The organism is Acinetobacter sp. TY1, assembly GCF_048551395.1.
Classification (GTDB): Bacteria; Pseudomonadota; Gammaproteobacteria; order Pseudomonadales; family Moraxellaceae; genus Acinetobacter.
Map to the genome: position 1 here is coordinate 1 of NZ_JBLYZK010000005.1, position 57671 is coordinate 57671.

The window sequence follows — 57671 nt, forward strand, 5'->3', positions numbered from 1 at the left end:
CGCTCATAGCTCAGCTGGATAGAGCACTTGGCTACGAACTAAGGGGTCGGGAGTTCGAATCTCTCTGAGCGCACCAATTTAAGTATTCTAAAAGTAACGATGTCGTTTACGACACATAAGTATTGCGCTCATAGCTCAGCTGGATAGAGCACTTGGCTACGAACTAAGGGGTCGGGAGTTCGAATCTCTCTGAGCGCACCAACTTAAACATCTTCGGATGGTAATTAAACCACACTTGTTGTGGTTTTTTTGTGTTTGTAGCTTTGTTAAAGATAAGAAAATAGAGCTAAAAATAATGAAGCAACAACTCTATCAATCAAGCTTTATTGGAATGGATCATTTTTTATATCGGTATTTTTTGTGAGAAGCTTAAAAAGTGAAGAAAAGGGTAGTGATTATATTTTCATATAAATTAAGTAGTCATTTTTAGATTTTTAAGGGTCATACTTTTATAACGATGATTTTAATTGTTCGATTTAGAAAATTAATTTTTGGTTCATTCTTTGTGCGTCAGTTATTGTCGTAAAGCCTGAAATCTACTAATTATTTATAAGTTAAAACTATTAAAATAAATACAATAACAGACGTATTGAAAAGAATATGAAAATCTATACAGACGGTTACTATACCTATTTCCATGCAAATTTTGTTTATCATTTTAATTTGCAACATTGCGATGGCTGTAACCGTACAATGACGGGTTTTGTTTATGAATTAAAAATTCAAAGTTTAGAAAATGAAATCGTAATTTTTTGTGCAAACTGTATGGAACAATTAGAGATTTTGTTGATTGATGAGTTGTAACTTAAATTATTATGATTTGAAAATAAGGTGATAAAAATAATAGGAGTATATTTTTTAGCATGGTACTACGTGAATTGTCCAATAACTATGCAGTTGAACTTTGATAAATACAAAAAGGCTTTTCAAGAAAATTAAAAGGCGTATAATGCACCCTATCAAGACGTCGCGCTCATAGCTCAGCTGGATAGAGCACTTGGCTACGAACTAAGGGGTCGGGAGTTCGAATCTCTCTGAGCGCACCAACTTGATGATGTAATGAAAAAAACCGCTTAGTTGCGGTTTTTTTGTGCCTAAAATTTGATGAAAAATAAACATAATGTTTTTAGTTGCTTTAAAGATAAAAAATGAAAATATTCAATTAAAAAATCAGTTGTCATGTCTACAGTATTAAGATTCTGAATTTCTAATTTTTTGTACAAACACCGCATTTCCGCCAATAGCAGGAAGCATTTCATGGTAGGGCAGACTACGTGTGGCTCGAAGTAAAAAAGGCGCTTTTTCATCAACTTTCATCGCTGTGGTCATTTTTAGTAAAGTACCATTTCCATTGGGATTAAATTGCGTCATGCCTTTTAAATAGCGTAAATCTCCACCATTGGCTGAGAAATTGTTTTCAGTGGATTTGGGATACGTGAAGTGCATTTTGAAATTAAAAGGAATACTGATTACACCCAAACCCACACTGACTTTAAATTCCGCATCTTGTCCTTGAGGGCTTACAGTACTTGCTTTGATGTCTTTAATTTGTCGAGGAAATAAAGCTTTATAAGCACTCGGCTCAGTCCATTTTTGTAGTTGCTGAGGTATTTGGTTGTAATACTGATAGGTTGTAGTAAATCGCATATCTTCACGGCCATGTTGATAGGGCACAGTCGTTTGTGAATGAACAATACTCACAGGCTGTCTAGATACTTGACTGAGTTGGCTAATTTTTTGCAGTTGTGCTGCTGAAAAAGGTAGAGTGGGAAATTGACCAGAATTTAATGCGGTAACTTTTTTCGCATTAAAACGATTTTTTAGTGACTCCATAATAAAGGCATTGGTTCCACTTGGAATGCCAAGTTTAGCTTCAGGTAAAGCATTTAAAATGCTTTTAAATAGAAAACCTTGAGGTTGATTCAGGTCACCCCATTGTGTCAGGGTAATTAAGGTTTTGTTATTGCCCAAATTAAACCATTCAAATTTGCCGACCGCATAGGGAATAGGAGCATCAATCACAAGGGTAGAAATACTGTTTTGTCCAATTTGGTGTTGCATGGTGACATCTTCATTGAAATTCAGTACAGGAATAGGCGTGGGAATAGAAACCTTATATTTAACCTGCTGAATTGTTCCCGAACTCTCAATGATTTTGGCAGATTTGAGCGTAGGAAATAATCCAACATATTGATTAAAATTGGATAATGTTTTCGCCACATCTTGTGGATTGGCAGAAACGATAATCGCTGAAGTCGTGAAGTTTGCATTCGGTTGAGGGTTATTTTTAAGTGTTGGAACAGTCGTTTTTGTTGTTGGGTGAGCAAATATGAAAATATTGTCTTGAGTATAGGCTGCAAGGTTCTGCGGATTATTTTGAAACGGCTGAACCGCACTTGGAATCTGATCATTCCATTTAACGAGCTGAGCAAAACAATTCGTATTGATCAGTATTAAGCTTAATGTGGTAAAAATGGGTATACGCATTGTGGTGTCATCCGTGTCATTATCTTTGTGTCTGTATTTTTGATCGTTATGTGCGCCTTAATTGTGTGCTGATTTTTTAATTTTTCAAATTAAAAATCTATAATGAATATGTAAAGTACGATTAAATACAGCCATGTGATTGATTCGTGCCTGTATGACTGAAAGTGAAGCGAAAAGACACAAATGTGGTGTACTATTCGGACATTCAAAATATTTATTGTGTTGAAAAAAGCTATGTCAGACGTTCAGCCGACAATCTCTCTACGTTATTACTTGAATCTCGAAGAATCTCAGGATGGTTTTAAACTTGCGACTTTTGGGAAAAAACAACTCAGTCGTTTTTTGACACCCTTGGTGAGTGTAGGAATTATCGCTTGGGGGCTTTATCTTGGTTTTTCAGGGATTGGTAAATACTATGTGATGCTCGGCGGGTTTTTCCTATTGTTACAAGTTTTTATGCGTTATTGGTTTTTACCAATGATGTTTAAGCGTCAATTTATTAAGTACCAATTTGGAAAGAGTGAACAGGGTATTGAATTATTTCAAGATTACTTTGAATTGTTTACGAGTGGTCGTCCGAAGCAAAAGTTTAATTATGCCGAAGTTCAGTCTTTCTTAGTGGGTAAAATGACCTATATGATTGAGCTAAAAAATCGTACTGTGGTGATTGTACCGAAACGAGCATTTGCACAAGCGGCAGATCAAACTGCTTTTGAAAATACCTTTAAAAAATAGATTTATATCATCGCTTTGTTTGAATTATCGCAGTCTATAGAAGGGAATAAGATGAATACACGTCCATCAAAAATTGTCTGTGTTGGTCGAAGTTACGCCGAGCATGCTCAGGAATTAGGCAATGCGATTCCAGACAGCCCTGTGTTATTTATTAAACCACCAAGTAGCCTCATTTCACTTGAAGACGGGATTACTTGGAATAAAAACTTAGGTAATTTACATCATGAATGTGAATTGACTCTACGCCTTGATCAGCCTTTAAAAAATGAAACGGATCCACAAAAAGCTTTAGAAGCGATTGGTGCTGTGACACTTGGACTAGACCTTACTTTACGAGATTTACAAGATAGCTTGAAGAAAAAAGGTCATCCATGGGAACGTTCCAAAGCATTTGATGGTGCGTGTGTATTGGCAGATTGGGTCGATATCAGTGAAGTCAAGGCGTGGAATGCAGTGACATTTGATTTTCAGGTCAATGATCAGGTGCGTCAAAAGGGCGATACGGCATTGCTCCTTTTTAGTATTGCATATTTGCTCTGTGACATTAGCCAAGCGTTCAGCCTTGAAGAGGGTGATGTGGTGATGACGGGTACGCCTGCGGGTGTTGCAGCACTTGCATCAGGTGATCAATTGACCATGACTTTACATGGTCAAACACAAGATTTTGTATGGAAAACCTTTGTAAAATAAAGGCTTTAAATTTTTTAAATAAATGGTAAGTTATTAGAATTAATGGATTGGAATGTAAATTTCAATCCATTTTTTATAAGTGTTTTCTTGAACTTATATGTGAATCATCATCAGCTTTGACACTGTTTACGAAACTGATCAGGCGTGATATTCATCCAACGCTTAAACATATTAATGAATGCAGAAGCATTGGCATAACCCAAATCATAGGCAATATGCTCGACACTTTGCCCTCGATTGAGCATTGACATAGCTTGAGTCACTTTTAAATGCTGTCGCCATTCATGTAAAGACATGTTTAATTCTTTTTGGCACAAGCGTGCCAACGTGCGTTCAGTCATATTCATTTTCTGAGATAAGACAGCCAAATTACTTTGATCGGCAGGATGCTGATGCAAATAATCTAAAATTTTTTTAAGCCCCACATGTTCTGTATGCGGTAAATAATTTCCAATCAGTTCCGCATGTTGAAGTTGATCATGTAGAACGTGTAAAAGTCGGATGTGTTCAGGATGAGTATCGGGCAGGCGATGTTGCTTTAAATGCAGAAAAATCGCTGACACTAATGCTGAGGACAACATAATACCGGCTTGGCTTGGAAGTGCATGACACAGGCTTTCATGGATATATAACGTTCCATGTGACACAGAAGTCCGATTGAGCCCGCTATGTTGTATGTGTGGCGGTAACCATAGTCCATGAGGTGGTGGAGTAATATAGTTAATTTGATCAATAGTGACCTGCATAACACCATTAAATGCATAGATAAATTCCCCCCAAGCATGACCATGAACTGGGTAAACAGACTGTGCAGGATCATCCCTAAAATCAATCCATAAGGGTGCAACTATTTCATCATTGGTTTCGAGTTTTAACAGTTGCTCAGTCGAATGTTTTGAAAATGACTTTTTGACCATAAGTGTGAAATTGCCTGAAAGAGATGATCTTTTGTCTGAAATAAAATATATATTTTAAAATTGACAGTTTTATAGTAGTGCATTGTTTATCTTTTGAGAATGCCTTGTGGATCAACGTCAGGATCTCGATTCGAAAGCCTCTATACTCATGCTCATACTGTGTATTATTTTGGGTTTACAGCAAGTGGTCTTAAAATTGGCTGCGACAGATATTTCACCGATGATGCAATTGGCATTACGTTCGGGTTTGGCAGCAATTTTGGTCTTTCCATTGATTCGTTTACCCGAAGGGGCTCGTTTATTATCAAAAGAATATTTACGTCCTGGAATTTTGGTTGCACTTTTATTTACGGCTGAGTTTGTTTTAGTAGCTGAAGCGCTACGTTATACCTCTGCTTCACATACGGTTATGTTCTTGTATACCTCACCAATTTTTACTGCATTAGGACTACATTTTAAATTTCCATCTGAACGATTATCCAAATTTCAGTGGGGCGGAATTTTACTTGCTTTTATCGGCATCATTGTGACTTTTGTGGGGAGAGATGCGACACAGTCGCAAAACTTGATGCAAGTGCTTTATGGTGATTTTTTAGCATTGATGGCAGGGCTATTTTGGGCATTGACGACCATTTCACTGCGTATGAGTAAATTGGGCGAAGTACATCCGACTCATACTATGTTCTATCAATTGATTGGGGCATTTGTGGTCATGTTTCCATTGGCATATTTTACAGGGCAATCGGAGATCCATTGGACATGGCTCACATTGTCGACTTTGGCTTTCCAAACTTTGGTTGTATCGTTTTTCTGTTTATTACTTTGGTTTTGGTTACTTAGACATTATCTTGCTTCAAGAATCGGTGTATTTTCATTTTTAACTCCAATTTTTGGCATGTTATTTGGAGTATGGTTCTTGGATGAAAAAATTGAATTGAATTTTATTGTCGGAACAATATTGGTGATGTGTGGAATTATGGTCGTTAGTATTCGAGGTTGGTTCAGTAATTCAAGAGCAATAAGTTAATCAAATCATTCGGCAGATTTTATGTATAAAAGCAAAAGACCTCATTTGAGGTCTTTTTGTTTAATATTTTTGATCATTATTTTTCATCTAAAATGGTCGAAAGCGGAATAGAAAGTTTAGCCGCTAGATATTCATCAGATTCGATGAGTGCAGGGGCAATACGTTGCATCCAATGATGATCTGCTGGAATGCCACCAATTTCACTACGCCGTGGTAATGGGTAGGGTAATGCTTTATAAAATGTCCAAAAATCAATCGTATCTAAATTGCGTGCCAAGACATATTCATTATTATCTGTACGTCTAATTAAGTTTTGCTTTTCAAGCATGGATACATAACTAGGCCAATGCCCAATCTCGCTACGTCCAATAATGTCTAAGGCTTCGGCATCTGTAACCACTTGACCATGCTTCTGTTTGTTATAAAAAAGTTGTAATAAATCGAGTAGCATGAGAATAGGATGGCGATTTTGAGTTTGATGGGCGTGAAATGCGGTCAGAGCATAACTGATTTCTACACCAAGCAGTACGATATTCCATGATAAAAAAATCCATAATAAGAAAATAGGAATAGCCGCAAATGCGCCATACACAATGGTATAGCTTGTAAAATTGGTCATGACGAAACCAAATAGGTGTTTCAGTAACTCAAAGACAACAGCACCAAATAATCCCGCAATCATCGCTGCCCGAATGGGTACAGTACGATTGGGAATAGTCCAATACAGAATGAAAAAGCCAAGAATGGTCAGACCAAAAGACAGCATTTTCAATAAAAATGCGCCATCGAGTTGATAACCGCCAAAGCTGTTGCTTAAAATGCTCATAGAGGCAAGCGTTGATGAAATTGCAAAAGCACTACCGAGTAGAATTGGACCGAGAGAAATAATCGTCCAATAACGCATGAAACCTACTATTCCACTACGGGTATCAGTGACGCGCCAAATACGATTAAACACGGTTTCAATACTTGTGAGCATCATCACTGTGGTAATAAATAAAAATAGCACACCAATTACAGTCAAATTGCTCGAATTTTCTGTGAAGACATTAAATGCCTTATCGAATGCAATACTCGTTTTAGGTAGAAAGTTGCTATAAATCATTTGTTGTAATTGTTGACGTGCGGGTTCAAGTGCTTTAATGGATGAAATAATCACTAAAAAAACCGTCAACATCGGTACAACGGCAAATAGGGTTGTATAGGTAAGTGAGCCTGCTTGCTCTCGGCAACGGTCAGCTTCAAAACGTTTTAAAACAAAAAAAATAAATTGAAACCAAGTCTTGTCGTAAAAGGGTAGTTTCTTTAACAAATTCATCATAAAGCTTGGGTCTCTGTTTTTATTCATCATTCTTACAATTTACATTACTAGCTTAACCAAAAAATGGTGAAAATATCGTATAGTTTTCTTTTTCTATAAATTTGAGTCAAAGATGCAAGCGTACGTATTGGTTTTATATTACAGCAAATATGGCTCAACCAGAGAAATGGCACACCTGATTGCCAATGGTATTGAGTCTGCAGGCGTGGCAGTAAAAATACGTACAGTACCCAATTTATCGACTGTGGTTCAGCAAGCTGAAGCAAGTATTCCTGAAGAAGGTGATATTTATTGTTCTTTAGATGATTTACAAAACTGTTCGGGCTTGGCACTTGGTTCGCCAACACGCTTTGGTAATATGGCATCGGAAATGAAATATTTTTGGGATCAAACAACGAGCCTATGGCTGAATGGTGCATTGCACAATAAACCTGCTTGCGTATTTACATCATCGGGTTCAATGCATGGTGGGCAGGAAAGTACATTACTCACCATGCTTCCGCCCTTGTTTCATCATGGCATGATGATTATGGGGTTAAGCAATGCAACCCCTGCACTATCTAATACCAAAACGGGTGGAACACCTTATGGTGCAACGCATGTCAGTGGTCCACGCCATGATCAAAGCCTCAGCCAAGATGAGAAAATTTTGTGTGAAGTACAGGGTAAACGCTTAGGTGAAGTGGTTAAAAAATTACAATCATCTTGATTGATTCATTTTTGAATAAAAAGTCAGCTTAAATATGCTGACTTTTTAATGCTCACAATAAAACTTTACAACAAAGCAAAATTATTGATCTTTGTGATTGATTTGAGTTATTTGTTCAGAATCGGGCGCTTTAAAACGATGCTTGCATGTTAAACATTGATAATCAAGGTAAATATTTTGATCAACAATTTCACCTGCTTTTTTACCAAAACGATGTCCTAAAAAACCACCTGTAATGCCAATGCCGACTGCGCCAACAAGTGTACCAATGGTTCCACCCATGATGACACCGAGTGGTCCTGCAGCAACAGCACCAATAGCAGCACCTATGGTTGCGCCAGATGCTGCACCACCGACTGTTCCTGCGGTTGTGCCTGCAGCAGATAATAAAACACCGCCAGTTTTTTGCAGTAATTGTTCATGATTACGTTTGGCAATTTCAGTTGAGCCACATTTTGGGCAACTTAAAGCTTGTACATCAGTCATTGATTTTTACTCGCTCGGCAAAGTCCATTTGTCTTTATCGAGTTATGGTGAATCGATACGTTTCTGTCTGTTACGAATATCTATTTTACATGTATTGTCGGTAAGCGATGTAAAGCAGATATACCTGTTTAGTATAGCTTTGAATTGTAAATCAACAATGACTGAAATTTTGATATTTTATGTCAATAGATTGGTGTGATAAGTATCCATTATTGTGGTACTCGCATGAGGCTTTCTTGCGTGACGCTACAGACAAGTTGCCCATTTTGCCATAGACGTCCGAAATTAATTCCACGTGATTGACTCGTGCGTGTAGCGTCCATGTCATAAAGTGACCATTCATCGGCTTTGAATGTGTGATGAAAATGCAGACTATGATCAAGACTTGCGCTGCGGACACTGCCATTGGCATAGCTTACGCTATGTGGTCGTAACGATGTCGTCAGTAAGTTGTAATCTGAATAATACGCAATAATCGCTTGATGGATCATGGCTTGATCATGTTCGGGTGGAATAGGATCAAAGGTTTGCATATATTCGGCATACTTTGCTTCGGCTTTTTTTGGGCGAAATGGATTGAGCGGATTGATTGGATGCATGCGTAGGTTAAACTGTCGCATAATTGTTTTACGCATATATTCAGGAATATCATCAAAAATCATTTGTTTATATTCTTGCTCTGACATGAGTGTTTCTGGTGCAGGGTACTCAGGCTCAGGTAGTTGATAATTCAAACCTTCTTCAGGTTTAGCAAATGAAATCATTGCAGAAAAAATAACTTCACCATCTTGTATCGCATGTACTTGTCGTGTGGCAAGGCTTCGTCCATCTCTGAGATTTTTAACTTTAAATAAAATTGGCGCATCAGTTCGACCACTACGAATAAAATAAGCATGTAGTGAATGTGCAGGGCGATCTGTGGTTTTAGAGGCTGCAATCAGCGATTGCCCGAGAATTTGTCCACCAAATAAATGCGAGCCAAACAGTTGAGTACATTGTCCTTGAAAGAGATATTGATCGATTTGTTTTACATTGAGTAGATCAATTAAATTTTGCGTCAGTGATTGCATTGTACATCCGTATCTAATTTTTATATGTAAACCAATATAGTAGAACAATGCACTGAAATGAATGATGAAAATGATCTTTTTATTTGAGATAAAGGTCAGGCATAAAAAAGCGCCACGAGTGATTTATCGTAGCGCTTTTCGACAATAATTTGTTTAGCTTTTATTCTTGAACAAAAGTTACTGTACCATTTGCCAAAGACTCTACACGAGCCAAAGACTCTACACGGTAACCTTTATCGAGTAGAAGTTCACGACCTGGTTGGAATGATTTTTCAATCACGATACCAATACCTACGACTTCAGCATTGGCTTGATGAATAAGATCAGCAAGACCTAATGCAGCTTGACCATTGGCAAGAAAGTCATCAATTACAAGAGCTTTGTCATTTTCATTTATGTGTTTCTTTGAAATCGCAATGGTGCTTTCAATTTGTTTGGTAAAAGAAAATACTTTTGAACGATACAAATCATCTTTAAGGGTTAAAGATTGATATTTACGTGCAAAAATAACAGGAACACCAAGTTCAAGACCTGCCATGACTGCAGGAGCAATACCTGAAGCCTCAATGGTAATAATTTTAGTAATACCTGAATCTTTAAATAGACGAGCAAATTCCTGTCCAATTTGCTGCATCATCACAGGATCAATTTGGTGATTTAAGAATGAGTCGACTTTTAGTACTTCGTCAGATAAGACAATACCTTCAGCCAGGATTTTCTGTTCCAGAGCGTGCACGGGAGATTCCTCTAAGAGCAAGGTGCTATTTATAGCAAACGCATATTTTAGAAAGCACTAAAAAAAAAGCAAGCTGAAAATGATTAAATATTGAAAAGTTACTTATTTTTTGTAACCAGTCAACAGCAAGCTAAATGATGTTTTCTCATCTTGATGCGCCATTTTAACGGGTAAATAGTCCAAATTGGGTGCAAGCCAGAAGGTTGAACTTTTTGAGCCATTATCATGTGTTAAGACAACTTTAAGAGTGTTATATGTCCCATAAGGCGTTTTAACTGTTTCATTGCCTTGTTTCACAAAGCGACGTGCTTCAAGACTTTTTGCACCTGCAATCAGATAAGTTGCTTTTAATCCATTGTTTTTTAAATCTTCACGTAATTGGAGTTCAGCATTTAGTTCATCCAATGAACCTACTTTCCAAGCAAATGAGCGTGCTTTATTGCTTTTATTGGTGTTAATGACTTTAGCAGCAGGGTTAAATTTGATGCTCATCGTATCATTGTGGACTAAAACTTTACTTGTTCGAGTGAAGTTATTTGAAATGATTTGACCATTGTTGAACGTAAAATTACTCGTTTCTGTTGCTGATGCAAGTCCTGCTGCTTTGGCTGCAAAGACATAATTCCAGTTGTTACCACTTTGGCTTAATGTACGGGTTGCTGTTCCGACATTTTTACCGTTGTAGGCAAATTGATAAGTTGCCTGAAATGGACTCATTGCATAGGCTTGTCCTGAAAAAGCTGACAGTAGCAGGACAGCAGTTGTTCCTATAGCAAGACCTAATTTTTTAAAGACGGGTGTTTTAAATAGATATTGTGTCATTTGAAATAATCCTGTGCAAATTCAATTGCGATGGTTCATTCTCGCTATTATGCGACTCAATTAAGGAGAAGAAATCAGTTTTTAGCGCAAAAATGTAGAGTTGTGTATCTTTTGAATTTAACTTGTGTTCCGTATGCATAGGTTAAGTATTTTCTTTCTGTCGGATCGGAGTGACTGTTTCTTCAGGTAGATCCTCATCATCTTCAAAAGTAGAAGACATACGACTGACCGCAAGTTTGCTAAAGACCGCAGCTAAATTGACATTGCCTACAACAACAAGTTCGGTTTCTCTAAGTTCAGCATGGTTCACATGAACCTTGTTTAGTGTTTGCATGATTGAACGATTTTTTCCGAGCCAACGATTTAAGTCCAAATGCAGTAAATCATCTTTGACTTCAATGACATTAAATTTTTGTAAAATTGGACCTAAAGGGTCGCTATGTAAAAAATTATGATAGAAAAATACTGCGCATTTTACCGCCATTTTCATCCAAATACTTGGATAGCGTGCTTCAATAATTTCAGTATTGCTGATTTGTTCAAAGACGATTAGCTGCATATCTTTGTTAAATTCCATCTGAACCAATTTGAGGTTTACACCTAAAACCAAATGCATACCTTTGACGTTGATTGTCGCATATAGGCGTAACCAATCATCATGTAAATCGGCGTGTAAATCTTCAAGAATTTTGACATTATCGGTGACAAAACGCTTAAATGTCGCGTTCAGAAAAACTTGAGAAACAGGAAACTCTCGTTCTTCTTCTATGAATCCTTCCGCCTTTTGATATACTTGACGAATGCGATTCGCAATGTTGGTAAGCAACGTCGGCATAGATGTTTTCCTAAGTGAACGACATTTTATAGGGCTGTTATCTTGTCGATTTTTTAAAAATTTTCAAGTCTAGTGATTGCAGTTTAGCAAAATTCCATGCACCATTTTTCTTGATTTAAAATAACAGGTCGGAAATTTTTATCATCATCACGCTTTAGCATAATTGTGATAACTGTTTAAAACCACTGTAGGTTCGTACTGTTTTATACTCTTTTTGTTTTCAAGATCAGGTGTTTGATCGGTTTAAAATCATGATAAAAACGATAGTTCATTTCCCAAAGCCTGTTTCAACGTGGTGGCACGATCGCTTATTTTTAGGCGCTGTTTTAATAGCTATTCTTGTGCACGGTGGAGTTTTAGCAATACAGTTTGGTATGCCTACAGAATCAGACACACAGAGTAAAGATATTGCTGTGACATTGCGACCAAGTAGTGAAAAAATAAAAAATGCAGATTTTTTGGCACAAGAAGATCAGCAAGGTTCAGGAACATTTCGCGAAGCGCATAGAATGACCAGCGAAATGCCAGCACAGTCTGAAGATATCAGTGCAGGCGATCAGCAATTACAAGCGCTTGAACAAATTCAACAAAAACGTGAACTCAAATTTGAAGAAAAAGTGCTGATGACAGTGTTGAGTTGGCAGAAGCAAACCGAAGAGAGTGAACGTAAAAAAGCCTTAGATGAAATGCAAAGTCAGTTTCAGGCAAAAGCTGCTATGGTGGCGAGTCTAGAAGCCCAATATATGCAGAAACAGCAAAATTTTAGTCGCTTGCAACAAATTAAAACGCTTGATGGTATTCAAGCAAAACAGGATGCTTCGGCAGGCTATCTCGATAAATTTCGTGAAAAAGTAGAAGCGTACGGCAATCAATATTATCCTGATTTGGCTAAACAACAACGCTTATCGGGCGAAGTGCGTTTAATGGTAATTTTGAATCGGGAAGGTGGGATTCGTGCCATCCGTTTGATTGATAGTTCAGGATATAGTGTTTTGGATGAAGCTGCAAAAAACTCTGTTCGAAAGGGTGCGCCTTTTGGTCGTTTTGATGCCAAAATGAAAGATATTTCAGAACTACGTATTGTTCGAACTTGGCGATTTGACCCTGCAGATGCAGAATTTGAAGTCCATTAATTATTATTTTTAGATTAAAAAAACAACATTAACTCCATAATTTTACTTATAATTTATGGAGTTTTTTGATGTTTTTATTGAGTGATTTTTACCATAAAATCTATTTATTTATCTATTTTATTTGACCTTTTTCATAAAGGTTTGTGTAATATCTCTTTTCTGTTCTACACAATTATACTCTCCCATGTTAAAAAAAGTTGTTTTGCTTGACCTTGAAAATAATATGCCGACAGCAAAAATGTTAAGCGATATTGTTGAGCACTATCCTGTCATTTACTTTTTTAATTGTACAGGTCAGTTTGAGTTTGCACTTGAAGATATGACTGAGCTTTCAACATGGATCAGCAGTGGGCAGATTGTCATTTTAGAGACACCACCTGCACGTGAAAAAGAATTTGAATATGCCATGATTGTTGGACAGTTAATGGCGTTGCTTGAGCCTGAAACCCATACAGAAGTTATATCAGCCATGCCTGAAAGCACTTTGTTGGTCAAGATGATGGCTTCTTCCAATTTAGATTGTAGTTTGATTCAAATTGAACGTGAACCAGTCAAATTATCTAGTAAGAAAAAAGTATCTTTACCCGATATTGAAACGATTAGACAAAAGCCACAATTGAGCTTGGTTAAAAAATATTGTGATGCTTTGGGGCAAATGACAGGTCAGCCTAATACAGTAGAAAGTTTACGTAATTCAGTGAGTAATATTTTAAAAATCGTCCCAGAAAAAGCCCAAAATTTAGTGGGAATACTTATTAACCTAAATATTATTCGCCGTGAAGAACAGAAAGTATCTGTGCGGAAAAAGGTTTTGAAACAATGGGTCGATCTTGATCTCAATAAAGAAATTGAGCAGGCAAAATTGGAAAAAATTGATACGATTCTGGAAAATTTACAATCTGATACGCATCAATTGGTTCGCATGGATGATGCTTTAAGTGAAGATGTTCATGGTGTGCAGCGCCCTTTATTTAAAAATTTTACACAAATTGATCCCATGCAAATGGAAGTGATTCGTAAGTTGCATGATCTAAAAACAGATAAACCTAAAGATATTTATGCTTTACGTGACATGCTTGAAGAGATGTTCCCACAATCTGACATTCGACTTTTACTGAAAGAGCTGATTGAAAAAGGGTATATTTATTGGAATGGTTATGAGGTGGTTTATAGCCATGAGATGTACTTGAATTAAGACCATGACTTAGTGTTTAAAGTCATTATTTTTTGATGAATATGGGTAATCCTTTTTATTGACCGAAAGTAACGGGTAATATTCAGAATTTATTACCTAATTTCAAAAATCATAATTATATGAATGTCCTATAAATAATTATTGTTGTATTTTTATCTACCAATGAGATTGTGAAACATTTAAAACTTGCCTTTGACCTATTGCTTATGCAAATCTAATAGGAGAATGAAAAGGTGAGTTATGGAACACACAGGTCTTTGGGTTGCGATTTTTATTGGTGTTTTTTTATTGGGATCAATTTTTGGACTACGTGTCAGCCCAAGAGAAAAAGCATTGGGAATGATGCGGGAAAAAGCCCGTAAAATGGGTTTAAATCCTCGGTTAATTGTTGCACCTGATTGGACGGGTGTACCAATGGCAACAGAAAACCGTGCGAGCATGGTCGCATATTATAGTGTAATAATGCCTGATACTCGCTTACCTTTAATGCGTGCCAAAGTCGAAGATCAAAAACTGAAACTGATTCAGGGTGATGAGAAATTTAATGATTTTCCCATTGCATTAAAAGGGATTTATGCTATTGATATGCAGGCTAACTATGTGGGCATTTATTGGGATGAAGAATCAGACCTAAAAGCATCCCAGCTAGAAGATATGAAAGCATATCTACTGCATTTGGCTGAAATTTAACTTTAAAAATAGGATTAACAGTTCACATGGCGAAAGCTCCTCGCTCTACAACAAGCAAAAGCACTACAGCAGACTCTCCTGATGCTGGAAAAAAACGTGCCCTAGTGATTGTGGAGTCGCCTGCAAAAGCGAAAACCATTAATAAATATCTTGGCTCAAATTACATTGTGAAATCATCGGTTGGTCATGTTCGTGATTTACCTACTGGTGGTTCAAGTAAGTCGACTGAAAAAAAACCAGTAACACGCACCAAATTGACGGATGAACAGAAAGCTGAAAAAGCTCAAAATGCCCTCGTTAATCGTATGGGCGTTGATCCAGAACATGATTGGAAAGCCAAATACGAAGTATTGCCAGGTAAAGAACATGTCGTTGCGGAACTGAAAAAGCTTGCTTCACAAGTTGACGAAGTTTATCTCGCAACGGATATGGATAGGGAAGGGGAAGCGATTGCTTGGCATTTAAAAGAAGTGATTGGTGGTGATGAGTCACGTTATCAACGTGTGGTCTTCAACGAAATCACTAAAAATGCGATTCAAGAAGCCTTCAAACAACCTTCTCGCCTTGATATTGATAAAGTTAATGCACAACAAGCACGTCGTTTCTTAGACCGTGTTGTAGGCTTTATGATTTCACCATTACTTTGGGAAAAAATTGCCCGTGGTTTATCGGCAGGTCGTGTTCAATCTGTTGCCACTAAACTTGTTGTTGAGCGTGAACGTGAGATTCGTGCTTTTATTCCTGAAGAATATTGGCAAGTTTTTGCTGATACGAAATCTAAAAAAGATCACATTCGTTTAGAAGCCGTCAAACAAGGTGGTAAAACTTTAAAATTGCAAAATAAAGCGCAAACAGATGCTTTATTAAAAATTTTAAATGATGCGGAATATAAAGTCGCTGTACGTGAAGATAAACCAACCAAGGTTAATCCAAGTTCGCCGTATATCACATCGACTTTGCAACAGGCAGCCAGTACCCGTCTGGGCTTCTCAGTGAAGAAAACTATGATGTTGGCACAGCGCTTGTACGAAGCTGGTTTTATTACCTATATGCGTACTGACTCAACGTTCTTAAGTGATGATGCAGTCAATATGGTACGTACACATATTGAAACTGAATTTGGTCAAAAGTATGTTCCTGTAAAGCCAAATCGTTATGGTAACAAAGCAGGTGCGCAAGAAGCCCATGAAGCGATTCGTCCATCTGATGTGACTTTAAAAGGTGACAGCTTAGTAGGTGTGGAACGTGATGCACAGCGTTTATATGATCTGATTTGGCGTCAGTTTGTGGCATGTCAGATGACACCTGCTGAGTATTTGTCATCGACTATTCTGGTAGATGCTAATGGCATTGAACTCAAAGCCAAAGGTCGTACTTTAGTTTTTGATGGTTTTACCCGTGTTCGTGGTCAAAACAAATCTGATGATGATGTATTATTGCCTGCTGTAAAAGTTGGTGAAGTTTTAAGTCTTGAAAAACTTGACCCTTCACAGCACTTTACTAAACCGCCTGCACGTTTTACTGAAGCATCGTTGGTCAAAGAGTTAGAGAAAAAAGGCATTGGTCGTCCATCGACTTATGCTGCGATTATTTCGACTATTCAAGACCGTGGTTATGTGAAGCTTGATAACCGTCGCCTTTATGCAGAGAAGATGGGCGAGATTGTTACAGATCGTCTAGATGAAAACTTTAATAATCTGATGAATTATGCATTTACCGCAGATTTGGAAGCTCAACTCGATAAAGTTGCCGATGGTGAACGTAATTGGAAAGAACTACTCAATAGCTTCTATGGCGACTTTAAACAGCGTTTAACCAAAGCTCAGGGTGAAAATGGCATGCGCCGTAATTTACCTGTCGAAGTTGAAGCTGTGCATTGTAAAGAATGCGAACGGCCAATGCAGATTCGTACAGGTACAACAGGCGTATTCTTAGGATGTTCAGGTTATAACTTACCACCGAAAGAGCGTTGTAAAGGAACGTTGAACCTGACACCTGTAGAGTCACTTGCAATTTTATCTGATGATGACTCTGCTGAAACTGCAGATTTGATGTCGAAAAAACGTTGTCCAATCTGTGAAACAGCAATGGACAGTTATGTGATTGATGGTGGACGTAAATTACATATTTGTGGGAATAATCCAGATTGTGATGGTTATGAGCTTGAAGAAGGTGAGTTCAAGATCAAAGGCTATGATGGTCCAACTATTCCATGTGATAAGTGTGATGGCGAAATGCAGTTGAAAACGGGGCGTTTCGGTCCTTATTTTGCCTGTATGAGTTGTGATAATACGCGTAAAGTTTTAAAAAGCGGTCAGCCTGCACCACCTCGTGTAGATCCGATCAAAATGGAACATTTACGTTCAACTAAGCACGATGACTTCTTTGTTTTACGTGATGGTGCAGCAGGTTTATTCTTAGCTGCAAGTAAGTTCCCGAAAGTTCGTGAAACTCGTGCACCGAAGGTTGCAGAGTTACGTACCGTTGCTGATCAGCTTGATCCAAAATACCAATTTATTTTGCAAGCACCCGATCAAGATCCTGAAGGAAACCCAACTTTGGTAAAATTCAGTCGTAAAAATCAAGTGCAATATATTGGTTCTGAAACGCCTGAAGGAAAACAAACAAAATGGTCTTTGGTTTACCAAGATGGAAAATGGGTTGAAGCTTAAGTTTTAGCGCGCTTAAAAATACAAATAAAATGCTCACTTTAGTGGGCATTTTTTATATGATGTGAAATATATAATTGAATAAAGTGAAGTCACTTACTTATGATTCCAATTCGTTCAGTCGTCGTTTCAGCCGTTCTATTATCAGAAATAGAAGGTGAACTCAAAATTTTGCTAATGAACCGTGTTAAGGGTAATTTTTGGTGTCATGTTGCAGGTAAAGTTGAGCCTAACGAAACTGCGAGTCAAGCTATATTACGTGAAATTCTAGAGGAAACGGGTACTCATGTTCAGCAATTATTTAGTGCAGATTTTATTGAACAGTTTTATGAACCGAGCTTAAATGTGATTGAAATGATTCCTGTCTTTGTTGGCTATTGTGAGCCGAATCAGAGCATTGAATTGAATCATGAACATACAGAATATCAGTGGTGTAGTATACAAAAAGCAAAAAAATTAGCAGTATTTTCAAATCAGAGAAAGTTGTATGATTTTATTTGGGAAAATTTCGTACTACAAAAGCCATCATTACTCCTAAAAATTAAGTAAAACTGAAAGATTATTCAGCATAATGAAAAGATAGAATCAAGGAGTATATTGAAGTGTGGAAAAAAATTCGAGTTTCGATATTACTGCTGATTTTAGCATGGGTAGCATTTAGTACTTGGCAAGATATGAATCAAGATTGGAACAAATCAGTGATTGTATTGCTACATCCTATCAATGCTGATGGGGATCCAGTAACGGCAAAATATATTGAGCAAATTTCCATTGAAAACCTAGATCAAACACAGCATTTTCTAGCTGAAAATTCTAGACAGTTCCGTGGGCAAGCTATCTTTTTTGACTTTCAATTGGGGCGAACATTGACGGAACTTCCTTCGAAAGTACCAGTATCGAACAGTATGTTGGATAATATTTTATGGAGTTTAAAATTCCGTTATTATGCTTGGAAACAGCATCAAAGTGCAGATGGTTCTCCCGATGTAACACTTTATTTAAATTTTTATAATCCGCAAAAAATCAATGTACTTAAGCATTCTGTGGCATTACAACGTGGTCGCATTGGTACAGTCAATTTATTTGCATCCGAAAAATATCGTGGCTCGAATCAAGTGGTTGCGACACATGAGTTATTGCATGCCTTTGGTGCAACAGATAAATATGACATGCTAAGTGGACAGCCAATTTATCCTTTGGGATATGCAGAGCCTGATCGTAAACCTTTGTATCCACAAAGTATGGCGGAAATCATGGGCGGTTATATTCCGTTATCTGAAAATAAAAGTGTGACGCCTAAAAGCTTGCAAGCTACGATGATGAGTCCAACAACGGCACAGGAAATAGGTTGGATGAAATAGTGATAAGTATTTGTAGCAAACTTAAGAAGTTATAATGTGGATAAATATTGTTTTATTCACAATGATCATAAATCATAGAAAATATTTCAGCTCAATAGTTAAAAGTAATCGACAAAATGAAACAGACAGTTGGAAATATTTGAGCTAACAATAAAACTTCAATTAAAAAATGAATATAGAACAGAGGAGTACGTCAGATGAAAACTGTGGGAAATGATCTTGTTCGTCATCAATTACATGAAAATCGTAAATGGTATTTGTTATTGGGGGCATTGCTCGTCATCTTTGGTTTAGTTTTATTGGCATCTTTAGGTATGGCAACACTCACAGTTGTTACACTATTTGGTGTATTGATGATGATCGGCGGTGTACTTCATCTTATTGCTGCATTTAAAATCTTTGATGGCGGTTTTCGATGGTTATGGGCGCTATTTGGTATTTTGTATCTTGTGGCTGGATATTACGCATTTAAATCACCAATCACTACAGCCATAGTACTCACAAATTTATTGGCGGTTGCATTGTTAATTGCTGGTTTTATTCGAATATTTAATGCATTTATACTTAAACCAATGTCAGGTTGGGGGTGGACATTATTTTCGGGCTTACTCACACTCATTACAGGTATTATGATTTTAGCTTCACCAGATGCGCCATTTTGGGTGCTAGGTTTATTTTTAGCTGTTGATATCTTATTTCAAGGCGTGAATTATCTCACTTTTGCTGCAGCAATTAAACGGATTCCTCCCGCAAGTTATTAAATGTTAAATATTATTGATTTAAAGAAATGCCTGATGATTTAATCAGGCATTTTTATTTTGTAGTTATCGTTTATGAATGAAAATTTATCTAAGCTTAGATTTGTGTTAATAATATTTGAAACATCAAATATTCACAAATTATGAAAACTTTTCTCCTAGCACCTGATTCATTTAAAGAAAGTATGACGGCTGAGCAAGCTTGTGCTGCTATGCAACGAGGCATTGTAAAAGCTCTACCCGATGCACAATTTATTTATGTACCTATGGCAGACGGTGGTGAGGGAACGGTAGATGCCTTAGTTGCTGCCAGAAATGGTCGAAAAGTTGAGCTAGATGTTTCAGGTCCATTTATACAGCAAAAAGTGCAAAGTTATTTTGGCTTAATTGAAAATGATCAAACCGCTGTGATTGAAATGGCGTTAGCAAATGGTATTCACCTGATTGAATCATCACAGCGAAATCCGTTACTGACATCGACTTTAGGTACAGGGGAAATAATTAAAGCGGCTTTAGAATTAGGTGTATCTAAAATCATTATTGGTTTAGGTGGCAGTGTGACTAATGATGCAGGTGCAGGCATGGCACAGGCATTAGGTGCAAAATTTTTGGATGAAAATGGTCAGGCTGTTCAAGTGGGTGGTGGTCAACTGGATCAAATTCAAAGCATTGATCTTTCACAACTTGATCCACGTTTGAAATCGACTGAAATTGTTATTGCCAGTGATGTAAATAATCCTTTATGTGGTGAAAATGGCGCATCTCATGTATTTGCTCCACAAAAAGGTGCAACATCTGAAATGGTAGATGTTTTAGATCAAAATCTCAGCCATTTTGCTAACTTGGTTAAACAGCAATTAAATCTTGATATTGCCCATGTTCAAGGTACGGGCGCAGCAGGTGGGTTGGGTTTTGGTTTAATGGCTTTTGCAGGGGCAAAGATTCGCTCAGGTGTGGAAATTGTGATTGAAGAAACAGGGTTAAGTGAAAAAATTGCCCAGGCAGATTATGTATTTACAGGTGAGGGGGGAATTGACTTTCAAACGAAGTTTGGTAAAACACCATTTGGTGTGGCACAAGTAGCGAAGCGATTCAATAAACCTGTGATTGCCTTTGCAGGATATGTGGGGAAAGGTATTGAGGAATTATATGATGAGGGATTTACTGCAATTTTCGGCATAGTAGATGGTGCATGTGATTTGCAAACGGCATTAAAAAATGGTGAAAAAAATTTGGAACGCTGTTGTGTTAATGTGGTTAAGGTATTGAAATAATATAGAGATCAAAAATGAAAAAAATAATGGTTGGTATTTTAATGTTGAGTATTCAAAATTTTGGTTTTGCTCAATCTGATATGACAAATGAAGTCAAAAATTATTTACAACAAGGGAAGAAAACCTCTTTCCGATTCGAAGATAATTCAATCGGTACTGTGGCATATCTCATCCAACATGAAAAAGGGATAAAAGTCATTTTTGATAAAAATATAGATACGAAAAAAAGCTTTCCTATTAATTTACGAGACCAAAATTTTCTCGTATATCTTGATGTAACAACGAAGAAATTGGGCTTGAATTATCAAGTAATTGATCGCCATACAATTCGAGTTTATAAGTGAAATTATAGCTTATGTTAAGATGACATCATCTTAAAGTAGAAACCGCCTCATTTACCTATAGCTCTGTTAAACTAGCATCATCCACAATGTGATGAGTACCCATGAGTTTAGCCAACCTGATTAACGAATTAAACCCTCAACAAAAACAAGCTGCTATGACTGAAACTAAGCACAGTCTAGTCCTTGCAGGGGCAGGTTGTGGTAAAACCAAAACCATCGTGGCACGAGCAGCCTATCTGATTGATCAAGGCGTGCCTGCCAATCAAATCCAAATTCTCACTTTTACTCGTCGTTCAGCAAGTGAAATAGTCGCTCGTGTTGAACTTGCTTTGGGTGATGATGCTAAAGGCTTACGTGCATCAACATTCCATACATTCTGCATGTATTTGTTGCGCCGTGTACCAAAAGCATTTGGCTTAGATCAATTTTCAATTATTGATCGTGATGATCAGCTCATGTTGTTTCGCCTGATTCGTGGCAAAGACGATAAAAAGAATCCAAATGCCTTACCAAAGCCGAAAGAACTCTGTGATCTGTATTCATTTGCACGAAATACTCGTCAAAAACTCAGCCTTGCTTTAGAAAAGCAGATGCCTGAATTTTTAGAATATAAAGATCAAATTGCCGAAGTAATGAAAGAGTACGAAGCTCGGAAACAGGCACGTTATTTTTTAGATTATGACGATATTTTGGCTGTGGTGGCTTCAGGTTTAGCGCAATCGGAAGGTCTAACTGACTATGTTGCATCACTTTGTCATCACATACTTGTCGATGAAATGCAGGATACAAACCCTTTGCAATGGGCAATTTTAGAACCTTTAAAAGACAAAACTTCATTGTTCTGTGTCGGTGATGATGCACAGTCGATTTACGGTTTTCGTGGTGCAGATTTTGAAAACATTCACCATTTTAAAGATCGTGTACCTGATGCTGAAATTTTCAAACTCGAAAAAAATTATCGTTCAACCCAAGAAATTTTAGATTTTTCCAATTGGTTGTTGGATCAAAGCTCAATTGATTATGATAAAAAACTTGAGGCTTATCGCGGTGACGGCATTAAACCTCGTATGCACGTATTTCCGAATGAATTTGATGAAGCCAAATGGATTGCCATTGACATTAAAGAGCGTCATTTGCTTGAAGGTTCTGCTTGGAACAATCATATGGTTTTGGTGCGTTCGGCCTTTGCTGCACGACATATTGAAGCTGCATTTATTCAAGCGAATGTGCCGTATCGTTTTATTGGTGGCATGAAACTACTTGAAACAGCGCATGTGAAGGATTTACTCAGCTTATTACGTGTGATTGCCAATCCGCTCGATGACATTGCGTGGATGCGTTTTCTGACGCTGTGGAATGGTGTGGGCGATGTGAGTGCAAGTAAACTTGCTCAACAATTACTAGCTGAGCCCGATTTCGATAAAATTACTGAAAAACTCGAAAAATTTGGGCGTATTCCTGAAAGTACATTGCTGATTATGAAGCAAATGAATGTACTCAAAACGGAAGTGGAAGCTTGCGTAAAATTGGGTGTGGAAGCGATTCTTAACCAGCTTGAAGAAAATTATGCTAAGAAAGATTGGAACAAGCGTATAGGTGATTTTGATCTCGTCAAACAACTTGCATCTAAACATTCTCAGCTCAGTGAGTTTTTAGAAGAATATGTTTTAGATCCTGTGTCTATTTCAGAAATTGAACGTCAATCGCAAGATGATGTAGTCACACTTATTACCATCCACTCGGCAAAAGGTACAGAGCAAAAAGTCTGTTATGTGGCAAATGTGTCTGCAGGGCAGTACCCTCATGCTCGAGCGCAAGGAAATTTTGATGAAGTTGAAGAAGAACGCCGTGTGCTTTATGTGGCGATGACACGTGCGAAGAATGAGCTAATATTGACCAAACAAAATTTAAATATGTGGGCAAGTAGTCAAGTTGATGAGCAAGGTCGTAAGGTTGAAAGCTATTTTCTCAATGATCTAACACGTCATTTGTGTACCACGGAAACACATTATAAACAGCGTCAACAAACCGTTAAAAGTGCTTTACTCGAACGACAGGCGATTAATTTAGATTTTGGCATTGATCTCGATTAAACTATAGCAATCCCGTTTTCATTCAAAAAGTAGTGTAGGCGAGTGCTTTTTGATGTTTTTTGCCTATTTTAGATTGAAGGTTGTGAGATGAAAATTTTAGTTCGTAGTTTACAGCGTACTGTAACAGAAGCAGAACTGCTTGAATTGTTTAAACAATACGGCACTGTAGCCGCATGTGATTTGATTATGGATGCAGCAACAGGTAAGTCGAAAGGTTTTGCTTTTGTTGATATGCCAAATGCACGTGAAGGCGTTAAAGCAGTGAAAGGTTTAAATACTTTACGCTTACATGGTCATGGTATTCGTGTGAAAATTGCTGAAGAAAAGCCAGAAGCTTAATTTATCGTAAATATTGGCATAGAAATTTTGTAAATAAAAAAGAGCTTCAATTGAAGCTCTTTTTTATTTTTAATGGAAAATAACAAGCTTAAACAATATAACTATTCAACTAACGGGAGTTGTTTTATTGGACTTCCACCCAAAGCTTGCATCAGTGTCACATAAGCATTGTATTGGCTTTGTTTGGTCTGTACTAAGGTCAGGCGTGCATTACGTGTAGTTTCTTGTGCATCCAAAAGATTTTTTAACGCAATTGCACCATTCTTATAACGTACTTGGGTTAGACGTTCAGTTTTATCTGCAAGTTCTAAATTACGTTGCTGTAAAGCCACTTGTTTGTCTAGCTCGCTACGATTAGACAATGCATTTTCAGTATCAGCAAAAGCTTGATATAAGGTTTGGCGATATTGAATAATGGTTTTTTCATAGTCCAATTCACTTATTTTTAAGTCCTTTTTCATATCGTTATATTGAAGAAAAGGCAGACTTAAATTTGCACCCAAAGACAGCGCGGGATTTTGTAAAAGCTGTGTCAGTGAGGTACTGCTTGAACCTAAATTTCCCGTTAAACTTATTGAAGGATAGTAGCTTGCTTTGGTCGCATCTTTAGATGCCAAAGCTTCACGTAAACGTAACTCAGCCGCTTTTAAATCGGGGCGACGTGAGAGTAATTCAGCAGGCAAACCAGCAGATACTTTAGGTAGACTAATACGTGGCAGTTGTTTTGGTTCTTGAATATTGAGCTGTTGTACAGGTATTTGCAGTAGCACAGCCAACGCTGTACGCGTTTCAACACGTTGCTGATCAATTTGGCTCAAGCTTGCTTTTTGGCTTTGTACAGCCTGTTCTGCTTGGGTTAAATCTAAGCCTGAAACTGCGCCTGCTTTATATTGTGAGCGTACTAATTCATAGGTTTTTTGCGTTGATGCTAAATTTTGCTGAACAGTATTATAGCGTTCATTTAAATAACCTAATTGCCAGTATAAATTGGCAGTTGTAGCAATCAGACTTTGACCTGTCGCTTGTAAATCTTGCTCAGTCGCTAAAGCTTCCCAACGACTTACTTCAGTTTGACGTGCAAGTTTACCAAATAAATCAACTTCATAACTCACGCCTGCACTGAGTGAAAGTCCAGATGATGTGTCATCGCCTGAATTTAAATCAAAGCGATGTCCTGTAGAAACTCCAGAGTTGACCCGAATACCTTGTTGATTTGCTGCCAAGCCTGCACGTAAACGTGCTTGTTGTAACTGGATGCCTGCAACGGCTAAATCGGTATTTTGCGTTAAGACTTGATTGACTAGGGTATTGAGTTGCTGATCACCAAATAGCGTCCACCATTTGTCTGCATATACATCGGTATGCAGTTGTGCTTGATTGGCTTTGTTATAAGCAAAACCTTCAGGAATTTGTACGGCAGGGGCTTGATACGGTGTTTTCACCACAGCCGCACACCCAATGAGTGAGCTTCCTAGAACTAAGGCGGCTGCAAGTTTTGTCATATTCATTTGCATAAATGGAGTCCTTATTCTCTAGACAGTGCATCGACAGGATCGAGCTGTGCGGCATTACGTGCGGGAATAAATCCAAACACTACACCAATAATGGTTGAACAAACAAAGGCTGCGATAATGGACGTTGTCGAATACGCCATTTGGAATGTACCTTTGGCAAAGTGTCCAATCACCTGCCCAATACCGAGCGATAACAACACACCTAAAATACCGCCCAAAATACAAACCAAAATCGCTTCGATGAGGAATTGTTGCAGAATGTCACTTTGACGTGCACCTACAGCCATTCGTACACCAATTTCCTGCGTGCGTTCGGTCACTGATACCAACATAATGTTCATGACACCAATACCACCCACAATGAGCGAGATCACAGCAATAGCAGATACAAGCAGGGTCATAGTTTGAGTGGTTTGCTCAATGGTTTCACGAATACTGTCGGAGTTTTGCGTAAAGACATCTTGTGCGCCATGACGTTGCTCAAGTAAAGTAAGAATGGCATTTTCAGCAATCGCACTTGGGTATTCATCTTTTACTCGAACAATAATATTACGGACGTTAGACTGCCCGAGCATACGGCTCATCACAGTAGAATAAGGTAAATACACATTCAAACTGTCAGAATTCCCCATCATGCTCTTTTGTACATCGGTCACACCAATAATTCGACTTGGTAAATTACCCAATAAAATGACTTGTCCAACAGGATTTGTACCATCAGCAAAGAATGTATTTTTGGTATTGGAATCAATGACAACATCTTGCGCACGTTCAGTTACGCTTTGTTTGTCAAAGGCTTGTCCAGATTGGAAGGTGAGTCCTTTGACGTAAAAGAAGTCCTCGCCTACACCATTGACACTAATGGAGGCTTCTGTGTCTTTAAAACGTCCTGTGACACTTGAGCTGACCGATGGACTAACACCATCGACATAAGGTTGTTCTGAAAGTGCCTCAGCATCTGCTGGAATAAGGGTTTTGACTTGTGCTGTTTTGGAGTTATCGCCAAAACCTCGCCCTTGATACACAGTGATGGTATTGGTGCCTAAACTGCTAATATTTTCTAAAATTTGTTTTTGTGAACCATTACCCAGTGCAACTACAGAAACCACAGAAGCAATACCAATAATGATCCCAAGCATAGTCAAAAATGTACGCATACGATGTGCATTCATCGCTAACAATGCCATATTAAAGGCTTCACTAAAGCGGTCTAAAGTGGCACGAAAAGTCGATGATTTTTTCTGTACTTTATTGATATTCGCATCAAAGCTGTGATCTTCTGCAACCTGAACTTCAGGTACATTAGGTTGATCGGAAATAATATTTCCATCACTAATCTCAATAATACGGGTTGCATTTTTTGCCACATTCATATCATGTGTGACAAGAATGATGGTGTGTCCTTTGGCATTCAATTCACGCAAAATACGCATGACTTCAACACCACTATTTTTGTCCAAGGCACCAGTAGGCTCATCGGCAAGTATTACATCACCGCCATTCATCAGCGCACGGGCAATGGAAACACGTTGCTGTTGCCCCCCCGATAATTGACTTGGACGGTTTTGAGTTTTGTCACTAAGTCCGAGTTCACTTAATAGTTCATGTGAACGTTTTTGACGTTCTTCAGGATCAAGCCCTGCATAAATAGCAGGTACTTCGACATTTCCCGCAGCATTCAAATCACCAAGTAAATGATAGCGTTGGAAAATAAAGCCAAAATATTCTCGGCGCAGTTGTGCCAACTCATCGGGTTCAAGTTGTCCTGTTTCACGCCCACTGACTTTATAACTACCCGATGTCGGTTTATCTAAGCAACCGAGAATGTTCATTAGGGTCGATTTACCTGAACCTGATTGCCCAACAATGGCAACTAATTCTCCTGCAAAAATCTCTAAATTAATGCGCTTTAGAATCTGAATGGTGGACTCACCCGCAGGGAATTCACGAATCAGATCACGAACCTCAAGCAGAGGTTGTTTCTTCTGATTGTTGTTCTGATCCATGCTTATAATCTCATTGGGCCGCTGTTTTTATTGCTACGTTTTGCTGAATCGTTAGATGTATCAGAACCATCAGCAATAACAACATTGTCGCCTTCATTTAAGCCACGTAAAACTTGTGCCGTGACTCGGTTGTTTAGTCCAATTAAAACTTGTTTACGTTTTACTGAACCATCAGCTTGTAAGACACGAACTGTTGCAACAGAAGCTTTGCCTTGTTCAATAAGTGCTTTTTCATCTGCTGTGAGTTCTAGGCGTTCAGGACGTTCGCCTTGTGGGCTATTTTTACTGTCTTTATTTGTACCCGTGGTATTTGTATTTTGACCTGATTTCAGATCTGCTGATGAAGCATCTTTACTGCTTGCTCGCTTTGAACGGTTTGATACTTGAAGTGCCGCTGAAGGTACAGTAAGGGTATTTTTTGCTTCATTTAAAATGATATAAACCTGTGCAGTCATATCAATACGCAATTTGCCATCATCATTTGGAACATCAAATAGGGCATTATAATAAATTGCTGTACTTGACGTAGATGTTGAATTATTACTTGTTTCTGTATTGATTGAATCTGGTGCAGGCTCGACTTGACGTAAAGTTGCATAGCGTTTTTTCTCGCTATCGCCCAATGTGGTGAAATAAACCGTTTGACCTTCTTGAACTTTCATAACATCGGCTTCAGAAATTTGAGCCTTAATGGTCATAGTGTCGAGTTTTGCAAGTTTAACAATGGTTGGCGCACTTTGATTCGCATTTACCGTTTGACCTTCTTCAGTCACAATCGCAACAACCGTACCATCAATAGGTGCAAGAATTTGCGTATAACCTAAATCTTCTTTTGCTGTTGCAAGGGTGAGGCGAGATTGCTCAATTTGTGCATTGACCGCAGCAATATCGGCTTGTGCCGTTTTAAAACTTGCCAAAGCAGATTCAAGTTCTGCTTTTGATGTCGCATCTTGTGCATACATCGTATTTTGACGGTTATATTCCGCTTCGACTTTGGTCAAGTTCGCTTGTTTGGTTGCAAGTTGTGCTTGTTGATTTTTAATACTTGCTTCAGCTGTTTTAAGATCATTGGTCTGACGTACAGAGTCAATTTGTGCAATCAATTGCCCTTGTTTGACTTGATCACCCAATTTTACATACATGCGTTTGACCTGACCCGATACCTGCGCACCCACACTGACCATTTTAGTCGCTTCAAGATCACCTGTTGCAAGGACTGAATCTTCAATATCACCCCGTGTGACCTCAGTGCTGATGTACTGTGGTTGGGTATTTTTTGGTTTGAAATATGCCCATGTGAGTCCAATAAGTAGGGCAATGCCCAATACAATGACAATGATTTTTGACGGTTTTATTTTTGGCATAGTTGCAAGTCTAGGCAAACTGAAAGATGGACAAATTATAGAGATGAAATAAGGATAAAGCGTGGATTTTTTGAAACATAAATGAGAATTATTTACTTTTAATTGGTGATGAGTGCATTAAAAATCAATGAAATAGCATTGAGTGCAGTATATGGAAGTGACATTCCACCATTTTTAGCCACTTTTGCCTCACGTGGATTGATCCGAAGAAGATGAGGTGAAAACTGTTCACTAAACATGCGAACACTCGGAATAGCGGTGCCTGCGCCTATTTCAATGACTAAAGGTGAGCGGTATTGATTTAACCACTTTTTTAAGCGTTTATCTTGCTGATCTGACTGTGTTGAAATCCATGTTGCATCATTGAACATGAGAATATTGGGACGCATTAAGCCACCACATTCAAGACATTTAGGAAGATTGCCAAGCCATTGACAACTATCTGAGTTAATTTGAGGTTTAAGCGTGTCGGAAGTTTCAACTTCATTGGTACATGCATTGAGGCATTGGATATGATGAATAGAACCATGACATTCATAAATGAATTTTGGATCAAAACCCGCTTTTTGAAATTGACCATCGACATTAGAGGTAAATACAAAATAGGGTACATTCAATTGCTCTGCGAGTTGCTTTAGAAGTTGAAAGCCTTGATGAGGTTGGGTTTTACGGTATAAAGCCAAGCGATGTCCATAAAAGCCCCAAGCAAGGTGAGGCTGAGAACGAAATGCGGCAGGATTGGCAATTTGAGTAAAATCAAAGTTTTTTCGCCCAAGTTCAGGGTAGACTTTCCACATCCCTTGATTGCCCCGAAAATCAGGTAGACCTGAATCGACTCCCATGCCTGCACCAGCACTAAAAATTAGACTATCAGCCTTTGAAAATAGTGTTTTAAGCTGTTGAATTTGATCAGGTGTTAATGCTATAGACATAAATATTAAGCCTAAGATGTTTATTTGAGATTTCTGTAAATATATTTATAATACAATGATTTATATTTCTGTGTGGGTGTTGAAGAGTTTTGAATTTTTATTAAATGGCATCATAAAAATGATCACTTAGCAGAATAGAGTTTTACCACAAAGTTCAGTAATACTTTGCAGAATTAAATGCTCAGGATTTTCTTTGCTCATCCCTTTAATGGCAGCATCAATGCGTAACAGAAGTTGTGGCCAATGTAAAAAAGCCTGTGGATTGAGTCGTCTTAAGGCTTGTTGGTAATTGGAAATTTTGGTTTTCCAAATACCAAGTTGTAGTGCATTTTGTGGTTGCTCAAAAAGTTGCATGAGAAGACGCATTTCTTTACTAATCGTCCATAAAACTAAACTTGCGGGCTCACCTGCAGATATTAAAAATTGAAAAATACGTGCAGATTGAGCTAAATTTCCTGCAATGAGGGCATCACTTAAATCAAATGTCGTATAGCGAGATTGATCTTGTAAACATTCATACAACTGTTCGATTTGAATCTGTTTTTGTTCAGGAAAGGTATCTGCGACACGCATTAAGCTATTACGAGCAGCCAATAAATTATGTTCATGGTGTTGTTCAAGCCAAGACCAAGCATCCTGATTCAGTTCAATGCCTAATTTTTCAGCTTCAATACTTAAAATTCGTTGACGATCTTGAGGGTAATTCGCAGTCAGTTGAACCACGACACCATTAGCTTCGACCATTTGAAAGAATGCAGATTTTAGGCTACTTGCATCCTGCTTCGGCATAATAATCAGTAGTAAATTATGTTCATTATGCTGAATGTATTGTTTTAGAAGTTTAAGCGCATTGGCATCAGGTTTGATATTACCATGAACTTCAATCGCAAGATTTTGCGAAAATAGTGACAAACTATTGAGTGCATTAAAGACATTTTTCCACTCACTTACGCTACTAATGTCAAAGCGTTGGCGTTCAACTTCTTGGATGTTCCAACTCTTGCGAAAAGCATCTATCAAGTTTTGCTCAAGCAAAGGCTCTTGACCGTGCATAATCCAAGCACCACGGGCTTCATGTGTGCGTTTGAGTGCTTGAATATAATCGAATTTCATAAGAATGAGTACAACCGATTATTGAACAGCTTGTTGAGTTGGAAGCGTTGCATTCACTTTTGCTTTTGGTAAGCGATTTGCCGAAATTTGGCGGGAAATTTGTTGAGCAATATCATCAACCATGATCTGACTTAAATAATGATATTGTTGATCGTCGGTATTGACCGTATTGATGTTGTATTGATAGCTACGAGATGACGTTAATGTACGAGGTTCTGTAATTGGATTACCTTGGCGATCTTCAATTTGGAAGGTGACACTCAGGCGGAGTAATGTTTCAACCAATGTACCGTTGAGCTCATGGCGATAAGGTGTGTAATTGAGTACACGTAAAACGTAAGCATCGTTTGCATTGCTGAGCTGTACGCCACTTGCAGCCAAATAAACGCTGAGTTTTTTCTCAAGGTCACTGGCATTTTTAGGCAAAGCCAATTCAAGTTTAGTATAGACCAAAGGTGTTGTTTGAGGGTTTGTACCTTTTAAATGGAAGCCACAGCCGACTAAGCCCGCACTTAAGCCTAAAGTTAAAACAATTGCTGCCAAACGTTGTGCTAAGTGCATGTTTTGTCCTCTGTTCATCTTGTCTAAAAATTGATGGGAATATCTTCCCAATTGGAATCTTGATTGTAAAGTCAAAGCCCGTTGACTGACAACGGGCTTTGTTTGGGTTTTGTTTTAAATCCCTCCCGACCTCCTTTTAAAAAAGAGAGGAGAATCTCTCTTTTTATGTTTGGAGATGGAGTCCCCCCTCCTTTGTAAAAGAGGGGGACTTCGTGGGATTCATTTATTTAAAACTCTCCCTTGCGAAGCGATGTTCTCACCTTCAAAAAGGGAGGCTTAAAAGCATTAAACCACCAAATTGACTAATTTGTTTGGAACAACAATTTCTTTCTTGGTTGGACCTGTCAAGAATTGTTGAACTTCAGGCAATGCTTTCGCAAGTGCCAAAATATCATCTTTAGAAATATCAACTGCAACTTCTAATTTGCCACGAAGTTTACCATTCACCTGAACCACAATAGTTTGCGTATTACGGGTTAAAGCTGATTTATCCACTTGAGGAAATAAAACAGATGTTAACTCAATATCAAACTTCGCCAATAACACTTGGCTTAAATGCGGTGCAAATGGCGCAAGCAAAGTTAAAAGCGTGGTGATTGATTCGCGAGCAACAGCAACATCATTATCATCTTTAGTTTCAAACTTATTATTTGCATTCAGCAATTCCATCATCGCTGCAATTGCTGTGTTAAATGCATGACGACGTTCGATGTCATCACCCACTTTTTGGATGGTTTCATGGGTTTTACGGCGTAAGTCTTGCGCTTCTGTTGATAATTTTGTGGTATCAATTGCAGATGCATTGTTGCTTTTTTCAAGGAAGCCTGCCGTTAAACGCCATACACGTTTTAAGAAACGATTCGCACCTTCAACACCAGCATCAGACCATTCAAGTGATTGATCAGGTGGCGCAGCAAACATCATAAATACACGTGCAGTATCTGCACCGTATTGATCAATAATAGATTGTGGGTCGATACCGTTATTTTTCGATTTCGACATTTTCTCTTGACCACCAACCACAACGTCTTGGCCATCACCTTGATATTTTGCAGAAAGGATTCGACCTTTTTCATCACGTTCAAGGTCAATATCAGCAGGGTTAAACCATGTTTTTTTGCCTGAATCTGCTTCACGATAGTAAGTATCTGCAAGTACCATACCTTGGGTTAACAAATTGGTGAATGGTTCATTGCCTTGTACGACACCTTCATCACGCATTAATTTATGGAAGAAGCGTGCATATAGTAAATGAAGAATGGCATGTTCAACACCACCGATATATTGATTTACAGGTAACCAGGTTTGACCTGCAGCAGGATCAACAATACCGCCTGTAAATTCAGGTGATGCGTAACGCGCATAGTACCAAGAAGATTCTACGAAAGTATCTAAAGTATCAGTTTCACGACGAGCTTCGCCACCACAGGTTGGACATGTCGTTTCATAGAACTCAGGCATTTTATTCAGTGGATTACCAGAGCCATCGGGAACGACATTGGTTGGTAAAACCACAGGAAGCTGGTCTTCAGGTACAGGTACTTGACCACACTTGGTACAGTTGATCATTGGAATTGGACAACCCCAATAACGTTGACGAGATACACCCCAGTCACGTAAACGGAATTGAACTTTAGAATTCGCAAGCTCTGTTGGTGCTAATTTTGCAAGGAAGGCATCATAAGCCACTTGTAAATTTAGACCATCAAATTCGCCTGAATTGACCAATGTACCTTCTTTTGAACCGTACCATTCTTGCCAAGTGCTTGCATCAAAATCTGCATCTTCTGCACCTTTAGCATCAATCACTTGTTGGATATTTAAACCAAATTTATTGGCAAACTCAAAATCGCGTTCGTCATGTGCGGGAACAGCCATCACTGCGCCTGAGCCATAGGACATCAACACGTAGTTTGCAATCCAAACAGGAACTTCTTCGCCTGTGACTGGATGCTTAACAGATAAACCTGTTGCCATGCCTTTCTTTTCTGCAGTAGCAAGATCAGCCTCTGCTACTGAACCCATACGACATTCTTCAATGAATGCAGCCAATGTTGGATTTGTTTCAGCAGCTTTAAGCGCTATTGGATGTTCTGCTGCAACTGCAACATACGTTACGCCCATTAAGGTGTCGGCACGTGTGGTAAATACTGTTAAACCATCGGCATAAACATCAGGGTTTGCTGATGGAAAAGTAATGTCCATCCCTTGTGAACGACCAATCCAGTTACGCTGCATGGTCAATACTTGTTGTGGCCAACCGTCTTTAAGCGTATCTAAATCATCTAATAATTCTTGTGCATAGTCTGTAATACGGAAGTAATACATTGGAATATCACGTTTTTCAACCAATGCACCTGAACGCCAACCGCGACCATTTTCAACTTGTTCATTCGCCAATACAGTTTGATCGACAGGATCCCAGTTTACTGTTGAAAGTTTACGGTAAATTAAACCTTTTTTATAAAGCTGAACAAATAACCATTGTTCCCAACGATAATATTCAGGCGTACAGGTTGCAAATTCACGATCCCAATCGACAGCAAGACCTAATTTCTTCAGTTGGTCACGCATATACGCGATGTTTTCAAATGTCCATTTTGCAGGCGCAACTTGATGAGCAATTGCAGCATTTTCAGCGGGTAGACCAAAGGCATCCCAACCCATCGGTTGTAGTACGGTTTCACCTTTGAGGCGGTGGAAACGGCTGATCACATCACCAATGGTATAGTTACGCACATGACCCATATGCAGTTTGCCACTTGGGTAAGGGAACATCGAGAGAATATAACGACGTGGGCCTTCTACAATGTCGGCAACTTTGAATGATTTGCGAGTTTCCCAGTCCTGTTGGACAGTCGGTTCAATCGCACTTGCTTGATATTCAGGGTCAATGTGAGTAGTCATATACGTAATATAAGAGAACGGTTAGAAAATTTGAAATACAGCATAGCGCAAAACGCACTAAAAAGTGAGTTTTGCGCTGAAATTTATACAGCTAAAATGATGTGAAATATTTGAAAATTTTATTGTGGTGCATCTAGGCGATTTTCGACAGGCGCACTTTGAGATTGAGCAACAGGAATATGCTGAGCTTGTTCGGTATTATTCTGTGTTGCATTATTTTGAGGCTGTGATGTTGTATTATTTTGTACCGGTGCACTAGAAGAACTACGTGAAGCACCATAAGTATCGACTTTACCGTGTTTTTTCGCTTTTGCTGGTGGTGGTGTAGTGGTGTAGTGGGTAGAGCCATTTGCATCGACCCATTTATAATATTGCTTGGCAAAGCTTTGTGTTGCGGTGAAGGCTGTGATTGAAACCAAAGCAACAGAGAGCAAAGAAGTTTTGAACCATTGAAGCTTTTGCATGTGAATTACCTTATATATGCAGAAAAATATTTTGTGATTATTTTATCGGAAGAAATGGATGGATACATCAACAATAAGGGTTGTGATGAGATTTTTATTTCTGTCTGTATTTTATACGATTTTTAGAAAATGAAAAGGCTAGTTCTTTTTTTAGTGCAAAAGTTAATAATAAAATTAATGATAAAAAATACAATTGATAAAAAAAAGTTATGTGTTGCTTAAAATATTAGACTGAAAATAATCCAGAAAAGCGTCTTTGAAACCTTGACTTTGGTCGCTGAACCTACAAAAATGCCTAAACAGTTTTATGTGTTTTTATTCGACCACCCTTTGAATAAATACATCGCTTGCAGTACCAATTTTTCTAAGCCGAAAAATTGAATATTACTTAAATATGCTTATCCCAGCGTATTTTAGGTTGACCAAACTTTTTAAAAGACAGTGCAGTCACATTTTTTTATATTGCAGCAAAAACTTATGAAATATGTGTGCTATAACAGTGCACACAAGTCAATCAATGAAGCACGCTGTATGTCTCCCATACAGGTCGTGGAATAAAGATTAGGGTGAATACGTTGGAACTTTTATCTGGTGGTGACATGCTTGTTCGCGCTTTAGCGGATGAAGGCGTAGAACATGTTTTTGGGTATCCAGGCGGCGCAGTTTTACATATTTATGATGCGCTATTTAGACAAGAAAAAATCAATCATTACCTTGTACGCCATGAGCAAGCTGCTGGTCATATGGCAGATGCATACTCGCGTGTAACGGGTAAAACAGGCGTTGTCCTTGTGACCTCAGGTCCAGGTGCCACCAACACTGTAACGCCAATTGCGACTGCTTACATGGACTCCATTCCAATGGTGATCTTATCAGGTCAGGTTCCGTCACATTTAATTGGCGAAGATGCATTCCAAGAAACCGATATGGTTGGCGTATCTCGACCAATCGTAAAACATAGTTTCCAAGTGCGTCATGCAAGTGAAATTCCAGGCATTATTAAAAAAGCATTTTATATTGCATCTTCAGGTCGTCCAGGTCCTGTGGTTGTTGATATTCCAAAAGATGTGACCAATCCTGTTGATAAATTTGCTTACGAATATCCTGAAAAAGTAAAAATGCGCTCTTATCAGCCGCCACATCGTGGGCATTCTGGTCAGATTCGTAAAGCAATTGATGAGTTGTTAAATGCTAAACGTCCTGTGATTTATACGGGGGGCGGTGTAGTTCAGGGCAATGCATCTGCATTATTGACAGAGCTTGCACACTTATTAAATTACCCTGTAACCAATACATTGATGGGCTTGGGTGCGTTCCCGGGCAATGATCCTCAATTCATTGGTATGTTGGGTATGCACGGAACCTATGAAGCTAATATGACCATGCATAATGCAGATGTTATTTTGGCAATTGGTGCTCGTTTCGATGACCGTGTAACCAATAACCCTGCAAAGTTCTGTACCAATGCAAAAGTCATTCACATTGATATTGATCCTGCAACAATTTCAAAAACCATTATGGCGCACATTCCAATTGTGGGCGCGGTTGAGCCTGTGTTGCAGGAAATGTTGAGCCAGTTAAAACAACTCAATGTTACTAAGCCAAACCCTGAAGATATTTCGGCTTGGTGGTCTCAAATTGATGAATGGCGCAAAGTTCACGGCTTACGTTATGAAGCGGGTGAAAATGGGGTAATGAAGCCACAGCAAGTGGTTGAAGCGCTCGATAAAATTACCAATAGCCAAGCGATTATTACGTCTGATGTTGGTCAACATCAAATGTTTGGCGCGAACTACTACCGTTATACACGTCCACGTCAATGGATCAATTCAGGTGGTTTGGGCACAATGGGTGTAGGTTTGCCATACGCAATGGCAGCAAAACTTGCATTCCCAGAGCAAGATGTAGTTTGTATTACAGGTGAAGCATCAATTCAGATGTGTATCCAAGAGTTGTCTACCTGTAAACAGTATGACTTGAATGTCAAAATTCTTTGTTTGAATAACCAAGCTTTGGGTATGGTTAAACAATGGCAAGATATGAATTACGAAGGGCGTCATTCAAGTTCTTATATTGATTCATTGCCTGATTTTGCAAAATTGATGGAAGCTTACGGTCATGTGGGTATTCAAATTGATCATGCCGATGAACTTGAGTCAAAACTTGCTGAAGCAATGGCAATAAATGATAAGTGCGTATTTATCAACGTTATGGTAGATCGTGCAGAACACGTTTATCCAATGTTGATTGCAGGTCAATCGATGAAAGATATGTGGTTAGGCAAAGGGGAGCGCACTGAATGAGACATATAATTTCTGTACTCGTTGAAAACGAAGCTGGTGCGTTATCTCGTTTAGTTGGTTTGTTTTCTCAACGTGGTTATAACATTGAAACGCTAAACGTTGCGCCAACTGAAGATGCAACCATGTCACGTTTAACGCTGACGACTTATGGTGATGATCATAAAATTGAACAAATCACGAAGCAATTAAACAAATTAGTTGAAGTTGTGAAAGTTGTAGATCTGTCAGAAGGTGCACACATTGAACGTGAGTTGATGCTGATTAAAGTAAAAGCGCTTGGTTCTGCGCGTGCTGAAATTAAGCGTACAGCAGACATCTTTCGTGGTCAGGTGGTTGATGTAACACCAACGACTTACACGATTCAGATTGCAGGGACAACAGAGAAAATTGACGGTTTTATTGATGCACTTGCTGAAAACACGATCTTAGAAGTGGTGCGTTCAGGTGTATCTGGTATTGCCCGTGGCGAAAAAGTTTTATCGATTTAATTTTTTCAGATATTAAAAATTTAAGGTTTTAACCATTTGGTTAATTGATTTTTTATAACCTCATGTATAACCTCTCCTTACAAACAGGAGAGGGACTTAACCTGTAAATTGATCAAAACAAGATCCTCAGGTTAAGACGAGGAAACAAAGCATTTAAGCGGAGACAGCAATGCAAATTTTTTATGATAAAGACACAGACTTATCGATCATCCAAGGCAAAAAAGTAGCAATTATTGGTTACGGTTCACAAGGTCATGCACATGCGCTTAACCTTAAAGATTCTGGCGTTGATGTAACTGTTGGTCTACGTGCAGGTTCTACTTCTTGGAAAAAAGCTGAAAATTCTGGTCTTAAAGTTTCAGAAGTTCCTGCTGCTGTTGCTCAAGCTGACGTTGTTATGATTTTGACTCCAGATGAGTTCCAATCACAACTTTACCGTGACGTAATTGAACCGAATATTAAGCAAGGTGCAACTTTAGCATTTGCTCACGGCTTCTCTATTCTTTATAACCAAGTTGTTCCACGTGCTGACTTAGACGTAATCATGGTTGCTCCAAAAGCACCAGGTCACACAGTACGTTCAGAATACCAACGTGGTTCAGGTGTTCCTGACTTAATCGCTATTCACCAAGATGCTTCTGGTAATGCGCGCAACGTAGCACTTTCTTACGCTTCAGGCGTGGGTGGTGGTCGTACAGGTATCATTGAAACTTCATTCCGTGAAGAAACTGAAACTGACCTTTTTGGTGAGCAAGCAGTTCTTTGTGGTGGTGCGGTTGAATTGGTTAAAATGGGCTTCGAAACTTTGGTTGAAGCAGGTTATGCACCAGAAATGGCGTATTTTGAATGTCTACACGAACTTAAATTGATCGTTGACTTGATGTTCGAAGGCGGTATCGCAGACATGAACTATTCAGTATCGAATAATGCTGAATATGGTGAATATGTAACGGGTACTGAAGTTATCAATGAACAATCTCGTGAAGCAATGCGTAATGCACTTAAGCGTATCCAATCTGGCGAATATGCGAAAATGTTTATTAACGAAGGTGCTTTAAACTATCCTTCTATGACTGCTCGTCGTCGTCAAAATGCTGCACATGGCATCGAAGTAACAGGTAACAAGTTACGTTCTATGATGCCTTGGATTCAAGCGAATAAAATCGTAGATAAAGAAAAGAACTAAAACTTAGTTCTTTAAAAAACCCACTCAATTGAGTGGGTTTTTTATTGAAAACTTGTTTTCAATTCAATATGCAGATTTTTTGCTTGGGATAATGGGGGCTTTACAGTATTTATAATACTGCTTATAAAATTTAATTGTGATAGATTACGCATAATTTTAATACTTATTATGAATTTAATTTTTTGGGCTAACTCATGAAAAAGCAACTACTTATCACTTTGACTGCATTGTCTATCTCATGCTTTAGCTTTGCTGAAACTGCACAAATCGTATCAACTGAGCTTAAACCTTTGTCAGGCGTACGTGTATCGATGCAACGAATGTTGAAATCGGGTGAAGGTCGCTATTTCATGAGCTTATATGCAGGTATTCCCAATCCACATGGCACTTTATATGACTTGATGAGCGTAAAAGAGATTGCATTTAAAGGTACTCAAAAAGCAGATCAGATCATTATGAAGTCGGTAGCGAGTGAGCGTGATGAGGCTGGGAAATATCAAATTAGCGGAACATTAAATGCCAACACGGGGAATTTCAAGGTTCTATTTTCTGAAAATGCAGAAACTACAGGTAAGTCGATGCAGTTTGAACCAGCATTTAAAGTTGCAAATAAACCAACATTTATTTTTAAATTTTATGGTCAAAATGATCCTAAGCAACCGCTTGGAAATGCGTTAAAGCGAGTTGATGTTTTGAATAAAGTTGATAACTCGATTGTCCAAAGCCTGACAGGTTTTACCGCCTATGCCGGTAGTATGGGTTATATGGATATTAACTTTGATGGTTATTATGATGTCATTTTATCTGACTTATCGGGTGGTAAAGATATTGCAGATAAACGTTATATCTATTGGATGTATAACCCAAAGACTAGTCAGTTTCAGCGTTCAGCACAAATGGAAAAAATTGTAGGTTTACCAGTATTACATGGTGAAAAACAACAAATTGATTTTGGTAATGGACAAATATATCAAGTAGAGAAAGGTCTGTTAAGGAAAATTGATCGTCAGTAAGAAGCATAGGTTGAATATATAAGGCAGTTATAAACTGCCTTTTTTTTGGTATTTTTTTTTATTATCTAGCTGTTTTTAAATTTTTTTAACTCTACTGGTTGGTGGTTTTTGTTTGGGGTGATTCTATTCAATGGTCAATTTAGTAGTCAAATCTGTATTCTTTCATAATGTGCAGGAACCGCTGAAATAATCTATTCACTTGTTATTATTATTTAACATTTCTATAGATTGGTTTTTATTTGATTTTTTAAACACCTGTTGGTTTAACTTATAAATACTATATATTTATTCGCACAAATTTGAGCATAATGTGACGTATTTTGCTAATTATTAATCCATAATTTAATTAAGTATTTAGGCATTCTAAATAGTTTAATGGAATAGTAAAATAATCAAGAAGAAGTCTAAATATTTTTTTTTAATAATGATAAAAAAATAGGCGGTTTTTGTAACGTTATAATTCAAAATGAAAAGTCTAGAAATATTTTGTAAATTATAAAATCTTATAAAAATTATATATTTGTTGTGTTTAGTGATGTAAGTAATTGATTTTATGATTTTGCATTGTAATTTCGATGATATTTTTTTTATTCAATAAATAATTAAAACAGTAGTTTGGTTATAACTTTTATTAAAAATACGAGTATGTGATAAATCATGTGAATTGATTATATTTCAGTCAAGTTTAGAAAGATGGGAATAAGCTTTTAGTTGCAGTTACACGATAACTCAAAGAAGAGTTGAAAATATGTGTAGTTGTAGATTGTTTTATTTACTAAAACATTTTCTTGAATAAAGAAAAATGGGAGAAATAACATGAATAAAATGACACAGGCCGCATTAGCGACATTGGTATTGGGTGTTTGTTCAACAGGCGTTTATGCAGACGAACTTGCAGAAAAAGGTGGTGGTGGAGGTGGTGGTCCAGACTGGAATAGCTGTACAGAGCTAGGATGTAGTAAGGATATTCCAATTACACTCGAAGTTCCTAAAAAATGTGTAGTTACTGGGGGGAATCCGATTGTTTTAAGTGCGAATGGTGGTACTAAAACTTCGGCATATTCAATACAAAGTAATACAAACTATGTATTGGAGTTATCCACTGCTAACGCAGGCACAAGTTCAGCAACATTTGTACGTCATGTAACCGATCCATTGGCGAAAGTGAGTACAACAATTAAAACGAATGGTGGTGCAGTGGGTTGGGGTACTTCAAACCATGTAGGTTTTGGTACTGATAACTACACAGTGACCGTAGATAATCCTGCAACAACAGCAGCAAATAAAGCTGGCACTTATACTGATACATACAAAATCAGAGTGTTCTACTAAACACATATAAGCCCGATATGAACCTAACTTAATGACTTAATTGAGTTAGGTTTTATTTTTCAGAATAAGAGGGTGTAAAAATGAAAAAAAGAATCTCTTTTTTTACCATAAGCATGCTATTGGGTAGCATAACTTATGCGGGTGTGGCTGTTAATCCTGTTCAGCTTTATATTCGTGATACGGCAAAACAAAAATCAACAACATTAACTGTTGAATCTATCGATGAAACCGAAAAAAAAATATTTGAAATTAAGGCATTGAGTTGGACACAAGATGAATCTGGGAAAAATATTTTAAGTCCAGATGATAGTGTGATGATCAATCCAAAAAGTTTTATCCTAAATCCATATAAACAACAAACCATTAGAATTGGTTTTTCACGTCCTGTTGCTTCTATTGTTGAGAGTGGTCAAGAAAAAGCTTGGCGTATTATTCTTGAAGAAATGCCACAAGTGGTCAAAGATAATTCGGTTAACTTTTTATTTAATTTCAACTTACCGCTTTTTGTCGGTAAGCAAGATGATTTAAAGCTTATCTTTAAACATTCTGGAAGCCAGTTGAAAGTTATCAATGAAGCAAATTCACATGTTCAAATTACAAATTTAAAAATAGTTGATACTGCAAAAAAAGAAATCTTTAAAAGTAATGAAATGAATTATTTATTGGCTAAAAAGAGCTATAGCTATGATCTTGGAAATACTCGATTAAATAGTGCTCAAAAATATGCTGTCCAAGTCAATACAGATAAAGATGACAAGGTCGTTGAATTCCAAATTTCAGACTAGTATGTAGTTTGTAGGGGGTTATATGCCTATTAAAAATAAAATATTAATCATGATTAATATTTTCTGGGCCTTTAGTGCTCAGGCGAGTGAATCTAATGTAGATCCAATTCTTGCAAATTTGTGGGTCAATGAGTTGGATATGAATACGGATGTCACGCTCATTAAACAAAACAATCAATTTTATATTGAATGCAGTATTTTAAAAGAAAAGGGAATTGATATTGCACGATTTCAAATCTTACAGTCGAAACCCGAATTTTGTTCTATTTCAGATGGACAGGTTCAATCGCTTTTTGATGAAGGGTCACAAGCAATAAAAGTCACGGTACCTTCAGGTTTTTTTATTTCCAATACATTTGATCAAACTATTCAAATGCCAGAGAAAGCGAGTCTAGGTGGATTTTTTAATTATGAATTATTTTATGCCAATAGTGATGCTGGAAATCGCTATAGCGGCTTAACTGAACTTGGTGTTTTTAAAGATTTTTGGCTATTTAAAAATGCGATGCTTTATCAAAATCAGGATGAAATAAATAAGTTTATTCGTCTCAACAGTAGCATTGATTTTGAATTTCCAGAAAAAATGACAAGGCTGACATTGGGTGATACCACAACAGTTTACAATCCACTTATCAATTCACTGCGTTTTGGTGGGCTAAGTTGGGGAACTAATTTTACAGAAAGACCTAACTTTATTTATTGGAATGTACCTTCTTTGGAAGGTAGTGCTCGAGTACCATCGACAGTTGAACTGTATGTTAATGGCGTCAATATTTATAATCAAAAAGTTAGTCCTGGGGACTATAATTTACAGACGGGTGCACAAATTCAACAATCTGGTAATGCTCAAATTGTTGTTGAAGATATTCTGGGTAATCGGAGTGTTCAGAGTTTTCCAATTATGGTGACCAGTAAACTACTTCGTCCGGGCTTGAATGAATACAATGTTTCCCTCGGAAAGTTGCGTTATAACTACAATTTAGAAAGTAGTGATTACCGTGATTTTTTTGCGAACACATTTTTCAGAAGAGGTATATCAAATAGTACATCATTAGGTATTAATGCGTTATATAGTCAAGATATTCAAAATCTAGGATTAATGTGGACACAAGCGGTAAGCAATTGGTTTTTATTTGAAAGTGTTGCTCAAGCTTCACATGATGATCGAAATGATACCAATTTTTCATATGGTTTATCATTAAGTAAAGACATTGGTCGTTTCTCCTTTGGTGCAAATAGTAAATATACCGAACAACATTTTAAGTTTTTAGGAGATGAGCTAAATAATGAAAGTAGCTATCCAAAATTTGAGAATCTTGTCTATTTGGGCATAAGTGGTGTTCCACTGGTGCAAAATATTAATTTGAATTTTGCAGAACAAAAATATTATAAAAATGAAACTTTTGAACGAGATGATAGGCGAATATTCCGTGCTGGTTTTAGTCGTCAAATTGGGCGAAAAATGATTCTCGGTTTAAATTATTTTAATGAAACAGGAGATCGTTCTGACTCAGGTGCGACACTATCGTTAAGTTATAGTTTTGATAGTCAAAAAACTTTATATATGAGTCATTCGACCGCTGAAGACAGTAATGTTCAATTTGTTAAAAATGATACGAATCAAGTTGGTTTTGACTATGCTTTCGGTGCAAATCGGAGAAATGGAGAGATTTTATATAATGTAGATGGTCGTTTAAAAACTGAAGTCGGTGATTTAGAGTTGAGTCATCAACAAAGTGATTCTTATCGAGAGTCTCAGGTTTACTATCGTGGTGCAGTTGTTATGTTAAATAAAAAGTTCAACTTTACCAAAGCAGTAGACAACGCATTTGCGTTGGTGAAAGTTGACTCTTATCCAGACATTGATATTTATCGGGCTTTAAATCATGTCGATAAAACCAATAAAGAAGGTTATGCCTTTGTACATGACATTATTCCTTATGTGAAATATGACATCGCTTTTGATGAAAATCAGCTACCTGTTGAAGATAAAATTTTATATTCCAATAAGCAAATTACAGCATTAAATCAGCGTGGTTATGCAATTGATTTTCCAATATATCATGCCAAACAAGTGACTGTTCGTCCTGTTAATGCTCAAGGAAAAACCTTCGATGCTGCTTCGGAAGTTTATGTCAATAATAGTGATGGAGATGTCTATCCTTTATCTTCGGATGGAACAGTCACTTTGTATGGTTTGATACCACAAACATATCATTTAACAATCAAGTCAAAGGAGGAGCAGGATTGTAAGGCTGAGTTAGTCGTTAAGGATAAACAGACTGAGCAAAATAATCAGCCTGTTGATATAAGTTGTAAATAGAAGGAGTAGGATATGAAACTTCAAGTTTGTATCATCATTGCATCATTCTTTTATGTGGCTTCTGTGGATGCGAAACCATGTCAGATTGATCGATTTACATCAAATCAATTAAGATTAAGTTCATCTTATTTGAGTCAGGCGGCAACCTCTTTTACGGTTTCATGTGATACGAGATATGCCATTCAGTTTAATGCTCGAAACTTAACAAATACGAATGGAGCAAGCTATTTGGTTAACCAGCGCAACAACAAGCTGAGAACTCAAATGAATATTACAGGTGCTTCTAGTTCACGCTGGAATGTTCCTTTAGTGCAACCAGCAGGTATAAATGAAAAATTTGTCGTGTTGGTTCAATTGTTGGAGCGACCAACAGCTTTTACACCAGCAGGTACTTATCAAGATCATTTATATGTCAGTCTTGAGTTTTAAAGATAGGGTTAAATATGATGACAGATTTAATTTATGTCAAAATATCAATATTTTATGATCATAAATGTATAAATATACTGTCTAGTCTTGACTAAGATGAATAGATTAGACAGTAGTGTAAATAAATCTTTCAATAGTTTTATTTAGTTGTTAGTCATTCAGTTTAAAGCTATTTAAAGTTTTTTTATGATTAAAATAATCATCATATTCTAAGGGCAATTGTGTATAAGCTCAGCACAAAAATAAGTATGAGAAGTCAATAATCAAATATGTGGGCTGTTTTTTGTAGAGTAAAATATAAAAATAGGGCAGAAATATATTATTGCAGCGCAATTAGGGTATCAGGCTTTTATTCGTATGCAGGCAGAAAAGTATTACGATGTGGTTTGCTCCAATGTGATGTTTTTGGGTGAGTCAAAAAACGGTCATATAATTATCATAAAACTGTCAATAATGCAGATTAAACTCTAGAAAATAAAACAGATCAGGTGACGTATGACTAGACCGTACGCAGAAGCCTTGTATTACAAACAACAAAATTTTCCTGAATATTTTAAAATTTACTTTCGTAAAAATAATCAGCATTCTCAGGTAAATCATAAGGCATCTTTGGAGAAGTTGACTCGCCCACGCCTTAAAATTGCGATTGTGACTGAAACTTGGGCACCTGAAATTAATGGTGTAGCCTTGTCTTTATTACAACTCTGTAAAGGTCTGCAAAAGCAGGGACATAAAATTTTATTAATTCGTCCTACGCAAAAACAAAAATGTAAGGAATTTTCACCAAATAAAGAATGCTTGGTTATGCCACAAGGTATTCCGCGTTATCCAAGTATGCAATTTGGTTGGCCACAATATGGCAAGGTTACACAGGCGATAGACAGTTTTGAACCTGATGTGGTGCATATTGTGACGGAAGGACCTTTGGGTTTTGCTGCTTTACATGTTGCTAAAATTCGAAAAATTGTGGTATCTAGTGGCTTTCATTCGCCCTTTCAAGAATTTAGTCGTTTCTTTGATTTAGCATTTTTGGTTAAGCCAATCCAACATTATTTACGATGGTTTCATAATCACACTCAACTGACCTGTGTCCCGAGTAAGCATACAGAGCAAGGACTGAGAGCTTTTGGTGTAACTTGTCCGTTGGCAGTGGTTGGGCGAGGTGTCGATACGCAGCGTTTTTCCTCGAAGTATCGATCAGCAATTTTACGTAAGCGTTGGGGTGCCGATGAAAATACACGTGTCATGCTGTATGTGGGACGTTTATCGCCTGAAAAAGAAATCCATGTGTTGATAGGCGCTTATCAACTCATGCTTAGACAACAACAGAAAGTTAAATTAGTGATTGTTGGTGATGGTCCTGATCTTTCACGCTTACAAAAAATGCCCATAGCATCTGAAGTTATTTTTACAGGTAGTCTTGTCGGCATGGAACTTGCTGAAGCTTATGCAAGTGCAGATGTTTTTGTATTTGCGAGCCAAGTTGAAACCTTTGGTAATGTTGTGCTTGAGGCAATGGCGAGTGGTTTACCCGTAATTGCTTATGATTACGCCTGTGCACAGCAACAAATTCAACATCAGCAATCGGGTTGGTTGTGCCCACTAGGGCGAACGGAAGTCTTTACTCAAACAATGTTACAACTTCCTGAACAAACAATATTGCACCAAATGGGACAAGTTGCGATGCAACAAGTACAAAAAACAGGTTGGCAACATGCGGTACAGCAATTTGAAACAGCGCTGTATCAAGTTGTACAGGATCATCGAATGGTCTCATAAATTTATCAATTTTATATTGCACAAATGTTGTGCTTCACTCCGCTGAGAAAGAGGAGCATCATTATGAATTTAAAAGCTACAAAAATTAAAATACTTGATCTCGATTTGAAAGGCTGTATTTACCTAAACCATTTATCCAATGTTCAGCGTATAGCACTATTTTTTAAAATTATTAGTCGGTTAGGTGATGGGGCTTTTTGGTATGCCATGGTGTTATTGGTCTGGCTACAAAAGGGTTTTGCTTACGGTTTTCAATTGCTTTATATTTTGTTGGGCGGAAGCATTGGTACAGCAATTTACAAAGTATTGAAAAAAACCACAGTACGTCCTCGACCTTACCAAGTACATCAGGTGATTGTGATGGGTGAGCGTCCACTCGATCATTTCAGCTTTCCCTCTGGTCATACATTGCATGCAGTCATGGCAACAACGGTACTTGGTTATATTGCACCTATCCTGTTATTTTTAATGTTGCCTTTCACGATATTGGTTGCCTTATCTCGTATGGTTTTAGGTTTACATTATCCTAGTGATGTGATTGTCGGTGCGTTGATTGGGATAACTGTCGCAAGTTTAACTATTCTCTGTGCGCCATTATTGAATATCATGTTGTAAATATGCGCTATTGATGTGCATAAATTACTTGGTAAATTCTCTTCAATGGACCATAAATTTGCTAAAGTAGTAGCGCTTAAAACTACAGGAAATTGCTATGGGCTTACGTTGGACAGATACGCTTGATATCGCCATTGAACTTTTAGAAGCACACCCCGATGTCGATCCACAATGGGTACGTTTTACCGATATGCATGCTTGGATTTGCGCATTGCCTAATTTCACCGATGATCCGACTAAATCGACTGAAGGTTTGCTTGAAGGTATTCAAATGGCATGGATTGACGAAGCAAATTAATCAATCTGTCTAAAAAAACTTATTTTTTACACATCAAACGCAGAAAAAAGCATTTTATACCGTTATAATGCGCAAAATTTTCGTGTCAATTTGACTTAAGGAGCCTATCAATGGCTATTGAACGTACTTTATCTATCGTAAAACCAGATGCTGTTGGCAATAACAACATTGGTGACATTTTCTCTCGTTTCGAAAAAGCGGGTCTTAAAATTGTTGCAACTAAAATGAAACAGCTTTCTAAAGCTGAAGCTGAAGGTTTTTATGCTGAACACAAAGAACGTGGTTTCTTTGGTGATTTAGTTGCGTTCATGACTTCTGGTCCAGTTGTTGTTTCAGTTCTTGAAGGCGAGAACGCAGTTCTTGCTCACCGTGAAATTTTAGGCGCTACAAACCCTAAAGAAGCTGCTCCTGGTACTATCCGTGCAGATTTCGCTGTAAGCATCGATGAAAATGCTGCTCACGGTTCTGACTCTGTAGCTTCTGCTGATCGTGAAGTTAACTACTTCTTCGCTCAAACTGAAGTTTGCCCACGTACTCGTTAATTCGAACTGCGTTAGGTCTGCTGAACGTCAAAATCGTGTTTCACGATTTATAAATTGTTAACAGACCAAGAACCAGATAAGTGATATAATACTTGTCTGGTTTTTTTATTCCTTTAAAATATTATCCGCTTATATATTGAGCATCTTTCATCTCCCAGCATGGTTTAGGTACTACACATGAATTCTGAAGTTGTCGCTTCATCATCAACATTTGATGAACAACAGCAAGCACCATTAAAGTCTGCACAGATCAATCCTGTTCAGAAAGTGAATTTATTGGGAATGTCCCGTGCGCAGCTGGAAAAGTTTTTTGAAGATATGGGTGAGAAAAAATTCCGCGCAGGTCAGGTGATGAAATGGGTACATCAGTTCTTTGTGACTGATTTTGCTGAAATGAGTAATATTTCAGGAAAGTTGCGTGAGAAATTAGAAAAAATTGCTGAAATTAAAGCACCCGAAGTTGTTCATAAAAATTATTCTAAAGATGGTACTCGTAAGTGGGTCTTTCGTGTCGGAGAGGGTGCGGGCTCTCTTGTAGAAACTGTATTGATTCCTGCGGAACACCGCTCAGGATTGCGTCGTACTTTGTGTATTTCTTCACAAGTAGGTTGTGCACTTGACTGTTCATTTTGCTCGACAGGTAAGCAGGGTTTTCAACGTGATTTAACGCCAGATGAAATTATTGGACAGTTATGGGTTGCAAACTATTCTTATATGGAAGATGTTCCTGTTGCAGATCGTGAACGTTCAGTGACTAATGTCGTGATGATGGGTATGGGCGAGCCTTTGCTCAACTATGATGCTGTGCTCAGTTCAATGCATATTATGCTTGATGACTTTGCTTATGGTATGTCTAAGCGCCGTGTAACACTTTCAACGTCTGGCGTTGTGCCTAAAATTGATCAATTGGTGAAAGATATTGATGTTGCTTTGGCAATTTCATTGCATGCACCAAATGATGAACTTCGTAATGAATTGGTTCCAATCAATAAAAAATATCCATTAGAAAAACTTATTGCAGCATGTCAGCGTTATATTGCCAAAGATGGTAATGAAAGTTCCCGTAAGCATGTGACGATCGAATATGTGATGTTAGAAGGCGTTAATGATCAGCCTGAACATGCACAGCAAATGATTAAGTTACTGAAAAACTTACCAAGTAAAATTAACCTCATTCCATTTAATCCATTTCCACATGCACCTTATGGTCGTTCAAGCCGAAATCGTATTATTTCTTTCCAAAAAACTTTGTCTGATGCTGGATTTGTGTGTACGATTCGTCAGACGCGCGGTGATGATATTGATGCAGCATGTGGGCAACTTGTTGGACAGGTTGCGGATCGTACCCGCCGTGCAGAACAATGGAAGAAAAAAGTTGAAGAACAGAATGTAATTATACGATCACAAGGTTAAATTTTTTGGGGGCTGATTTTGCATATATTTGGATATAAAAAAACAGGTTTAATGATTGCAATATGTGTTGCTGCAATGCATATGCAGGGTTGTCAAACCACAACATCCGGTACGATTGTTAAAAAAGACCCCGAAAAAGCAGCCAAAGTTAGAACGCAACTTGCAGCAGAATATATTCGTACAGGCGATTTAGATGCTGCTAAACGCGCTTTAGATCAGGCACTTGAAGCGGAATCACGAGATGCAACAGCCAACATGATGATGGGGGTGTTGTTGCAACAAGAAGGTAGTAAGGAAAATATGGAAAAGGCTGATGCTTATTTTAAGCGAGCCCTTTCGATAGATCCTAAAGATGCCCAAGCGCGTAATAATTATGGTACGTACTTGTATCAGATGGGGCGCTATAATGAAGCTATTGAACAACTAAGTATAGCGGGAACAACTTTAGGGTATGAACAACGTTATCGTGCGTTAGAAAACTTAGGGCGGATCTATTTAAAGGTTGGTGATGTTGCAAATGCTGAAAAAACATTCAAGCAAGCACTGACTGTAAATCGCGATTCTGTTGTATCAATGTTAGAGTTATCCGAAATTTTCTATTTACAGCGTAATATACCGTCTGCCACTCAGCTTTACGAACAATATGTTCGTGTGATGGGGCAGAAAAACCTAAGCCCTCGGGCACTTTGGATTGGGCTGCGTATTGCGCGGGCCAATAATGACACGATGGGAATGCAGGTGCTAGTGAATCAGCTCCGTGCATTATTTCCAGAAAGTCAGGAATATAAACGCTATTTGCAATTACAGTACAGTACTGAGGCCGTATGGAAGTAAATCCGAATTCACAGCAACCTACTGGTTCAAATGCAGTACAGAACTCTTTGGGCAATGTTCAACGTCCTGGAGAATATCTGCGCCAGATCAGAGTTTCACAGATTCGTGATATTAATGATGTTGCTGCTGATTTAAAGATGCCATTAAAAACGTTACAGGCATTAGAACAGGACGATTATAAGAGTTTGCCAGAAGCGACCTTTATTAAAGGTTACTATCGTGCTTATGCAAAATATTTAAAAGTCGATGCTTCAACTATTATTCAACGTTTTGATGATATTTATCAGAATGATACGGGTTTATTACCGAATCATGCTTTAAATAATTCACCTATTAAAATTATGGGTAAATTGCCAGGTTCAAACAGTGATCGTAATAGAAAGTGGCTCAAACGTAGTTTAATTGCAATTATTGCAATTGCTGTGATTTGGGGCGTGATTGCGGCTGTTCAAAATTGGTCATCATCAAAATCTGATGATACCGAGGTAAAACCACAGCAAGAATCTGAAGTTGAAGTGTTGAACTTGAATAATGCGACTTCAGCAACAGGTGAACAGATGGTGTTGAATTTTAGCCATCCGACATCTATACATATTGTGGATAGTACGGGTAAAGTTTTAGCATCAGGTCGTCAGTCATCGACATTGACTTTAAATGGTAACTCACCATTCCAAATTCGTCTTGATGATGCGACAGCTGTATCATTGACTCTAAATAACGAGCAGATTTCATTGTCTCCATATACAGTGAACGGAAAGGCAGAATTCCGTTTGTCTCGTTAATGGACAAAGTGTAGAGCATTATCATGATTGTAAATCCGATCAAACGCCGTCCGACACGTAAAATCCGAGTTGGTTCAGTGTATGTGGGGGGCGATGCCCCAATCAGCATCCAAAGTATGACCAATACTGAAACGTGTGATGTGGATGCAACGGTTGCACAGATTGAACGCTGTGCCGATGTTGGTGCAGACATCATGCGGGTGTCAGTGCCAAGTATGGAAGCTGCGGAAGCGTTTGGTGAAATTCGTAAGCGTTCGCCAGTTCCTTTGGTTGCCGATATTCATTTTGATTATAAAATTGCATTACGTGTTGCCGATTTAGGTGCAGATTGTTTGCGTATTAACCCTGGAAATATTGGCTCAGAAGCCAAAATTCGTGAGGTTGTTGCAGCAGCGCGCCACAATGATATTTCTATGCGTATTGGTGTCAATGCCGGTTCGCTAGAAAAAGACATTCAGAAGAAGTATGGCGAACCGACAGGTCAGGCTTTACTTGAATCTGCTATGCGTCATATTGATATTTTAGACCGTTTGGATTTCCAAGAGTTTAAAATTTCAGTTAAAGCATCTAATGTGTTTTTGACCATGGATGCGTATCGTTTATTGTCGGCACAAATTGATAATCCGCTACATTTGGGTGTAACTGAGGCAGGTGTTTACCGTACAGGTTCAGTCAAGTCTGCGATTGCTTTAGGTGGTCTGCTTATGGAAGGCATTGGTGACACTATGCGTATTTCATTGGCAGCAGAGCCGGAAGAAGAAATTAAGATTGGTTTTGATATTCTAAAATCACTCAGTTTGCGTTCAAACGGGATTAATTTTATTGCTTGTCCAAGTTGTTCACGTCAAGAATTTAACGTGATTCAAGTGATGCAAGCTTTAGAAGAACGTCTTGAAGATGTTCGTACTCCAATGGATGTTTCGGTGATTGGTTGTAAGGTCAATGGTCCAGGTGAAGCCAAAGAAGCAGACATTGGTGTAGTGGGTGCGGCGCCACGTTCATTGGTTTATCGTAATGGTGAAAAGAGCCATTTGATTGATACCAATCAGTTGGTTGATGAAATTGAGGCGATGGTTCGTCAACGTGTTATCGAGCTTGAAGAAGCTAAAGCTAAAGAAATTATTCGTACAAGTTTTTGAGTAAGTCATGAGTTCAATAGTTGCAATTAAAGGTTTTAATGATGTTCTTCCATCTCAGACTGCTGCATGGAGACGTTTAGAACAACATCTCGCATCGTTGATGGATGCTTATGGTTATCAACAAATTCGTTTGCCGATTGTTGAACAAACCAATTTATTCAAACGTTCTATTGGTGATGCAACCGATATTGTTGAAAAGGAAATGTATACATTCCTAGACAAAGGTAATCCACCTGAATCTTTGACTTTGCGTCCTGAAGGTACCGCAGGTTGCGTACGTGCAATGTTGGAACACAACTTACTTCGTGGCGCAAACCCGCGTGTTTGGTATGTGGGTCCAATGTTCCGTTATGAAAAACCGCAAAAAGGTCGTTATCGTCAGTTTCATCAGTTTGGTGTAGAAACTTTTGGTATTGCAACACCAGATCAAGAAGCAGAATTGATTTTGATGACTGCACGTTTGTGGAAACGTATGGGCATTGCGGACAAAGTACAACTTGAATTAAATACACTTGGTGAATCAGCTGAACGTGCTGAATTCCGTGCTGCTTTGGTTGAGTTTTTAACGTCGCATAAAGCTGATCTTGATGAAGATTCTCAGCGCCGTTTAGAGACCAATCCACTGCGTATTTTAGATTCTAAAGATGTGAAAACGCAGCAGATCCTTGAAAATGCACCAAAATTGCATGATTTCATGGGTGAAGAAACACTCGCTCATTTTGAGCAACTCAAACAGTATTTAACTGATGCTGGCGTAGAATTTGTTATTAACCAAAAATTGGTTCGTGGCCTAGATTACTACAATAAAACAGTTTTTGAATGGACAACCACACATTTAGGTTCGCAAGGCACTGTATGTGCAGGCGGACGTTATGACGGTTTGGTTGGTCAACTCAAAGGTAAACCTGATCAATCTGTACCGGCTGTTGGTTTTGCGATGGGCATGGAGCGTTTATTACTTCTTCTTGAGCAACTTGAAGATAATACACCTGTACGTGAATGTGAACTGTTCCTTGTTGCAGATCCAGCATCACAAGGTAAAGCCTTGGTTCTTGCAGAACAAATTCGTGATGAACTCGAAACTGCGAATAGTTCAATCCGCTTGAAAGTGGGCTCTTATGGCTCAATGAAAAGTCAGATGAAAAAAGCAGACCAATCGGGTGCAGTTTATGCTTTAATTCTCGGTGAACGTGAATGGGAAGCACAACAATTTACGGTAAAACAATTGGCTACGGCCGAACAGTTTGACGTTGCCGTAACTGAAGTGGTATCCGTTTTTACAGAAAAATTTTCTTCACAATAAGTCAACCATAAAGGAAAGGGTAGTCACATGAACGCGATGACTGAAGATGAACAACTTGATGGTTTAAAGTCATTTTTCAAAAAATATGGCTCAGCAATGTTGAGTGGAATTTTAATTGCGTTGATTGCCTTTTTCGGTTGGGAATATTGGCAGAAGAAAACGCTAGCAGAAAATCAAGTTCGTACAGCAAAAATCCAACAATTAATTGAAGATGCTAAAGTTGCAGCAACAAATCCTGCGGCTTATAGTGCGTTGGTTGCATCAGCAGATAAATTGGTGAAAGAAAATCCTGATTCAATTCATGCGATTGAGTCACAATTTATTATGGCGCGTATTGCTTATGATAAAGGTGATTATGCAACTGCAGAACGTGAGCTGAAAAAAGTTGAAAATTCAAAGTTAAAAGATGCAGGTATTTTGCAGATTGTAAAATTACGCCTTGCCAATGCACAGCTTGCACAAAAGAAATATGATGAAGCTTTGAAAACCCTTGCAAGTGTCACAGAGCCAGCATTTAAAGCGACAGCCGAAGAAGAAAAAGGTGATATTTATGTTGCTAAAAATGATATTGAAAATGCAAAAAAATCGTATCAAGCTGCATGGGACAGTTTACTTGAACGTAAACAAGAACGTCAGATTTTACAAATTAAACTCGAAAGTGTTGGAATATTAGTAGATGATCCTGAACTTGAACGCCCGGTTCTGGAAACACAAGTGGATGAGTCTTGATGGATATAAAATATAAAATACCGTTTGCATTGGCAATTTTATCGGTTGCAATGGTTGGATGTTCAAGTAACAAAGTTAAAGTTGAAAAAGTAAAACCGAATCCGTTACCAAAATTGGTGCAAGCAACCAGTTTAACTGAAGTATTTTCTCATAAGGTTTCCGCATCTTCTGAGCAAGACCCATTACGTTTACGTTTAGATGTCGATAATGGTGTAGTTTTCGCGATGAATCCTAAAGGTGAAGTTGCAGCATATAAAGGTAAACAGCGTCTTTGGGAAACCAAAGTGACTAAACAAGAGTTGACTTCTGGTGTTGAAGCAGCCGATGGTTTAGTTGTTGTCGCAAGCCGTAAAGGTCAAGTTTTTGCTTTAGATCAACAAACGGGTGAGCAAAAATGGACTGCACAATTGTCTGGTGCAGTGATTAGTCCAGCTTTGATTCAAACAGGACGTGTAATTTTAGTGGCCAATGACGGTACTGTTTTTGCACTCGATGAAGCAACAGGTCAACAAGCTTGGACCTATAAAATGGCAAATGCAGCATTTAGCTTACGTGGTCAAGCATCACCTGTTAGTCTAGATCCTCGTACCATTGCTGTAGCGTCATCAAATGGTTATTTATATGCCATTGATAGTTTAACTGGTGCTCCACGTATGCAGCGCCGTGTTGCAGTGTCTGACGGTCGCTCTGATATTCAGCGCTTGGTTGATATTGATGCTGAGCCTGTTGTTGTAGGTCAGTATGTTGTGACCAATAGCTTCCAAGGACAAGTGACTGTACTTGATTTGGCAGCACAGCGTGTGGCTTGGAGTGTTGATGCAAGTAGTATTAACCGTCCGGAAGTTGCAGAAAATAAAGTTTTTGTTGCACAACGTGATGGCAAATTAAAAGCTTTTGATTTAGCAACAGGCCAAGAGTTGTGGGAAAATGAGCAATTGTTAAACCGTAATTTAAGTAACCCAGTGTTACTCGGACAACAATTGGTGGTTGGAGATTTGGATGGAGTTTTACATCTGATTGATCCAAATACTGGAACTCTTGTAGGGCGTGCGAAAACTAGTGGCGAAGTGCGTACACTACGTGTGCTTGACAACCAATTATTTGTTGCGACACGCAAAGGTGAATTAAGCATTTGGCAGAGTCGTTAATTTTTTAACGGTCTTGTGTTAAACTGAAGACACTATATTCTAAAACTCGGGGTGATTGAAAAATCGATACCCCGTGTTTTTATTTTAGGCATATGCCTGTTTTCTTCCGATACATTTCTGATGTTCAGACCAGTCATACTGGCTGATCTTGAATAAAGGTTATTTTATGAAACCCGTAATTGCGCTCATTGGTCGTCCAAACGTCGGCAAATCAACGTTATTTAACCAGATTACCAAGAGCCGTGATGCCCTCGTTGCTGACTTTGCAGGTCTTACTCGTGACCGTAAATATGGCGACGCTAAGTATGAAAATAAATCTTTCATTGTCGTTGATACTGGGGGTATTGGTGAAAATGAAGGGGGAATCGACTCATATATGGCTGAGCAATCAAAGACTGCCATTAATGAAGCCGATATTATTGTTTTTGTCGTAGATGCTCGTGCTGGATTGTTAGCATCGGATGAGCAAATTGCGCGTGAACTTCGTACGCTAGGTAAAAAAGTTTATTTAGTTGCAAACAAAGTTGACGGCGTACATGCAGAAGCGGCGCTTGTTGAGTTTTACAAACTCGGTATGGGCGAGCCAATGCAAGTGGCGGCTAGTCATGGTCGTGGCGTTCAGCAAATGCTTGAAGAAGTACTTTCTGAAGTTCCAGACGATGAAGATGAAGCGGAACATGATAAGGCAACAGGTTTACGTTTGGCAATCATTGGTCGCCCTAACGTAGGGAAATCTACACTTGTAAATCGTTTGTTGGGTGAAGAGCGTGTTGTTGCGTTTGATGAGCCAGGTACAACACGTGACTCGATTTACATTCCTTATGAGCGTGATGGTCGCCAATACACATTAATTGATACTGCAGGTGTACGCCGTAAAGGTAAAGTAGATGAGATGATTGAGAAATTCTCAATTGTGAAAACGCTACAAGCTATTAAAGATGCACATGTCATTGTGGTTGTTTTAGATGCCCGTGAAGGTGTGGTTGAGCAAGATTTACATTTGATTGGTTATGCACTTGAGGCCGGTCGTGCCATGGTTGTTGCCATCAACAAATGGGATAACATGACTGAATACGATCGCAAACAATGTAAATTGGATGTAGATCGTCGTTTCGATTTTATTCCGTGGGCGAAAGTACACTTAATTTCTGCATTGCACGGTACAGGTGTGGGGGATTTATATCCGTCAATTCATCGTGCCTATGACTCATCGCATTTGAAAGTTTCACCTGCGAAAATTACACAAATTTTGAATGATGCAACTGAAGCACACCAGCCACCAATGGTTGGTGGTCGTCGTATTAAAATGCGTTATGCGCATATGGGCGGGCAAAATCCACCAACGATTGTGGTACATGGTAATAAGGTTGATAAAACCCCTGCAGATTATCGTCGTTATTTAGAAAACGTATTCCGTAAAGTATATAAGCTTGAAGGTACGCCAGTACGTATCGAATTTAAAACGTCTGAAAATCCATTTGAAGGGCGTAAATCAATGATTGATGAGCGTGTTGCAGCACGTAAGCGTCGTTATGTTCAGAAATTTAAGAAAGCTGAAAAGAAATTTAAGCGTTAATTTCATCTTATAGTTGATAAATATAAAAAAGCCTGCAAATGCAGGCTTTTTATATTTATCATGTATTAAAGATTACATTTTTTAGCATTTTGATAAATAGCAATATTTTCAATATTCGCACGTGCAGTCTCTATAGATACTTGTCCAGATGCAACGTTAGCTTGCGCTTGAGCATTGTTGTTCTGACCCGAGAATGAATTTGCTATTTGTCCCATTTTACCTAAGGTTTCAGATTGACCTGAAAATGCATTGAGTGCTGTTCCAGCAACACCTGCCCATTTAGATAGACCAATCTGTACTATTTTGACTAACTGATGTTTCAGATGCTTCTAGTGTGCGTTCGAAAGTTCTTTTTTCCACAGCTAAATCTGTGCAGTCTAGAGACTTTAAGTATCCTGTCGAATAAACACCATTATTCTGATTAGATGTTTGATTATAATGAGAAGCATAGCCTTGATCCGCACGTGCTATAGCAGCATTTGCTTGCGCTTGGCTTTGATTCATTCTTGCTTCAGCTTGATCCATCACGACTGCATTTTGTGCTCCCATGACTGAAGTTGCAACATCAAGCCACCCCTTAGCATATGTACCAATAGATACTAAGCTCATTCCAATAATTAAAATTGTTTTTATCAACATAATAAACTCCCCATGTTGTTGATGTTTTTTTGTACGCTAATGAAATATAATATAAAGCAGAATAATTTGAAATAAATATTTATTATTATCAGTAGGTTGGTTAATTTTCTTAAAGCTAAGGAGTGTATTGGTTATTAATTTTTAATAAAAATACTGTATAGGAATAATTTGTGGTTTTTAGTCAAGCTCGATTGAGCTAAATATATTGGAGGTTAAAGTACAGCGATAGTGATATTGAAAAGATAATCTTTGTAAGTTCTCAGGTAGAATTTAACCCAATATAGAAGGGTAGTCGAATGTATGACAAAGCGAATGATACATATTTATTTTCAAACATTGGCTCAACTGTATCCTTTAAAAAAAGAAGATTTTTTAGATTTAAAGAAGTTTATACAATATAAAAATGCACATATTGCACAAATACGTAATCGGCTTTTATCGGTCCAGCTCAATCAAAATATTT

Annotated in this window: 55 protein-coding genes and 2 tRNA genes (1 of these 57 running past the window's edge); 39 read left to right on the forward strand and 18 right to left on the reverse strand. The window is 38.1% G+C overall.

The features are described 5' to 3' along the window. Positions 1-124 precede the first annotated feature (124 nt). The 3 genes from ACK2M2_RS04535 (at position 125) to ACK2M2_RS04545 (ending at position 1046) form a co-directional block, all read left to right on the forward strand. Positions 125-201, forward strand: a tRNA-Arg gene (locus ACK2M2_RS04535). A 399-nt stretch (positions 202-600) separates the two neighbouring features. Next, positions 601-804 carry a hypothetical protein gene (locus ACK2M2_RS04540; protein ID WP_419346294.1) on the forward strand — a complete coding sequence of 68 codons (204 nt, stop codon included), beginning with the start codon at positions 601-603 and terminating at the stop codon, positions 802-804. Positions 805-969: 165 nt separating this feature from the next. Next, positions 970-1046, forward strand: a tRNA-Arg gene (locus tag ACK2M2_RS04545). Between the two features lie 145 nt (positions 1047-1191). On the opposite strand, the gene ACK2M2_RS04550 is transcribed toward ACK2M2_RS04545, so the two are convergent. After that, positions 1192-2487, reverse strand: a complete 1296-nt coding sequence (locus ACK2M2_RS04550; protein WP_419346296.1) for an SRPBCC family protein — start codon at positions 2485-2487, stop codon at positions 1192-1194. Between the two features lie 234 nt (positions 2488-2721). On the opposite strand from ACK2M2_RS04550, the gene ACK2M2_RS04555 reads away from it, so the two are divergent. Together ACK2M2_RS04555 and ACK2M2_RS04560 are read left to right on the forward strand one after the other, a co-directional pair. Beyond that, positions 2722-3222, forward strand: a complete 501-nt coding sequence (locus ACK2M2_RS04555; protein ID WP_409510764.1) for a YcxB family protein — start codon at positions 2722-2724, stop codon at positions 3220-3222. A gap of 51 nt (positions 3223-3273) precedes the next feature. Beyond that, positions 3274-3912, forward strand: a complete 639-nt coding sequence (locus ACK2M2_RS04560) for a fumarylacetoacetate hydrolase family protein (RefSeq protein WP_419346298.1) — start codon at positions 3274-3276, stop codon at positions 3910-3912. Positions 3913-4022: 110 nt separating this feature from the next. On the opposite strand, the gene ACK2M2_RS04565 is transcribed toward ACK2M2_RS04560, so the two are convergent. Continuing rightward, positions 4023-4829, reverse strand: coding sequence for an AraC family transcriptional regulator (locus tag ACK2M2_RS04565; RefSeq protein WP_419346299.1), 807 nt, complete (start codon positions 4827-4829; stop codon positions 4023-4025). Between the two features lie 106 nt (positions 4830-4935). Between ACK2M2_RS04565 and ACK2M2_RS04570 the strand changes: the two genes are divergently transcribed. Next, entirely contained in the window at positions 4936-5856 is a 921-nt protein-coding gene (locus tag ACK2M2_RS04570) for a DMT family transporter (protein WP_419346301.1), read from the forward strand. Between the two features lie 76 nt (positions 5857-5932). Here the strand turns inward: ACK2M2_RS04570 and ACK2M2_RS04575 are convergent, their stop codons facing one another. After that, complete coding sequence (locus tag ACK2M2_RS04575) at positions 5933-7177, reverse strand: YihY family inner membrane protein (protein WP_419346303.1); 1245 nt, start codon at positions 7175-7177, stop codon at positions 5933-5935. 112 nt (positions 7178-7289) lie between these two features. Here ACK2M2_RS04575 and wrbA point away from each other — a divergent pair, with 112 nt between their 5' ends. Further along, positions 7290-7886: an NAD(P)H:quinone oxidoreductase gene (gene wrbA / locus ACK2M2_RS04580; RefSeq protein ID WP_419346305.1), complete on the forward strand. Its 597-nt coding sequence runs from the start codon at positions 7290-7292 to the stop codon at positions 7884-7886. A gap of 81 nt (positions 7887-7967) precedes the next feature. Here wrbA and ACK2M2_RS04585 read toward each other — a convergent pair whose 3' ends face one another. From ACK2M2_RS04585 to ACK2M2_RS04605, 5 genes are all read right to left on the reverse strand, one after another. Next, the gene (locus ACK2M2_RS04585) at positions 7968-8372 is read right to left on the reverse strand and encodes a hypothetical protein (RefSeq protein ID WP_419346306.1); all 405 of its coding nucleotides are present in this window, start codon (positions 8370-8372) and stop codon (positions 7968-7970) included. A 209-nt stretch (positions 8373-8581) separates the two neighbouring features. Beyond that, positions 8582-9442, reverse strand: coding sequence for an acyl-CoA thioesterase (locus ACK2M2_RS04590; protein WP_419346308.1), 861 nt, complete (start codon positions 9440-9442; stop codon positions 8582-8584). A gap of 160 nt (positions 9443-9602) precedes the next feature. Then, complete coding sequence (locus ACK2M2_RS04595; RefSeq protein WP_409510771.1) at positions 9603-10178, reverse strand: xanthine phosphoribosyltransferase; 576 nt, start codon at positions 10176-10178, stop codon at positions 9603-9605. Between the two features lie 102 nt (positions 10179-10280). Next, entirely contained in the window at positions 10281-11000 is a 720-nt protein-coding gene (locus ACK2M2_RS04600) for a DUF3108 domain-containing protein (RefSeq protein WP_419346310.1), read from the reverse strand. A gap of 142 nt (positions 11001-11142) precedes the next feature. After that, positions 11143-11835, reverse strand: a complete 693-nt coding sequence (locus ACK2M2_RS04605; protein ID WP_409510773.1) for a hypothetical protein — start codon at positions 11833-11835, stop codon at positions 11143-11145. Positions 11836-12086: 251 nt separating this feature from the next. Between ACK2M2_RS04605 and ACK2M2_RS04610 the strand changes: the two genes are divergently transcribed. From ACK2M2_RS04610 to ACK2M2_RS04660, 11 genes are all read left to right on the forward strand, one after another. Next, complete coding sequence (locus ACK2M2_RS04610; protein ID WP_419346312.1) at positions 12087-12968, forward strand: TonB family protein; 882 nt, start codon at positions 12087-12089, stop codon at positions 12966-12968. A 184-nt stretch (positions 12969-13152) separates the two neighbouring features. Beyond that, positions 13153-14163 carry a hypothetical protein gene (locus tag ACK2M2_RS04615; RefSeq protein ID WP_419346313.1) on the forward strand — a complete coding sequence of 337 codons (1011 nt, stop codon included), beginning with the start codon at positions 13153-13155 and terminating at the stop codon, positions 14161-14163. A 240-nt stretch (positions 14164-14403) separates the two neighbouring features. Further along, positions 14404-14853: an ammonium transporter gene (locus tag ACK2M2_RS04620; protein WP_409510776.1), complete on the forward strand. Its 450-nt coding sequence runs from the start codon at positions 14404-14406 to the stop codon at positions 14851-14853. Positions 14854-14879: 26 nt separating this feature from the next. Beyond that, positions 14880-17525, forward strand: a complete 2646-nt coding sequence (topA, locus tag ACK2M2_RS04625) for a type I DNA topoisomerase (protein ID WP_419346315.1) — start codon at positions 14880-14882, stop codon at positions 17523-17525. A 99-nt stretch (positions 17526-17624) separates the two neighbouring features. After that, positions 17625-18071 (forward strand): NUDIX hydrolase, encoded by a 447-nt coding sequence (locus tag ACK2M2_RS04630; RefSeq protein ID WP_409510778.1) that lies wholly within the window; start codon positions 17625-17627, stop codon positions 18069-18071. Positions 18072-18124: 53 nt separating this feature from the next. Beyond that, a complete protein-coding gene (locus ACK2M2_RS04635) occupies positions 18125-18883 on the forward strand; it encodes a hypothetical protein (RefSeq protein WP_419346317.1) in 759 nt (252 codons plus the stop codon). A 197-nt stretch (positions 18884-19080) separates the two neighbouring features. Then, positions 19081-19644, forward strand: a complete 564-nt coding sequence (locus tag ACK2M2_RS04640) for an HdeD family acid-resistance protein (RefSeq protein WP_409510780.1) — start codon at positions 19081-19083, stop codon at positions 19642-19644. A 137-nt stretch (positions 19645-19781) separates the two neighbouring features. After that, on the forward strand, positions 19782-20915 hold the full coding sequence (locus ACK2M2_RS04645) for a glycerate kinase (RefSeq protein ID WP_419346458.1): 1134 nt from the start codon (positions 19782-19784) through the stop codon (positions 20913-20915). Between the two features lie 14 nt (positions 20916-20929). Beyond that, entirely contained in the window at positions 20930-21259 is a 330-nt protein-coding gene (locus ACK2M2_RS04650) for a hypothetical protein (protein ID WP_419346319.1), read from the forward strand. Positions 21260-21360: 101 nt separating this feature from the next. Continuing rightward, a complete protein-coding gene (locus ACK2M2_RS04655) occupies positions 21361-23352 on the forward strand; it encodes an ATP-dependent helicase (protein ID WP_419346320.1) in 1992 nt (663 codons plus the stop codon). 87 nt (positions 23353-23439) lie between these two features. Continuing rightward, entirely contained in the window at positions 23440-23691 is a 252-nt protein-coding gene (locus tag ACK2M2_RS04660) for an RNA recognition motif domain-containing protein (RefSeq protein WP_409510783.1), read from the forward strand. A 101-nt stretch (positions 23692-23792) separates the two neighbouring features. On the opposite strand, the gene ACK2M2_RS04665 is transcribed toward ACK2M2_RS04660, so the two are convergent. From ACK2M2_RS04665 to ACK2M2_RS04700, 8 genes are all read right to left on the reverse strand, one after another. After that, complete coding sequence (locus ACK2M2_RS04665) at positions 23793-25193, reverse strand: efflux transporter outer membrane subunit (RefSeq protein WP_419346460.1); 1401 nt, start codon at positions 25191-25193, stop codon at positions 23793-23795. Positions 25194-25216: 23 nt separating this feature from the next. After that, a complete protein-coding gene (locus ACK2M2_RS04670; RefSeq protein ID WP_419346322.1) occupies positions 25217-27211 on the reverse strand; it encodes a MacB family efflux pump subunit in 1995 nt (664 codons plus the stop codon). Between the two features lie 2 nt (positions 27212-27213). Beyond that, the gene (locus ACK2M2_RS04675) at positions 27214-28575 is read right to left on the reverse strand and encodes a MacA family efflux pump subunit (protein WP_409510785.1); all 1362 of its coding nucleotides are present in this window, start codon (positions 28573-28575) and stop codon (positions 27214-27216) included. Between the two features lie 98 nt (positions 28576-28673). Next, a complete protein-coding gene (locus ACK2M2_RS04680; RefSeq protein ID WP_409510786.1) occupies positions 28674-29507 on the reverse strand; it encodes an SIR2 family NAD-dependent protein deacylase in 834 nt (277 codons plus the stop codon). 126 nt (positions 29508-29633) lie between these two features. Further along, positions 29634-30620, reverse strand: coding sequence for a DNA polymerase III subunit delta (gene holA, locus ACK2M2_RS04685; protein WP_419346324.1), 987 nt, complete (start codon positions 30618-30620; stop codon positions 29634-29636). Positions 30621-30638: 18 nt separating this feature from the next. After that, positions 30639-31181 carry an LPS assembly lipoprotein LptE gene (gene lptE, locus ACK2M2_RS04690; protein ID WP_409510788.1) on the reverse strand — a complete coding sequence of 181 codons (543 nt, stop codon included), beginning with the start codon at positions 31179-31181 and terminating at the stop codon, positions 30639-30641. 285 nt (positions 31182-31466) lie between these two features. After that, positions 31467-34088 (reverse strand): leucine--tRNA ligase, encoded by a 2622-nt coding sequence (gene leuS, locus ACK2M2_RS04695; protein WP_419346326.1) that lies wholly within the window; start codon positions 34086-34088, stop codon positions 31467-31469. 119 nt (positions 34089-34207) lie between these two features. Then, on the reverse strand, positions 34208-34552 hold the full coding sequence (locus ACK2M2_RS04700) for a DUF4124 domain-containing protein (RefSeq protein ID WP_409510790.1): 345 nt from the start codon (positions 34550-34552) through the stop codon (positions 34208-34210). A gap of 575 nt (positions 34553-35127) precedes the next feature. On the opposite strand from ACK2M2_RS04700, the gene ACK2M2_RS04705 reads away from it, so the two are divergent. From ACK2M2_RS04705 to der, 20 genes are all read left to right on the forward strand, one after another. Then, positions 35128-36855 (forward strand): acetolactate synthase 3 large subunit, encoded by a 1728-nt coding sequence (locus tag ACK2M2_RS04705; protein WP_419346327.1) that lies wholly within the window; start codon positions 35128-35130, stop codon positions 36853-36855. Next, positions 36852-37343 (forward strand): acetolactate synthase small subunit, encoded by a 492-nt coding sequence (ilvN, locus tag ACK2M2_RS04710; RefSeq protein ID WP_409510792.1) that lies wholly within the window; start codon positions 36852-36854, stop codon positions 37341-37343. The genes ACK2M2_RS04705 and ilvN overlap by 4 nt, the downstream gene beginning before the upstream one ends. 169 nt (positions 37344-37512) lie before the next feature. Then, positions 37513-38529 carry a ketol-acid reductoisomerase gene (ilvC, locus tag ACK2M2_RS04715; RefSeq protein ID WP_409510793.1) on the forward strand — a complete coding sequence of 339 codons (1017 nt, stop codon included), beginning with the start codon at positions 37513-37515 and terminating at the stop codon, positions 38527-38529. Between the two features lie 194 nt (positions 38530-38723). After that, on the forward strand, positions 38724-39542 hold the full coding sequence (locus ACK2M2_RS04720; RefSeq protein WP_419346328.1) for an XAC2610-related protein: 819 nt from the start codon (positions 38724-38726) through the stop codon (positions 39540-39542). A gap of 816 nt (positions 39543-40358) precedes the next feature. Beyond that, a complete protein-coding gene (locus tag ACK2M2_RS04725; protein WP_409510795.1) occupies positions 40359-40874 on the forward strand; it encodes a hypothetical protein in 516 nt (171 codons plus the stop codon). A gap of 80 nt (positions 40875-40954) precedes the next feature. After that, entirely contained in the window at positions 40955-41659 is a 705-nt protein-coding gene (locus ACK2M2_RS04730; protein WP_409510796.1) for a molecular chaperone, read from the forward strand. A gap of 22 nt (positions 41660-41681) precedes the next feature. Next, positions 41682-43982 (forward strand): fimbria/pilus outer membrane usher protein, encoded by a 2301-nt coding sequence (locus ACK2M2_RS04735; RefSeq protein ID WP_419346330.1) that lies wholly within the window; start codon positions 41682-41684, stop codon positions 43980-43982. A gap of 12 nt (positions 43983-43994) precedes the next feature. Then, positions 43995-44411 carry a hypothetical protein gene (locus ACK2M2_RS04740; protein WP_409510798.1) on the forward strand — a complete coding sequence of 139 codons (417 nt, stop codon included), beginning with the start codon at positions 43995-43997 and terminating at the stop codon, positions 44409-44411. Between the two features lie 495 nt (positions 44412-44906). After that, complete coding sequence (locus ACK2M2_RS04745) at positions 44907-46190, forward strand: glycosyltransferase family 4 protein (RefSeq protein WP_419346332.1); 1284 nt, start codon at positions 44907-44909, stop codon at positions 46188-46190. A 63-nt stretch (positions 46191-46253) separates the two neighbouring features. After that, a complete protein-coding gene (locus tag ACK2M2_RS04750) occupies positions 46254-46805 on the forward strand; it encodes a phosphatase PAP2 family protein (RefSeq protein ID WP_409510800.1) in 552 nt (183 codons plus the stop codon). Between the two features lie 97 nt (positions 46806-46902). After that, a complete protein-coding gene (gene iscX / locus ACK2M2_RS04755; RefSeq protein ID WP_409510801.1) occupies positions 46903-47103 on the forward strand; it encodes a Fe-S cluster assembly protein IscX in 201 nt (66 codons plus the stop codon). Positions 47104-47213: 110 nt separating this feature from the next. Beyond that, a complete protein-coding gene (gene ndk, locus ACK2M2_RS04760; RefSeq protein WP_409510802.1) occupies positions 47214-47645 on the forward strand; it encodes a nucleoside-diphosphate kinase in 432 nt (143 codons plus the stop codon). Positions 47646-47822: 177 nt separating this feature from the next. Beyond that, positions 47823-49058, forward strand: a complete 1236-nt coding sequence (gene rlmN / locus ACK2M2_RS04765; protein WP_409510803.1) for a 23S rRNA (adenine(2503)-C(2))-methyltransferase RlmN — start codon at positions 47823-47825, stop codon at positions 49056-49058. 51 nt (positions 49059-49109) lie between these two features. Beyond that, on the forward strand, positions 49110-49892 hold the full coding sequence (pilW, locus tag ACK2M2_RS04770) for a type IV pilus biogenesis/stability protein PilW (protein WP_419346462.1): 783 nt from the start codon (positions 49110-49112) through the stop codon (positions 49890-49892). Next, positions 49883-50674 (forward strand): helix-turn-helix domain-containing protein, encoded by a 792-nt coding sequence (locus ACK2M2_RS04775; protein WP_409510805.1) that lies wholly within the window; start codon positions 49883-49885, stop codon positions 50672-50674. Before pilW ends, ACK2M2_RS04775 begins: the two co-directional genes overlap by 10 nt. 23 nt (positions 50675-50697) lie before the next feature. Continuing rightward, complete coding sequence (gene ispG / locus ACK2M2_RS04780; RefSeq protein WP_409510806.1) at positions 50698-51813, forward strand: flavodoxin-dependent (E)-4-hydroxy-3-methylbut-2-enyl-diphosphate synthase; 1116 nt, start codon at positions 50698-50700, stop codon at positions 51811-51813. A gap of 7 nt (positions 51814-51820) precedes the next feature. Continuing rightward, complete coding sequence (gene hisS / locus ACK2M2_RS04785) at positions 51821-53116, forward strand: histidine--tRNA ligase (protein WP_419346334.1); 1296 nt, start codon at positions 51821-51823, stop codon at positions 53114-53116. A 27-nt stretch (positions 53117-53143) separates the two neighbouring features. Then, positions 53144-53845, forward strand: a complete 702-nt coding sequence (locus ACK2M2_RS04790) for a YfgM family protein (RefSeq protein WP_419346336.1) — start codon at positions 53144-53146, stop codon at positions 53843-53845. Further along, on the forward strand, positions 53845-54993 hold the full coding sequence (gene bamB / locus ACK2M2_RS04795; RefSeq protein ID WP_419346338.1) for an outer membrane protein assembly factor BamB: 1149 nt from the start codon (positions 53845-53847) through the stop codon (positions 54991-54993). Before ACK2M2_RS04790 ends, bamB begins: the two co-directional genes overlap by 1 nt. 166 nt (positions 54994-55159) lie before the next feature. Beyond that, the gene (gene der / locus ACK2M2_RS04800) at positions 55160-56569 is read left to right on the forward strand and encodes a ribosome biogenesis GTPase Der (RefSeq protein WP_409510810.1); all 1410 of its coding nucleotides are present in this window, start codon (positions 55160-55162) and stop codon (positions 56567-56569) included. A 65-nt stretch (positions 56570-56634) separates the two neighbouring features. On the opposite strand, the gene ACK2M2_RS04805 is transcribed toward der, so the two are convergent. Then, positions 56635-56784 (reverse strand): hypothetical protein, encoded by a 150-nt coding sequence (locus ACK2M2_RS04805; RefSeq protein ID WP_419346340.1) that lies wholly within the window; start codon positions 56782-56784, stop codon positions 56635-56637. 64 nt (positions 56785-56848) lie between these two features. Next, on the reverse strand, positions 56849-57208 hold the full coding sequence (locus ACK2M2_RS04810) for a hypothetical protein (protein ID WP_419346341.1): 360 nt from the start codon (positions 57206-57208) through the stop codon (positions 56849-56851). A gap of 300 nt (positions 57209-57508) precedes the next feature. On the opposite strand from ACK2M2_RS04810, the gene ACK2M2_RS04815 reads away from it, so the two are divergent. Then, on the forward strand, positions 57509-57671 hold the 5' portion of the coding sequence (locus tag ACK2M2_RS04815; protein ID WP_409510812.1) for a 4'-phosphopantetheinyl transferase family protein. Its footprint extends 494 nt past the window's final position; the window shows 163 of its 657 coding nt (coding positions 1-163); it begins with the start codon at positions 57509-57511; its stop codon lies beyond the right edge, outside the window.

Coding starts and splice junctions, on each gene's coding strand:
- ACK2M2_RS04675 (WP_409510785.1), bottom strand. CDS start 28,575: ATGCCAAAAATAAAACCGTCAAAAATCATTGTCATTGTATTGGGCATT.
- ACK2M2_RS04725 (WP_409510795.1), top strand. CDS start 40,359: ATGAATAAAATGACACAGGCCGCATTAGCGACATTGGTATTGGGTGTT.
- rlmN (WP_409510803.1), top strand. CDS start 47,823: ATGAATTCTGAAGTTGTCGCTTCATCATCAACATTTGATGAACAACAG.
- ACK2M2_RS04670 (WP_419346322.1), bottom strand. CDS start 27,211: ATGGATCAGAACAACAATCAGAAGAAACAACCTCTGCTTGAGGTTCGT.
- ACK2M2_RS04550 (WP_419346296.1), bottom strand. CDS start 2,487: ATGCGTATACCCATTTTTACCACATTAAGCTTAATACTGATCAATACG.
- ACK2M2_RS04555 (WP_409510764.1), top strand. CDS start 2,722: ATGTCAGACGTTCAGCCGACAATCTCTCTACGTTATTACTTGAATCTC.
- ACK2M2_RS04590 (WP_419346308.1), bottom strand. CDS start 9,442: ATGCAATCACTGACGCAAAATTTAATTGATCTACTCAATGTAAAACAA.
- iscX (WP_409510801.1), top strand. CDS start 46,903: ATGGGCTTACGTTGGACAGATACGCTTGATATCGCCATTGAACTTTTA.
- ACK2M2_RS04775 (WP_409510805.1), top strand. CDS start 49,883: ATGGAAGTAAATCCGAATTCACAGCAACCTACTGGTTCAAATGCAGTA.
- ACK2M2_RS04605 (WP_409510773.1), bottom strand. CDS start 11,835: ATGCCGACGTTGCTTACCAACATTGCGAATCGCATTCGTCAAGTATAT.
- ACK2M2_RS04735 (WP_419346330.1), top strand. CDS start 41,682: ATGCCTATTAAAAATAAAATATTAATCATGATTAATATTTTCTGGGCC.
- ACK2M2_RS04750 (WP_409510800.1), top strand. CDS start 46,254: ATGAATTTAAAAGCTACAAAAATTAAAATACTTGATCTCGATTTGAAA.
- ACK2M2_RS04575 (WP_419346303.1), bottom strand. CDS start 7,177: ATGATGAATTTGTTAAAGAAACTACCCTTTTACGACAAGACTTGGTTT.
- topA (WP_419346315.1), top strand. CDS start 14,880: ATGGCGAAAGCTCCTCGCTCTACAACAAGCAAAAGCACTACAGCAGAC.
- pilW (WP_419346462.1), top strand. CDS start 49,110: ATGATTGCAATATGTGTTGCTGCAATGCATATGCAGGGTTGTCAAACC.
- ACK2M2_RS04665 (WP_419346460.1), bottom strand. CDS start 25,193: ATGACAAAACTTGCAGCCGCCTTAGTTCTAGGAAGCTCACTCATTGGG.
- ilvN (WP_409510792.1), top strand. CDS start 36,852: ATGAGACATATAATTTCTGTACTCGTTGAAAACGAAGCTGGTGCGTTA.
- ACK2M2_RS04655 (WP_419346320.1), top strand. CDS start 21,361: ATGAGTTTAGCCAACCTGATTAACGAATTAAACCCTCAACAAAAACAA.
- ilvC (WP_409510793.1), top strand. CDS start 37,513: ATGCAAATTTTTTATGATAAAGACACAGACTTATCGATCATCCAAGGC.
- holA (WP_419346324.1), bottom strand. CDS start 30,620: ATGAAATTCGATTATATTCAAGCACTCAAACGCACACATGAAGCCCGT.
- ispG (WP_409510806.1), top strand. CDS start 50,698: ATGATTGTAAATCCGATCAAACGCCGTCCGACACGTAAAATCCGAGTT.
- der (WP_409510810.1), top strand. CDS start 55,160: ATGAAACCCGTAATTGCGCTCATTGGTCGTCCAAACGTCGGCAAATCA.
- ACK2M2_RS04650 (WP_419346319.1), top strand. CDS start 20,930: ATGAAAAAAATAATGGTTGGTATTTTAATGTTGAGTATTCAAAATTTT.
- ACK2M2_RS04745 (WP_419346332.1), top strand. CDS start 44,907: ATGACTAGACCGTACGCAGAAGCCTTGTATTACAAACAACAAAATTTT.
- ACK2M2_RS04700 (WP_409510790.1), bottom strand. CDS start 34,552: ATGCAAAAGCTTCAATGGTTCAAAACTTCTTTGCTCTCTGTTGCTTTG.
- ACK2M2_RS04540 (WP_419346294.1), top strand. CDS start 601: ATGAAAATCTATACAGACGGTTACTATACCTATTTCCATGCAAATTTT.
- ACK2M2_RS04660 (WP_409510783.1), top strand. CDS start 23,440: ATGAAAATTTTAGTTCGTAGTTTACAGCGTACTGTAACAGAAGCAGAA.
- ACK2M2_RS04620 (WP_409510776.1), top strand. CDS start 14,404: ATGGAACACACAGGTCTTTGGGTTGCGATTTTTATTGGTGTTTTTTTA.
- ACK2M2_RS04810 (WP_419346341.1), bottom strand. CDS start 57,208: ATGTTGATAAAAACAATTTTAATTATTGGAATGAGCTTAGTATCTATT.
- ACK2M2_RS04790 (WP_419346336.1), top strand. CDS start 53,144: ATGAACGCGATGACTGAAGATGAACAACTTGATGGTTTAAAGTCATTT.
- ACK2M2_RS04565 (WP_419346299.1), bottom strand. CDS start 4,829: ATGGTCAAAAAGTCATTTTCAAAACATTCGACTGAGCAACTGTTAAAA.
- leuS (WP_419346326.1), bottom strand. CDS start 34,088: ATGACTACTCACATTGACCCTGAATATCAAGCAAGTGCGATTGAACCG.
- ndk (WP_409510802.1), top strand. CDS start 47,214: ATGGCTATTGAACGTACTTTATCTATCGTAAAACCAGATGCTGTTGGC.
- ACK2M2_RS04600 (WP_419346310.1), bottom strand. CDS start 11,000: ATGACACAATATCTATTTAAAACACCCGTCTTTAAAAAATTAGGTCTT.
- ACK2M2_RS04610 (WP_419346312.1), top strand. CDS start 12,087: ATGATAAAAACGATAGTTCATTTCCCAAAGCCTGTTTCAACGTGGTGG.
- ACK2M2_RS04630 (WP_409510778.1), top strand. CDS start 17,625: ATGATTCCAATTCGTTCAGTCGTCGTTTCAGCCGTTCTATTATCAGAA.
- ACK2M2_RS04585 (WP_419346306.1), bottom strand. CDS start 8,372: ATGACTGATGTACAAGCTTTAAGTTGCCCAAAATGTGGCTCAACTGAA.
- ACK2M2_RS04560 (WP_419346298.1), top strand. CDS start 3,274: ATGAATACACGTCCATCAAAAATTGTCTGTGTTGGTCGAAGTTACGCC.
- ACK2M2_RS04640 (WP_409510780.1), top strand. CDS start 19,081: ATGAAAACTGTGGGAAATGATCTTGTTCGTCATCAATTACATGAAAAT.
- wrbA (WP_419346305.1), top strand. CDS start 7,290: ATGCAAGCGTACGTATTGGTTTTATATTACAGCAAATATGGCTCAACC.
- bamB (WP_419346338.1), top strand. CDS start 53,845: ATGGATATAAAATATAAAATACCGTTTGCATTGGCAATTTTATCGGTT.
- ACK2M2_RS04740 (WP_409510798.1), top strand. CDS start 43,995: ATGAAACTTCAAGTTTGTATCATCATTGCATCATTCTTTTATGTGGCT.
- ACK2M2_RS04680 (WP_409510786.1), bottom strand. CDS start 29,507: ATGTCTATAGCATTAACACCTGATCAAATTCAACAGCTTAAAACACTA.
- lptE (WP_409510788.1), bottom strand. CDS start 31,181: ATGCACTTAGCACAACGTTTGGCAGCAATTGTTTTAACTTTAGGCTTA.
- ACK2M2_RS04720 (WP_419346328.1), top strand. CDS start 38,724: ATGAAAAAGCAACTACTTATCACTTTGACTGCATTGTCTATCTCATGC.
- ACK2M2_RS04730 (WP_409510796.1), top strand. CDS start 40,955: ATGAAAAAAAGAATCTCTTTTTTTACCATAAGCATGCTATTGGGTAGC.
- ACK2M2_RS04615 (WP_419346313.1), top strand. CDS start 13,153: ATGTTAAAAAAAGTTGTTTTGCTTGACCTTGAAAATAATATGCCGACA.
- ACK2M2_RS04805 (WP_419346340.1), bottom strand. CDS start 56,784: ATGGGACAAATAGCAAATTCATTCTCGGGTCAGAACAACAATGCTCAA.
- hisS (WP_419346334.1), top strand. CDS start 51,821: ATGAGTTCAATAGTTGCAATTAAAGGTTTTAATGATGTTCTTCCATCT.